We start from the raw sequence: 52,398 nt of genomic DNA, 5'->3' as shown, positions 1-52,398 counted from the left end.
GATGGTGGCCGCGACGATCCGCACGGTCTTCGCCCAGCCCGACGCCGCAGCCGTCCGGGCCCAGCTCGACACCGTCGCCGACATGCTCGGCCGCCGGTTCCCCAAGGTCAGGTCCATGCTCCTGGAAGCGAAGGAGGACCTGACCGCGTTCGCGGACTTCCCTGATCGGCACTGGAAGAAGATCCAGTCGACCAACCCGCTGGAGCGGATCAACCGCGAGATCAAACGCCGGACCGACGTCGTCCAGATCTTCCCCAACCCCGACGCCCTCGAACGACTCACCACCGCCGTGCTCATCGAGATGCACGACGAATGGATCGCCTTCCCCCGCCGCTACCTCCCCGAAGGCAGCATGGACGAGATCTACCCCAACAACGATCAGATCGGACCGGCTACACCACCACAGGGGACATGACCCGCCCGTCCCGCAGGACGGGGAGACCACCCTTGTCCTTGCCCACTGGGTTTTCGCTGGCACTGGCCTCAGCGTCGGTGAGGCCTGGCTCGCCGAATCCCTCGAACCCGCCCCCGGAACGGAAGGAGAACCGACCACATGACCACGGTGACCATCACCCGCAAGTGGCACACCACCGCTGAAGTCGCCGAAATGCTCGGCTTCGGCCTCTCCAAGACGAAAGCGCTCATCCTGAGCGGGGAGATCCGTTCCGTGAAGGTCGGGCGCAACCGGCGCATCCTTCCGGCCTGGGTCGACGAGTACGTGAACCGCTGCGCGTCCGAGGCTGAGGGGTGGGCGGCATGAGCGGGAAGCGAGCCAACGGCGAGGGATCCATCGACCCGTACAAGAACGGCTTCGCTGCCTACGTCTGGGTCACCACCCCGGAAGGCGACCGCAAGCGGAAGTACGTCTACGGCAAGACCCGCGAGGAGACCCACGAGAAGTGGATCAAGCTTCACAACGAAGCGGGCAGGGGGCCGGTGCGGACGCGTCACTGCACCGTGGCGGCGTTCCTCGCCTACTGGCTCGAGTCGATCGTGAAGCCGAATCTCGCCCCGCTGTCGTACGTCTCGTACGAGGGGTCCGTACGGCTCTACATCGTCCCGCACCTGGGCACCAAGCGGCTCGACAAGCTGACGGTCCGGGACGTCCGCGAGTGGCTGACCAAGCTGGCCGGCATCTGCCAGTGCTGCGCGCAGGGCAAGGACGCCAAGCGAGCCCCGGAACGGCAACGGTGCTGCGGGATCGGTGAGTGCTGCGAGGCGTATCCCTCCCGGCGGGTGATCCAGGCGGCCCGTGATGCCCTGCGTGCCGCGCTGTCGCATGCCGTGGCAGAGGAGGAGATCAGCAAGAACGTGGCCTCCCTGGTCAAGGTGCCCAAGCCGCGTCGCCGCCGCATCAAACCGTGGTCCGTCGCCGAGGCGGGACAGTTCCTCTCGGACTCCCTGGCCCGCGAGGATCCGCTCTTCGCGGCCTGGGTCCTGGTCCTCTGCCTCGGGCTGCGTCGCGGGGAGGCCCTGGGGCTGACCTGGAAGTCGATCGACTTCGAGACGGGGGAGCTGTATGTGGATCACCAGATCCAGCGGGCCGGACGGCAGATCCTCCACCGGGAGACCAAGACGGAGGAGTCCGACGACTTCCTGCCGTTGCCCGAACTGTGCCTCAAGGCTCTCCGCATGCGGCGGGCACAACAGGCCGGGGACCGGAAGGCGGCCGGGGAGCTCTGGCAGAACACCCGCGGCCTGGTCTTCATGACCAAGTACGGGACGCCCATCGAGCCGGGAAACCTCACCCGCATGTTCGCCCTGCGGGCCCGCCGCGCCGGCCTCCGGGTGATCCCGCTGCGGAACACCCGGCACACGTGCAGCTCACTCCTGGTCGCGCTGAAGGTGCACCCGAAAGTCGCTCAGCGGATCCTGCGGCACTCGCAGATCGCCATGACGATGGAGGTGTACGCCGAGGCGAGCGAGGAAGAGGTACGGGCCGCGGTCGGGAAGCTGTCCGCGGCGATGGGCGGCGCCGACTCCGGCTGACTCGAACCCCGTTGCTGTACTTCGCTGCTGTACGCGCCCGAAACACCAGAGGCCCCGGATCTCTCCGGGGCCTCTGGTCTGCTGTGCACTCGGCAGGATTCGAACCTGCAACCTTCTGATCCGTAGTCAGATGCTCTATCCGTTAAGCTACGAGTGCTTGTTTTGTTTTCCGCTGGTCTTGGTCCTTTCGGCCCCGTCCCGGCGACAGGAAGAACATTACATGACTGCCGCCGCCATGTGAAATCCATTTGGTCCACCCCTTGTGACCTGGGAAAACGCCGTCACGAGGGAAGGACGGGAACGACGAAGCCCCGGTCCTGGGGACCGGGGCTTCGGTGATGCAGCGCGGAGGCGGAGGGATTTGAACCCTCGATGGGCTTTAAGGCCCAAACCGCATTAGCAGTGCGGCGCCATAGACCGGACTAGGCGACGCCTCCAGCACAACCGCCCGCGCGAGCGCGAGTGGTGCGTGCAGATGATGACACAGCCGAGTGCGGTGTCACCAATCGCCTCCCACGGTACTAGGCCGGAAGCCCGCAGGGCAAAGCCCTTGCCCGTGACGGGTGTGGCGCGCAACGTCCGGGAGTGTGGCGCGTTAGTCAGGTCATGCTGCAGGCCATCCCCCGCGCTCTCGTCGCCGCCACCGCCGCGACCGCCGCCGCCTTCTCCGTCGTGCCCGCCGTCGCGTACGCCGCGGCGGGCCCGCTCGCGCCCCCGCCCGTCCGTGACGAGGACCGCGGCGGCGATCACCTCGTGGTCACCGTGCGGCACGCCGGGGAGGGGCGGGACGGCACCTACGAGCTGTACTGCCACCCCGCGAGCGGCACTCACCCCGACGCCGCCGGCGCCTGCGCCGCGCTCGACCGGGGGACCCGCTGGGGGACGGACGTCTTCGCGCCCGTCCCCGACGGCGGCATGTGCACCATGCAGTACGGCGGACCCGCCACCGCGCACGTCACCGGCACCTGGGCCGGACGGCCGGTGGACGCGGTGTACGACCGCGGTGACGGGTGCCGGATCGCCCGCTGGAACCGGCTCGTGCCGCTGCTGCCCGATCTCGATTCCCGCGGGCGGCCGTGACCACACGGCGTCTCACGGCGGGACGTCTCACGGCGGGACCGGGCTTCGCCGAAGTCGCGTGCAAGTCCCGCGGAGACCGGGCGCCGGGCGGGCGGCGTGGTCACGGCAGGGTCACGGGTTCTGCGTCATTTCGTTGTGCGACCTCCCTCTCATCCGGCGTCGCCGGCGCAACCGCTGCCCTTAGACTCCCTCGCGTGACACGTCGCGGGCAGGTTGGCAAGATGGCCCGAGCGGTCAGCAAAGGGCGGTAACAGGGAGGAAGCGTCTCGTGAGCAGCAGGCCATCCCGAGGCGCTGCTCGCCTCGCAGCCATACTGGACGCGCTTCCCGACGCGTTGGTGCTGGTCAACGCCAATGGGACCGTCGTCAACGCCAACACCATCGCGCTCGAGGCGTTCGAGGCGCCGGGGACGGCCCTCGTCGGGCGCGGGCTGCTCGACCTGCTGCCGCAGTTCGACTCCAAGCTCATCCCCGGGTCCATGCGGCGGCCGGACCACATGGACCCGCGCGGGCGGACCAAGCCGACGCGGATGACCGCCCGGCGGACGGACGGGGCCGAGTTCCCCGTCGAGGTCACCAGCGCGAACCTCGAGAGCGGCCACCAGGCGTACGACAGTCACGGCTACAGCGGCGACGAGCTGCTGATGCTCGTCGTGCGGGACCTCACCGGCACCGTGGACACCGAGGCCGAGCTGGCCCGCTCGCAGCGGCAGACCGAGATGATCCTGCGGGCCGCGTCCGAGGGCGTGGTGGGCACCGACACCGACGGGCGCATCGTCCTCGTCAACCCGGCCGCCGCCCAGATCCTCGGGTACCGGGCCAGCGATCTCGGCGGGCGCGAGCTGCACACGCTCGTCCTGCACTCCCGCGCCGACGGCTCGCCCTTCCCGTACGACGAGTCCCCGCTCGCCGACACCCTGCGCTCCGGGCGCAAGCACCGGGTGCGCGGGCAGGTGGTGTTCGCCAAGAACGGCGACGCGCTGCCGGTCGACCTGACGACCGCGCCCGTGCGCGACGGCGACCAGCTCGTCGGCGCCGTCATGACCTTCACCGACCGGCGGCCCTACGACGCGCTCGTCGAGGAGAAGAACGAGCTCGAGAAGCGGCACGCGGCGGAGCTGGAGCGGATCGAGGAGGAGCACGCCTCGGAGCTCACCGCCCTGCGCCAGAAGCACGTCACCGAACTCGAGGAGCTGCAGGAGCGGCACGACGAGGAACTCGCCGCCGGGGAGGAGCGGTACGCCGCCCTCGGCGAGCGGGAGAAGGACCGCTACGAAGCTCTCGCCGGGCGGCACGAGCAGTTGCTGACGCTGCTGGGCCGGTCGCTGCGCGGGCCGCTGGAGGAGCTGCGGCGCGAACTCGCCACGCTGGCCGCCGACGACGCCGGGCAGTTGTGGCCCGAGGCCAACCAGGTGCTGCATCACCTCTCGGCCGGTTACTCGCGGATCACCTCCCTCATCGACAACGTCCTCGGCTACCAGCGTCTCGACGCCGGCAGCGAGGAGATCTGCCGTACGAAGGTCATGCTCGACGCCGTCGTCGCCGCCGGCGTCGACGGGGCGGTGGAGCTGATCGGGCCCGGGCGGGTGCAGTTCGCGGTGCACGCCCCGCCCATCGAGGCCGAGGTCGACCCGCAGCGCCTCGCGACCGCCCTCGCGCACCTCGTCGCGGACGTCGCGGGGGTCGACGCGACCGGCAACGCGCCGGTGTCGGCGGGCGGTTACATGGACAACACCGTCGTCGTGGCGGCGGCGCAGCGCGGTGAGGTCGTACGGATCGAGGTACGCGGGCCATACGCCGGGGGTGACCCGGTGCACGAGCCGATCGTGCGCGGGATCGTGCGCGCCCACGGCGGCGTGCTGCAGACCCACGAAGTGCCGGGCATGAGCGGCAACGCCTACGTGCTCGAAGTGCCCATCGGCGGTGGCGCCGGGGCCGTTCCGGCAGCCGAGATCGCGGTCGCCGAGGTCCCGGTCGGCGAGGCTCCGGTGGCCGGGGTCCCGGTGGCCGGGGCTCCGGCCGTCGAAGGGGCGGTCCCGGCCGATCAGCCGGGCGGCGGGCGGCGGCGGGCGCGGCGGTCCTCCGTCGACGCCTTCCTGGAGAGCGAGGTCTCCGGCGGGCCCGGGACGGCCGGAGCGGGCGACACGGAGGGCGGCGCGCCGACCGGTCGGCGCCGAAGGCGTGCGGCCGAGGAGGCAGCCCAGGCCCAGGCACAGGCACAGGCACAGGCACAGGCACAGGGGCAGGGGCAGGGGCAGGTACCGGCGCAGGCCGCCGTCGAGGGTTCCGGCGGTACGGGGCGACGCCGGGGGCGGCCTGCCGAGGGCGCCGGGGAGGGCGTCTCCGAGGGCGCCGTCATGACGGCTGCCGAGCATGCGGCGGGGACCGCCGCCGTGGGGACCGGGCTGGGCGGAACCGTGCCGCCGCAGGGCGTGCCCGCGCCGGGCGCCGGGCACCACCGTGCCCGGCGTGACGACGGCGGGCAGCAGGCATTGCCGCCGGCCCTGCCGGCTCCCTCCGCCCCTCATCCTGACCTGACCGTCCAGCCCTCCCAGCCCGCGCAACTCCCCCCGGCGGCTCAGCCGGGCCAGACCGAGGACGCCCAGCCGACCGGGCGGCGGCGACGGGCCCTGGCCGCCGCCAACGAGCGCGCAGCCGCGCAGGAGGCCGGGCCCCGCGCGGTGTTCGCCCTGCCCCCGGCCGAGGCCGACCGTCCGTCCGGCGGGACGGCGACGGATGCCGGAGCGGGGACCGCGACGGGGACTGCGTCAGGGACTGCGGCGGGGGCGCCCGCAGCAGCGGAGGCGGCCGCAGGGGCGGGGACAGCCGCGCCGGGCGGGCAGGCACCGGTGCCTGTGCCGGTGCCGGTGCCGGGACAGGTCCCCGGGCAGGCGCAGGTCCCCGGGCAGGCGCAGGTTCCCGGGGCGGCTGCGGCGCAGGGGCTCGGTCCCGTGCCGGGGGTGACGCCCGCGCAGGTTCAGGTCCCGGGTCAGCCGCAGGCGGTCGCCGGGCAGGCCCAGGCACAGACACCGGTTCCCGGGCAGGGAGTCGTTCCTGCGCAGGGGGCCGTTCCCGGGCAGGGAGTCGTCCCCGGGCAGGGGGCCGTTCCCGCGCAGGGAGTCGTCCCCGCGCAGGGGCTCGCGCCCGCGCAGGCGGTGACGCCGGCACCGGGTATGGCTCCGGCGCAGTCTCAGCTTCCCGGCCAGCCGCAAGCTCCCGTGCAGCCCCAGGCTCCCGGCCAGCCGCAGGCTCCCGCACAGCCGCAGAGTGCCGGCCAGCCGCAGAGTCCGGGCCAGCCGCAGTTGCCCGCGCAGGCCCAGGTGCCTGCGCAGGCGCAACCTCCGGTGCAGGCTCCGGTGCCGGCACAGGTTCCGGTGCAGGGGCAGGTACCCGGGCACCCGGCGGGCCTTGTCCAGGCCGGTCACGGCGTCCCCGGTGACGTTCTCGACGACGGTCGGCACGACGCCGTTCCGCACGACCAGGCCGACGACCACACCCCGCCCCAGCCGCACCCCACGACCGCGCCGACGGGGCGTCGGCGTCGTGCCGTGGCCCAGCAGGGCGCGGTGGCCGGAACGCCCGCGCACGGAGTTCCGGTGCAGGAGGCCGGTGGGCCGACGGCCGGACAGACAGCCGGGCAGGGGGTGGCGGTCCAGCCGGGTCAGCCGGTCCAGCAACCCCAGCCCCAGCCCCAGGTGCAGCCCGGCGCTCCCGTTCCTCCGCAGGGCGCCCTGGCGTCGAGCGTGCAGATGGCTCCCGGCCAGCCGGTCACCGCACCGGACGCGACCGGGCAGGTCGGCCTGCCCGCCCAGCCCGTGCCCGCGCAGCCGCCGATCCCCCAGCCGACAGTCGCGCAGCCCCCGCAGCCCGCCCCCGCGGAGCCCGTGCCGGCCCAGCCGGTGCCCGCCGAGGCCGGTGCGGCCCCCGCTCCCGCCCCGACCCAGCCCTGGCCCGGCACCGGCGGTACCTCCGGCGCCGGCGTGCCCCTGGCGAACGCCGCCGTCCCGGCACCGGCGCCGGCGCCGGTGGAAGCCGCGGGCCGGCCGCTGCCCGCCGAGGGCGTCGCGCCGGTCGATCCGAACTCCACACAGGGGCGGGCGATCAGTGTGCGGACACTGGGGCAGGGCGTGCCGTTCACGCGGCAGGCGGCCCAGGTGCAGCAGCCGGCCGCGACGCCCGCGCCGCATCAGCCCGGCGGCTCGGGCCGTCGGCGCAAGCTGGGGACGAGGGCCGACGCCGCCGCGGTCACGGAGCAGGCCGCCCGGCCGCACCCGCCGGCCGAGCAGACTCCCGTACCGCCACAAGCACAGCCCCAGCCCCAGGCCCAGACCCAGCCCCCAGCGCAGCCGCAGCCGCAGCCGTCGCTGGCCGGACAGACGCGGCTGGTGCAGCCGGGCACAGAGGGCACCGGACGGTCGTACGCCATCGGCGCGCCGGACGAGAACGCCGCCGAGGGGCCCGAACCGCTGGACGGTCCGGGCGGTGCCGTGGAGGTCGCGGACCCGCCGCGTCCGCAGCCGATGGACGACGAGCTGCCGCCGGAGCCGCTGGACAACCCGCGCCGACTGCTGGTGTGGCCGGCCCCGGACGTCACCACCCAGCAGGCGCTCAGCGACCGCGGCTACCGGCCGGTCATCGTGCACTCGCGCGAGGAGGTCGACGCGCAGATCGCCGCCTTCCCGGCCGCGCTGTTCGTCGACCCGCTGACCGGGCCGATCACCCGCACCGCGCTGCAGTCGCTGCGGCAGGCGGCGGTGGCCGCCGAGGTTCCGGTGATGGTGACGGCGGGCCTGGGACAGGCCACGCGCGAGGCGGCGTACGGCGCCGATCCCGCCGTTCTGCTGAAGGCGCTCGCGCCGCGTGACAGCGAGCAGCACCCGCCGCGCGTGCTGCTCATCGAGGAGCACGCGGAGATCGCGCTGGCGCTGACCGCGACGCTGGAGCGGCGCGGGATGCAGGTGGCGCGGGCCGCGAGCGACGCGGACGCGGTGGCGCTGGCGGGGCAGTTCCGGCCGAACCTGGTCGTGATGGATCTGCTGCAGGTGCACCGGCGCCGGGCGGGGATCGTCGACTGGCTGCGCGCCAACGGGCAGCTCAACCGCACCCCGCTCGTCGTCTACACCGCCGCGGTCGACGCGGCCGACCTGCCGCGGCTGGCCTCCGGCGAGACCGTGCTGTTCCTCGCGGAGCGCTCCACCAGCGCGGAGGTGCAGGACCGGATCGTGGACCTGCTGGCCCGGATCGGGACCAACTAGGGCGGACCCGCGCTTGGCACCGGCCGGTGGAGACACCGGTCCGGGCCGGTCGCTGCCCGGACCCCGGACCGGTGTCTCCGGCCGTCCGGTTCACTGTCCGCCGGACATTGAGCAACGATTACTCAATTCCGCGGCACGGCTCGCTTGTCTTACGGAATGGTTGTTCAACTTTCTACGGAGGCGAGTTGTGAAGAAGAATGCGATGCGCGCGGCCCTGGTGGCCGGCGTCGCGGTCATGGCCGCGGGCCTTCCCGCCATGACGGCGCAGGCGGCGTCCGCCGAGGCGGGCAGCGGCGCGACGACCTCGTACGAGAGGGGTCACGTGCTGTCCTGCCAGGGCCAGGCGGGAGACAGGTCCATCCTGGTGGATCTGTACGACAACTCCCAGTACGGCTCCTTCGCGTCGGTCAACATCCAAGGACCCGACGGGGAGTACGGCGGCGGCTCTGAACCCGCGCAGTTGTTCGTGAACGGTTCGGTCTCAGCCGACGTGCCCATCGAGCACTTCGGCGAGAACGGCGGTGACGCGGGAACGGCGACGATCCGCGGCACCTACGCGCTCACCGGCGAGACGACCCGGATCCACAACGTCTACCGGGAGCCCACCTGGGTCGTCGCCACCCACGGAGTTCACCGGCAGCTCAGCTACGGCCTCACCGTCGACGTCCTCGGCGAGACCTCGTCGCTGTCCTGCCAGCCCGCTTTCGAATACGACCTGAAGGTGACGCGGACGCCCATGTGACGCGCCGCCCCGTTCACCGAGGCCGGCCGCGGATGAGGATGCGGGCGGCGCGGTGGACACCGGGGAGCCGGCCGGCTGTCACGCCCGCGGCGAAACCGCGGGCCTCGGCAGCCGGCCGGTCGCGTGAGGTCAGCTGAGCGTCGTCACGTCCAGCTGGCCCAGCCTGTGTGCCTCACGGATCTTCTTCTTGTCGAACTTGCCCACGCTCGTCTTCGGCACCGACTCGATGATCGTCCAGCGCTCCGGGAGCTGCCACTTGGCGATCTTGCCCTCGGCGGCCAGGAAGGCGCGCAGGGAGGCGAAGTCGGCGGTGGCGCCCTCCTTCAGGACGACGGTGGCCAGCGGGCGCTCGCCCCACTTCTCGTCGGGGACCGCGACGACGGCGGCCTCGGCGACGTCCGGGTGGGACATGAGGGCGTTCTCCAGGTCGACGGAGGAGATCCACTCGCCGCCGGACTTGATGACGTCCTTGGCCCGGTCGGTGAGGGTGAGGAAGCCGTCGGGGGAGATGGTGCCGACGTCGCCCGTCTTCAGCCACCCGTCCTCGCTGAACTTGTCGGCGGGGCGCAGCGGTTCGGCGTCGGGGCCGTTGTAGTAGGCGCCCGCGATCCACGGGCCGCGCACCTCCAGTTCACCGGCCGACTCGCCGTCCCAGGGCAGGCGCTCGCCGCCGGGGCCGGTCAGCCGTCCCTCGACACCGGCCGGGAAGCGGCCCTGGGTGAGCCGGTAGGCGAACTCCTCGTCGGTGCCGACCGCGTGCGCCGGCGGGCGGGCGATCGTGCCCAGCGGCGAGGTCTCCGTCATGCCCCAGGCGTGGCAGACCCGCATGCCCAGGTCGTCGAAGGCCGCCATGAGGGAGGGCGGGCAGGCCGAGCCGCCGATGGTGACCTGGGTGAGCGAGGAGACGTCGCGCGGCTTGGCGGTGAGCTCGGCGAGCAGTCCCTGCCAGATGGTGGGCACGGCGGCCGCGTGCGTCGGCTTCTCGGTCTCGATCATCCCGGCGATGGGGGCCGGCTGGAGGAAGCGGTCCGGCATCAGCATGTTCACGCCGGTCATGAAGGTGGCGTGCGGCAGGCCCCAGGCGTTGACGTGGAACTGCGGGACCACCACCAGCGACGTGTCCTGGTCGGTCAGCCCCATCGACTGGGCCATGTTGACCTGCATCGAGTGCAGGTAGATCGAACGGTGGCTGTACACCACGCCCTTGGGGTCGCCGGTGGTGCCGGAGGTGTAGCACATGGAGGCGGCCCGGCGCTCGTCCAGCTCCGGCCAGTCGTAGCCGGTCGGCTTGCCGGCGATCAGGTCCTCGTACTCGTGCACGGTCACGGAGGACCCGGCGAGCAGCGAGCGGTCGCCCGGGCCGGACACCACCACGTGCTCGACCGACGTCAGGCGGGGCAGCAGCGGGGCCAGCAGCGGCAGCAGCGAGCCGTTGACGATGACGACCTTGTCGGCCGCGTGGCCGACGATCCAGACCAGCTGCTCCGCGGGGAGGCGGAGGTTGAGGGTGTGCAGCACCGCGCCCATGGAGGGGATCGCGAAGTAGGCCTCGACGTGCTCGGCGTTGTTCCACATGAGGGTGGCCACCCGGTCGTCGTCCACGACGCCGAGGTCGTCGCGCAGGGCGTGCGCCAGCTGGGCCGCCCGGGCACCGATGTCCGCGAAGGAACGGCGGTGCGGCTCGCTCTCGCCTGTCCAGGTGGTCACCTGCGATGTGCCGTGGACCGTGGACCCGTGGGTCAGGATCCTCGAGATCAGCAGCGGTACGTCCTGCATCGTGCTCAGCACGGTGTCCTCCCGGGGCGACATTGCCAACGCGGCGGTAAGGTGTGCGCTGATTCTGCGCACATACCGCGCGGTATGTCACTAGCCGACGGTGATCGATCTGCCCGGATCGGCACCCCAAATAGGATCGGGACGGTTCATTTCCGCACAAGCCCCAGCTCAGGGTCGTCCCGCAGCTTGCCGAGGGCACGCGAGACCGCCGACTTCACCGTGCCCACCGACACCCCCAGGACCGCGGCCGTCTGGGTCTCGCTGAGGTCCTCGTAGTACCTGAGGACGACCATCGCCCGCTGCCGGGCGGGCAGCTTCATGATCGCCCGCCACATCGCGTCGTGCAGTGCCTGCTGCTCGGCCGGGTCGTCGCCGCCGGGCACCGGCTCCGGCTCGGGCAGCTCGTCGCACACGAACTCGTCGACCTTGCGCTTGCGCCACTGCGAGGTGCGGGTGTTCAGCAGCGCCCGGCGCACGTAGCCGTCGAGGGCGCGGTGGTCCTCGATCCGCTCCCAGGCGACGTACGTCTTGGCGAGCGCGGTCTGCAGCAGGTCCTCCGCGTCGCTCGGGTTCGCGGTCAGCGAGCGGGCGGTGCGCAGCAGCACCGGCTGACGCGCCCTGACGTACGACGAGAACGACGGATAGGGCAGAGTCTGCGTCGCCGGTTCGGCGGCGGTCGAGGCGCTGGTGCAGACGGGTGTGGTCATGACGTCCACGCTAGGAGCGGCGCGGGCCCGGCGGATCGGCCGCAGGTCCCGAAGCGGAATCCGCCTCAGGTTGTAGGGGTGGGGCCGGCCCCACCTACTGGAGGTGGACGATCGGCCCCGGCACACTGCGGGTTCACCCCTGGGTGCGTGTCCCTGGGCGCGTTTCTCTGGGTGCGTGTCCCTGGGCGCGCCCGAGGGGTGCTCCGGGAGCGCCCGAGGGGGAGCCCGGAGCGCCCGACGGGGGAGCCCGGGCGGCGCGCTCAGCCGTCGGCGGTCAGCAGCAGGGCCGATGTCGGCACTCCCGTGCCCGCCGTGACCAGTACGTTCTCCGCACCCGGCGCCTGGTTGACGGCGGTGCCCCGCACTTGCCGCACGCCCTCCGCGATGCCGTTCATCCCGTGCAGGTACGCCTCCCCCAGCTGCCCGCCGTGCGTGTTCAGCGGCACCGTGCGCGCGGCCACGAAGTCCGCCGCCTCCCCCCTCCCGCAGAACCCGAACTCCTCCAGCTGCATCACCACGAAGGGGGTGAAGTGGTCGTACAGGATCGCCACGTCGATGTCGGCCGGTCCCCGGCCCGCCGTCCGCCACAGCTGGCGCGCCACCACGCCCATCTCCGGCAGCCCGGTCAGATCGTCCCGGTAGAAGCTGGTCATCTGCTCCTGTGCGCGGCCCGAGCCCTGGGCGGCCGCCGCGACGACGGCGGGCGGGTGGGGCAGGTCGCGGGCCCGTTCCAGGGAGGTGACGACGACGGCCTGGCCGCCGTCGGTCTCCTGGCAGCAGTCCAGGAGCCGGAGCGGCTCCACGATCCAGCGCGAGGCCGCGTGGTCGGCGAGGGTGATCGGCCGTCCGTGGAAGTACGCCGCCGGGTTCGTCGCCGCGTGCTCGCGGTCCACCACGGCCACGTGCCCGAACACCTCCGGGGTCAGCCCGTGGGCATGCAGGTAGCGCCGGGCCGCCATGGCCACCCAGGACGCCGGGGTCAGCAGCCCGAACGGCAGGACCCAGCCGAGCGCCGCGCCTTCCGCCGACGGTTCCCGGTGCCGTACCCCGGAGCCGAACCTGCGCCCCGACCGCTCGTTGAAGGCGCGGTAGCAGACCACGACCTCCGCCACGCCCGCCGCCACCGCCAGTGCCGCCTGCTGGACGGTCGCGCAGGCCGCCCCGCCGCCGTAGTGGACGCGGGAGAAGAAGGACAGCTCGCCGATCCCGCAGGCCTGGGCCACGGTGATCTCCGGGCTGGTGTCCATGGTGAACGTGACCATTCCGTCGACGTCGGCCGGCCGCAGTCCGGCGTCCCGCAGCGCGGCCCGCACCGCCTCGGCGGCCAGCCGCAGCTCACTGCGCCCGGAGTCCTTGGAGAACTCCGTGGCCCCGATGCCGACGACGGCCGCCCGCCCGCCGAGGGCGTCCGGCGCGCGCAGGCTCATGACGCGCCGCCCGAGGCGGGGACCGCGGCCCTCACCGTGCCCGTCACCGCGGCCCTCACCGTGCCCGTCACCGTGACCGTCACCGTGCCCGTGACGTGATCGCCGACGCTGTTCGAGCCGACCACCCGGACCGTCGCGGTGTCGCCGTCGACCTCCTCGACCGTGCCCGTCAGCACCATCGTGTCGCCCGGATGGTTGGGCGCCCCGAGCCGTATGGCCACCTTGCGCAGCACGGACGTAGGGCCGAAGTGGTCGGTGACGTAGCGGCCGACCAGGCCGTTGGTCGTCAGGATGTTCATGAAGATGTCCGGGGAACCCTTCTCGCGGGCCCGTTCGGCGTCGTGGTGCACGTCCTGGAAGTCGCGTGAGGCGACGGCCCCGGCGACGATCAGGGTGCGGGTGACCGGGATCGTGAGCGGCGGGAGCTTCTCGCCGGCCCTCATGCGGCCTCCTCCCGGGGACGGAACACCGGCAGCACCGGATCCTCGCCGCCGGCCCGGAACGCGAGCCGCACCGGCAGCCCGATCCGCACGTCGTCGCAGGGCACCCCCACGACGTTGCCGACCATGCGGACGCCCTCCGCGAGTTCGACCAGCGCCACCGCGTAGGGCGGGTCGAAGCCCGGGACGGACGGATGGTGCACGACGACGTACGAATAGACCGTCCCCTCGCCGCTCGCCTCGACCGTGTCCCAGTCGGGGCAGCCGCAGGCGCCGCACCCCGGCAGCCACGGGAAGCGCAGGACGCCGCAGCCCGCGCACCGCTGGATCAGCAGACGGCGCCGCGCGACGCCCTCCCAGAAGCCGGCGTTGTCGCGGTTGACGACCGGACGGGGGCGCGGGGACGCGGTGCGCGGGGACGCGGTGCGCGGGGGGCGGGTGCTCGTGGGGCCGGTGCGCGGGGGGCCGGTGCGCGGGGGGCCGGCGTCTGGGGAGCCGGTGGGCGTGGGGCCGGTGCGCGGGCGCGCGGGGGCGTACTTGAGGATGCGGAAGCGGTGCGTGCCCGCCAGGTCGGCGCCCACCCGCACGTCCGTGCGGGTCGTGACGAACCAGCCCGTCCCCAGTCGGGTCGTCTTGGGCCCGGAGACCGACTCGATCACCGCGTCGAAGGTGATCTCGTCGCCGGGGCGCAGGGGCCGGACGTACTCCTGCTCGCAGTCGGTGGCGACGACCGCGGTGCAGCCCGCCTCGTCGAGCAGGCCGAGCAGTTCGTCGTACGCCCGCGCGTGTCGCCCGTGACCGGAGAGGCCGCCCATGGTCCACACCTGGAGCATGGTGGGCGGGGCGACGGGGTCGGGGCCGGCGTAGGCGGGGTGGGTGTCTCCCATGGCCTCGCACCAGTGCCGGATCATGGGCGCGTTGACGGGGTCCTTGCCCCGGCACGCCACGGCCGCCGCCCGGCCCTCGTACGCCTTCAGCCGCGCCTCCAGGCCATCGCTCCCCTCCGCCTCCGGCTCTCCGCTCACCATCGCCCCCTCGCCGTGACCGCCCGTCGTGACCGCCCGTCCCGGGCGGCACCGCTCCGCCGCCCCGGATGTTTCTGACTGTCCGTCAGAAACCTTGAGCTGTCAAGGAGATCACCCACGCGGGCATACGTCTGCGCGGCGGCACCGGAGTACCGCCGCAACCGCCGCGCAGACGCCTTACGACCCTTGCAAAGCACGTCCCCCCGGCCCCGAGGTCAGGGCCGTCGGCTCACCACATCGGAGCGAAGTGGATGGCGACGTTCCCGTTGCCCTGCTGGACGGCCGTGCGATCGGAGCCGTTGACCTGGACGGCGTTGCTCTGGTTCGTGGCGCCGGGGCCGACCGCGTTCTGCTGCGTGGTGGACGAGTTGCCGTAGTTGTCGAGCCCGACACCGCTTCCGACGACGCTCGCGACTCCCGCGTTCGAGCCGTCGTCCGCGAAGGCGCCGTTGTCCGCCGCCGCGACTCCGGTGAACAGGGCGGCTGCCAGCGGGAGGGCGGAGACGGCGGCGATGACGCGGGCGGTACGGATGCTTGCCATGTGCTTCCTCCAGAATCCGGCTTCCTGGCCGGAGGTCCGTCAAGTAGGCCTGTCACCGGGGCAGTCGGCCGACCGCCCCGACACTGTGCACGACGTCGCAAGACCAGGGTTGCCCACCGCATCCCCGGCGAACCACCCCGGAAGCCGCGATTCGCCCCCAAGTGCTACGGCATGCCGATAAACCCCTTTCGCCACTTCCGACCCCGGACCAGGACAGACCGTGCGACCCCCACCCCAAGCGTCGCAAGGGGTGAAGCGTTCCGGCAGAGACCCCACCCCCGACCTCCACCCCGGCGTGTCGCAACCACCCCCTCTTCCCTTTTTCGAACGCGCGTACGAGCATGGAAGTATGGCCACCACCGACCGGCAGGCCACGACGCTGGCCCTCGCGCACGCCCTGTCAGCCGCCGAACGCGGCCTGGCCGTCATCCCGCTGACCCGCACGAAACTCCCGGCCCTGCGCTCCCCCCACCGCGACGACCCCGACCCCCGCCCCTGTCACGGCGAGTGCGGCCGCTTCGGCCACGGGGTGTACGACGCCTCGACCGACCCGGCCCGCATCCGCGAGATGTTCGCCGCCGCCCCCTGGGCCACCGGCTACGGCATCGCCTGCGGCCTTCCGCCCCACCACCTCATCGGGATCGACCTCGACACCAAGTCGGGCACGGACTCCTCGGCGGCGCTGCGGGAACTGGCGCTGCGCCACCTGTTCACCATCCCCGACACGGTCGTCGTCCTCACCCCGAGCGGCGGCCGCCACCTGTGGCTGACCGGCCCGCCCGACGTCGCCGTGCCCAACTCCGCCGGCCGCCTCGCCCCCGGCATCGACATCCGGGGCGCGGGCGGCTACCTCGTCGGCCCCGGCTCCCGGACCGACCACGGCGTGTACACGACGGCTCCCGGCACCGCGCACCTCGCCCCCGCGGCGTGCCCGCCGGCCCTCCTGCGCCTGCTCCTGCCGCCGCGCCCCCTCCACCCCGCGACGCACCCGTCGGCCGGCGACCACGGCCAGGGCCTGATCCACTTCGTGCTCGCCGCGCACGAGGGCCAGCGCAACACCCGCCTGTTCTGGGCCGCCTGCCGCGCCTACGAGAACGGCATCGGCCCCGCGCTCGTCGCCCCGCTGATCGACGCGGCCCTCGACACCGGCCTGTCCGAACGCGAGGCGAGGGCGACGATCGCCTCGGCGGCCCGCATGACGGGGCGCCAGCCGTGACGGTGAGCTGTGACCGTCAGGGCGAGTAGACCTGCTCCAGCCGGTCGATGGAGCCGTCGGCACCGGTCTGGTACCGGAACACCAGGCCGGAGTCGGGGTGCGCGTCGATCCAGTCGATCAGTTCCTGCACGCCGATCCGCTGGTTCGCGCTGCTGTCCGTGATGGGGTTCGTGGCGGTGACGTACGCGGCCTGGTCCAGCGCCCAGCGGCTGTCCTCCCCGGTGACGACGAAGGGCACGCCGTCGCCGTCCCCGCCGGGGCACCCCCAGGCGCCGTGCTGGACGACGAGGTTCACCTTGCCGGTGCTGCCGTCGAGTTCCTCGACGCGGTACACGGCGAACTCGTCCGGATCGACCTCGTCCGGGGTCGGCGCCTTGTCGACGCAGCCGGCGGTGGACGCGGCGGGCTTCGCCGGGGCGGCGGGCTTGACGGAAGCGGCCGACTCGGCGCCGGAGGTCGTGGCGGACGTGCCCCCGCCGCTCCTGCCGGCCGAGGGGGTGGCCGCGGCGGCGCCGCTCGGCGTCGCGCCGGCCGCGGACGCGGACGCGGACGCGGACGCGGCGGGCGACGAGGCGGCCGCGCCGTCGCCCGCCGCTCCGGTTCCGCCGCCTTCCTGGCAGGCGGTGAGGACGGCGGCCAGCGCGACGGCCGTGAACGCGAGGGCTGCGGGTCTGAGACGGTCGGCGTTCATCTGGGACATCCCCCTGCTCAAGGACGACCCGATCGGCCGCACCCCGGAGCGGGAACGTAGCAGCGGCCCCCACCGCACCACAGCCCCCGGCGAACGGATGTCACAGACGCAGGACAGACCCGTCACACCCCCCGGACAGGCGTGACACCCCACACGCGGAGACCCGGGACACACGGACGGTCTCCGCCCCGGGCCACCGAGGACGGGCCACAGCCGCCCGGGACGGGAACGGCCCCCGACCGGAGGCCGAAAGCCAGGTCAGGGGCCGCGTCACACTGCGGTGGGTGTGGGATTTGAACCCACGGTGACTTGCGCCACGACGGTTTTCAAGACCGTTCCCTTAGGCCGCTCGGGCAACCCACCCCGCGCCGGCCGGTCATCGGCGGCGCGGGGACAAGAGTAACGGGTCGGTGCGCGGGTGTGCGGGTCAGTTGTCGCCGACGCGGGCGCCGAGAGTGAGGTCGACGGTGCGGGACTTGCCGCCGCGCTCGTAGGTGATCGTGACCTTGTCGCCGGGCTGGTGGGTCCAGATCTCGCCGATCAGGGTGGGGCCGGAGTCGATCACCGTGTCGTCGAGCTTGGTGATGACGTCACCGGGCTTGAGGCCGGCCTTGGCGGCGGGACCGCCCGGCTCGACCGAGGCGGAGCCGCCCGAGCCCTGGTCGGTGATCTTCGCACCGTTGGAGGAGTCCTCCAGGGAGACTGAGGCGCCGATCTTCGCGTACACCGGCTTGCCGGTCTTGATCAGCTGCTGGGCGACGTACTTGGCCTGGTTGATCGGGATGGCGAAGCCCAGGCCGATCGAGCCGGACTGGCTGGTGCCGCCCAGGCCGCCGCTGCCGGTGGACTGGATCGCGGAGTTGATGCCGATGACGTTGCCCTGGGCGTCGAGGAGCGGCCCGCCGGAGTTGCCCGGGTTGATCGACGCGTCGGTCTGCAGGGCGCTCATGTAGGAGGCGTTGCTGCCGGTGCCGTCGCTGGAGGCCACGGGCCTGTTCTTGGCGCTGATGATGCCCGTCGTCACCGTGTTGGACAGGCCGAAGGGGGCGCCGATGGCGATCGTGGAGTCGCCGACGGCGACCTTGTCCGAGTTGCCCAGCGTCAGCGGCTTGAGGTCGGACGGGGCGTTCTTGAGCTTGATGACCGCCACGTCGTAGCCCTGGGCGTGGCCGACGACCTCGGCGTCGTACTTCTTGCCGTTCGGGAAGGTCGCCGTGAGTTTGCCGCCGTCGACCGCGTCGGCGACGACGTGGTTGTTGGTGACGATGTGGCCCTGGGTGTCGAAGACGAAACCGGTGCCCGTGCCACCCTCGCCGCTGGTGGACTCCGCCTGGATGGTGACGGTGCTGGGCAGCGCCCGGGCGGCGACGGCCGCGACCGTGCCCGGGTCGCGCTTGATGGAGCCGCCGCTGTCGGAGGCGGAGACCGTGGTCGAGCCGGTGTTGTCGTCGTTCTTGGCCAGGGTGTAGCCGAGGCCGCCGCCCAGGCCGCCGGCGACGAGCGCGGCCACCAGGATCGCGGCGACCAGGCCGCCGCGTCCCCGGCCGGACTTCGGCGCGGGCTGCTGGTGGGGCGAGCCCCAGCCGCCGCCCGAGTCGCCTCCCGCGTCGGCGTAGGACGGGGTGGCGGGGGGCGGGGGCGGCCAGGCGGCGTCGGCGGCGGAGCCGGCCGGGCCGGCGGAACCGGCCGGGCCGTAGCCCTGCGCGTCGGGGGCCGGGCCGGCGGGGCCGTAGCCCTGGGGGCCGCCCGCGGGGGACGGCGTGAACGGCGCCATAGGTGCGCTGCCCTCGCGGGCGGCGGGCGCCGAGGGAGCGGGAGCATCCACCGGCACGGGAGGTGCGGACGGGGCCGGGGGTACCGCGGTGCCCTCGTTCTCGGTGCTCACAGCTTCTCTCCTCGATCCACGGCTGTTGTCTTGGGTCACACTGGTTCACGCTGGTCGACGGCCCGGCGCGCGGCAGCTGTGCACGTCTTTTTGTATGCCGTCAGCTTTTCCCATGGTCCGTCAGGGCACCATAAGCGGCTGCTGTGAGTACGGGGCCATCCCTTATATGGGTCATGTACGACAAAAAGGGCGCAATCTCGACTCCGCCGAGAGCACGCTTACCCCCTTCTCGGTGGCACCATGACGCGGTGACCCTCGCACGGCAGCACCGGATCCAAGTCGTCGCCCACCGCGGAGCCTCCGAAGAGGCCCCGGAGCACACCCTGGCCGCGTACCGGAAGGCGATCGAGGACGGTGCCGACGCCCTCGAATGCGACGTACGCCTCACGGCGGACGGCCACCTCGTCTGCGTCCACGACCGTCGCGTCAACCGTACGTCCAACGGCCGCGGTGCGGTCTCGGCGCTGGAGCTCGCCGATCTCGCCGCCCTGGACTTCGGGTCCTGGAAGACGCGGGACGCCTGGCGCACGCGCGACGAGGAGCCGGACTGGGAGCACCGGCCCGAGGACCGCGAGCACACCGCCGTGCTGACCCTGGAGCGGCTGCTGGAGCTGGTCGCGGACGCGGGGCGCCGGGTGGAACTGGCCGTGGAGACCAAGCACCCCACCCGCTGGGCCGGGCAGGTGGAGGAGCGGCTGCTGGTGCTCCTGAAGCGGTTCGGACTGGACGCGCCGGCCTCGGCCGAGGAGTCGCCGGTACGTGTGATGAGCTTCTCGGCGCGCTCGCTGCACCGCGTGCGCGCCGCCTCGCCGACGCTGCCGACGGTGTACCTGATGCAGTTCGTCTCGCCCCGGCTGCGCGACGGACGGCTGCCGGCCGGTGTCCGGATCGCGGGCCCCGGCATCCGGATCGTGCGCAACCACCCGGCCTACGTGGAGCGGCTGAAACGGGCCGGCCACGAGGTGCACGTGTGGACCGTGAACGAGCCCGAGGACGTGGATCTCTGCGTCGAGCTGGGCGTCGACGCCATCATCACCAACCGGCCCCGGGCGGTGCTGCACCAGCTCCGCGGGTGACCGGGCCGCAGGTGGCCGGCCGCGGGGCGACCGGTGAAGACCTCTGAAGAAAAGCTTGACCTCACGACACACCTACAGCATCTTCAGTCTCGGCCACATCGCAAGAATCCAGCCACACGACTACGGGGAGTGCTCCGGCGCGTTCGCTGTGTGTTCGCTCGTTTCGAATGCGTCACCGCACCGGGATTGGCCGGTTTCCGGTACAGGCCAATGGGGCATCCACACCGTGGCGTGGGGCGAAGGAGGTCTCGGGGGTGGCGTTGGTGGTGGCACAGGAGGTGCCCACGTCGTCGAGCATGGCCGTACCCCATGGCCCTGCGGGCGTGGGCGAGGCAAGGCACCGGATGCGCGAGCAGCTGCGCAGGGGCGGGGTCTCGGAAGCGGTCATCGACGATGCCGTACTGATTCTGTCGGAGCTGTTGAGCAACGCGTGCAAGCACGGCCGGCCGCTGGGCGACGCCCTGGCCGGGGACGGTGACGTCCGGGCCGCGTGGCGGGTCGACCCGTGCGGCAGGCTCACGATGGAGGTGACGGACGGCGGCGGTCCCACCCGGCCCGCACCGGCCACGCCCTCGGTCACCGCGCACGGCGGCCGCGGGCTGAACATCATCACGGCGCTGGCCGACGACTGGGGCGTACGCGACGACGTGCGCGGTGAGGTCACCGTATGGGTGGTGGTCCACCAGGACGTTCATGATCCGGACGCCGGGTACCGCCGCGACGACTTCGCTACGCGTGTCACGGCCCCGTCCCTGTCCGCGATACGCGGACTGACCGGTCTGGACTTCGCGGGCGCGTTCGACGACCTGGACTGACTGACCCTCCGGACGACCTGGACCGACCCTCCGGGCGACCTGGGCCCACCCATGGGCGACCCGGACCGACCGTCCAAGCGGCCTGGACCGGCATCCCGGCGGCCTGGACCGGCATCCGCGGGGCGTTCCGCCCGGCCCCGGACGGCACGCGGGCCGCGTCGTCCACAGGCTCCCGTGTCCCGTGGCGTGAACGGCTAGGCTCCCGCCCGTACCAGACAAGCCGTAACCGGGAGACCCCACGATGGCCAAGAAGCGACCTCAGACGAAGGCCAAGCGCCCCCAGACCAGCGTCGGGGCCGGCGCCGCAGGCGCTGATGGACAGATTCCGGTTGTCGGCGCCCGCGAGCCCTGCCCGTGCGGCAGCGGCCGCCGCTACAAGGCCTGCCACGGCCGGGCCGCCGCGCAGGCCGTGACCGAGCTGGTGCAGCGTCCCTTCGAGGGGCTGCCCGCCGAGTGCGACTGGGTGGCGCTGCGCGAACTGGTCCCGGCGGCCACGGTGGAGCTGACGCTCAAGGACGACCTGCCCGAGGGCGTCCCGTCGGTCACCCTCGCCACGGTGCTGCCGATGGCCTGGCCGGCGCTGCGCCGCGACGACGGCTCGGTGCTGCTCGGCCTGCAGAACGACACGGCCTCCGGCGACATCAGCCGCGACCTCGCCGACACCCTCCAGCGCGCCCTCACGGCCGAGCCGGGCACGCCGGTCCAGGGCCGCCGCGCTCCCGCCGACGGTCCGCGGCTGCAGGATCTGCTCGACCCCGAAGGCGCCTTCGAGCCAGTTGTGCACAGCGGCTTCGAGTTCTGGGTCCCGGACTCGGAGAACGCGACCCCGGAGGTGACCGCCTCCCTGGAGCGGGCCAACGCCGCGGCCATCCCGACGGTCCGGCTGACCGGCGTGGACGCCGCGTACTGGTGCCGGACGCCGGAGAAGAACCATCTGCGGTGGGTCATGCCGCACGAGGAGGAGCGGCTTCTGGACGCCCTCGCGCGGCTGCACGCGGCGGGCCGGTCGAACCTCGGCGAGGGCACCCGTCTCGTGGGCTCCTTCCGCGCTCACGGGCTCACCGTCCCGGTCTGGGACCTGCCGAGCGAGGTCGGCGCGGAGGACGTGGAGAAGCCGGCGGCCGAGTTCGCCGAGCGGCTGGCCGACGCCCTCGCCGCGGACGCCCCGCTGACCGCCGACGAGCGCCGGGCCCGCGGCGGCCTGACCAACCGGCAGGTCACGCTCAGCTGACAGCCGTGCGAGGGGGGGTCCGGACGGCCGTCCGTCCGGCCGGACCGGCCCCCGCGCGGACCGGAAACTTCCCTCACAACTCCCTTGCCGGGCAAGCGGATAGGTGACTGGAAAGCCCGGATGGAATTTGCGAACCGCCGATCTCTTGTTACCGTTCCAGTAGCCCGGTTGCTGGTGCATCCCCCGTCGCCAGCAACCGGGTCTTTTCATGTGCACGGTTCTTCACAGAGGGTCGCAGCCTGTCAACTGGCCGCTACCGCAAGGGTGTTGACGCCGGATCGCGGGCGTCGTCGGCCTGCTCCGGGACGCTCACTGGCGCCAGAGGGCGTCAGAGAGCACCGGCGGGCGGTGGTGCGGCCGACGGCGGCAGGCGGCGGTGCAGCCGACAGCGACGGGGCTGCCAACGGCGACGGTGCAGCCGACGGCGACGGTGCAGCCGACGGCGACGGCCCGCGCGCGCCCGGGCCGGCACCGTCACAGCTCGGGCGCGCTCACACCCGTACGCGTGATGGCCTCGACGACGGCGTCCACCACGGCCTCGACGTCGGGCACCCAGGGGGCGGCGGAGCCGGGCAGCGGCGCGCGCTCCCAGCGGATCTCGCCCTCGCCGGTCTCGGACGGGGGCAGCGCGATGTAGCCGCCCTCGCCGTGGAAGCGGAGGGAGCCGGGGACGAAGTCCTTGGCGTACAGCAGCTCGCCCAACTGCTCCATGGAGTACGGCTTGACGAGGATCGCCCAGCGGCTGGGCGAGGCGACGACCGGACCCAGGCGCATGCCCGCGCGGTCCAGGGCGGTCAGGGCATGCGCGGCGGCGAGGGCCGGCAGGCTGACCGCGCAGGGGGCCTTGCCGCCGGTGGCCAGGATGATCGGCGCGGTGGGGCGGTTGGTCCACCACCAGCGCACCATGCGGGCGTCGGCGGTGGCCGCGAGCAGGCCGGGGTCGAAGGGATGCGCACCGGGCACCGTGCACTCGGGGTCGGGGCAGCCGCAGCGCCCCTTCAGGTCCGCTGTCACGCCGGGGAGCACGGGCCACTGCCATCCGGCTGCGAAGGTCAGGGCCGCGCTGATCGACTCAGGCCTCCCGTCGCTGCGCTGGGACAGGAGCCTGCGTCGCCTTCCGAGGATCTCGCGCATGAGCGCTCGTTCCTTTCCGTTGCACCGCTGGCAACACCGTGGGCCACATCACACCATGTGTAGATCACTTCACTGTGCGTACCTGTTGGCGCGTCACACCCCTGCCGGAAGCACAGGGAAACCCCTCTTGGCCGAGCGTCGGCTGCGTCCGCGGCAGCCTCGCCCTTGCTGCGTCTGTCAAAAGCACGGCCGTGGCGTGGGGGTGGCGAAGTCTGGCGTTTTGCGTCGCGCGTATTTCTCTTCGCCTCCGCCACGGGAGGATGGGGCACGGCCGTCGGTGGATAGGACGCCCGGGTCGGTCACCAGGTTCCGGGCGACTGCCAACCGCCCCTGGCCTTCTCCGAGTACGTACCCATCACGACCGCTGTGACGCTCCGTGGAGCAAACCCAGTCGACCGCAATGCCCCGTCGCCCGAGTCATTTTTAGGCCAACTTTGCTTTTTAGCAAGGGGTCCACTGAGTCCTCAGGGACACCAGGAATCCCCGCAGGACAATGCTGGACATCCCCTTACGAGTGCGTGTACATGTGGAGACACTGCCAGCGGCGCAGAACGACATGGGGGTTTGCGATGCTTTTGAGCAGTACGCACCGGTCGGAAAGCCGGTTGCCATGAATGCCCCTCACCCTCCGAAAGTGGCCGGAATCGATTCAACGGTTCCGGCTCCCGCACACACTGTCGCGCCCGTGTCCGTCGTCTCGGGTACCTCGCCGGTCACGCCGCCAAACCCGCCCTGCGCCCTGCTCCAGGACCGCCTCGCCGGCTGGGTCTCGGACCTCACGACCCTCCACGAACTGACCGAACGTCTGGTGCGCACGGACGCGCTCTCGGACGCCCTGACCGAACTGCTGCGCGCCGGGTCCGCCCTCGTGGGCGCCCGGCGCGGCCTCGTCGTGCTCGAGCCCGGCGACGGGCTCGGGCCGGACACCACGATCGGCCTGGGTCTCGCCCACGCGGACCTCGGTCACATCGAGACCGTGCCGCGCAGCGCCATGTCGTACGGGAGGATCCTGGACGGACTGCCGGGCTGCGACCGTGAGATCGCCCAGCCCGACCTGCTCTCCGAGGACGGGCTCGACCCGCGCCACCGCGAGGTGGCCGCCCGCCTCGGCTACGCCGCGAGCTACGCCCTCCCCCTGGCCAGCGACGCCCTGGGCCGCGTCGGCGCCGCCGTGTGGCTGTACGACGAGCCCGCCGAACCGAGCGAACGCCAGCGTCACCTCGTCGGCCTGTACGCCCGCTACGCCGGTGAGCACCTGGCCCGGCTGGTGGAGGTGGAACGCGCCCGCACCCGCGTGGCGACGATGGCCGAGGAGCTGCTGCCGTCCCGGCTGCCCCGCGTCGCCGGCGTCCAGCTCGCCGTGCGCCACCGCACCGGCCCGCGCGGGGGCGGCGACTGGTACGACGCGCTGCCGCTGCCGGACGCGGCGCTGGGTCTCGCGGTCGGCTCGGTGACGGGCTCCGGGCCCAGCGCGGTCGCCGCGATGGGCCGCCTGCGGGCGAGCCTCAGGGCGTACGCGGTGATGGAGGGCGAGGACCCGGTCGCCGTGCTGTCCGACCTGGAGCTGCTGCTCAGACTCACCGAGCCCGCCCGCTCCGCCACCGCCCTGTTCGGCTACTGCGAGCCCGCGCTGCGCAAGATCACGCTGGCCGGTGCCGGGCACTGCCCGCCGCTGCTGCTCGGCGAGGGCCGCACGGAGTTCGTCGAGACGTCCGTGTCCGCGCCGCTCGGCATGCTCGCCTGCTGGGAGGCGCCGAGCGTGGAGATGCGGGCGGGGCTCGGCGAGACGGTGCTGCTGTACACCGACGGGCTGCTGCACCGCACCGGCGACGCGATCGACCGCGCCTTCGCCCGGCTGCACGCGGCGGCGGCCGGCGTGCCCCGGGTGCTGCGCCACGACCCCGACGCGGTCGCCGACCACGTGCTGCGCACGATGCTGCCCGACGGGCTGGACGCGGCCGACAGCGCGGACGACGTCGTTCTGCTCGCGGCGCGTTTCGACTGACCCCGGGCGAGCCGGGGCGCGCGTCTCGGCACGTACACCGCCATACAGACGTCTCCAAAGGCATGTCTCTGCACGCGCACGTCCCCGCACGCGCGTGCCGCCGTGCGCGGTGACGCGCCGCTGCCCGCGGTAACAGGTCCTCGCGGCCTGGGCCCCCTTCCGTACGACCGTACGATGGAGCGGTCCTGTGCCGTATCAAGGAGGATGACCGTGGCTGATGAGCTCTCGGCTGTGACCGACGGAGCTGCTGCCGCAGCGGCCCCGGAGGCTTCCGAGGAAGAGCCGATCGAGCAGCGCAAGAACGGCCTGTACCCAGGTGTCTCCGACGAGCTGGCCGAGAACATGAAGTCCGGCTGGGCCGACACCGAGCAGCGCGACCTGCGGCCGATCGCCCAGGCCGCCGAGACCGCCGCCCGCCGCGCCGCGCTGTCCGCACGGTTCCCGGGCGAGCGTCTGGTCATCCCCGCGGGCAACCTCAAGACCCGGTCGAACGACACGGAGTACCCCTTCCGCGCGTCGGTCGAATACGCCTATCTCACCGGCGACCAGACCGAGAACGGCGTACTCGTACTGGAGCCGAAGGGGGACGGCCATGTCGCCACGCTGTACCTGCTGCCCCGCTCGAACCGCGAGAACGGCGAGTTCTGGCTCTCCGGCCACGGCGAACTGTGGGTGGGGCGCCGGCACTCGCTGACCGAGGCGGCGAAGCTGTACGGCATCCCGGTCGCCGACGTGCGCGAAGTCGCCGACAAGCTGCGCGGGGCCACCGGCCCCGTGCGCGTGGTGCGCGGCTACGACGCCGGCATCGAGGCGGCCCTGACCGACAAGGTCACCGCCGAGCGCGACGAGGAGCTGCGCGTCTTCCTGTCCGAGGCGCGGCTGGTGAAGGACGCGTTCGAGATCGGCGAGCTGCAGAAGGCCGTCGACTCCACCGTGCGCGGCTTCGAGGACGTCGTACGGGTCCTCGACCGGGCCGAGGCCACCAGCGAGCGCTACATCGAGGGCACGTTCTTCCTCCGCGCGCGCGTGGAGGGCAACGACGTCGGCTACGGCACCATCGCCGCCGCGGGCCCGCACGCCTGCACCCTGCACTGGGTGCGCAACGACGGGCCCGTGCGCTCCGGCGACCTGCTCCTGCTGGACGCGGGCGTGGAGACGCACACCTACTACACGGCCGACGTCACCCGCACGCTGCCGGTCAACGGCCGCTTCACCGAGCTCCAGAAGAAGATCTACGACGCGGTGTACGAGGCCCAGGAGGCCGGCATCGCGGCCGTGCGGCCGGGCGGCAAATTCCGCGACTTCCACGACGCGGCGCAGCACGTGCTGACCGAGAAGCTCGTCGAGTGGGGCCTGGTCGAGGGTCCCGTGGAGCGGGTGCTGGAGCTCGGGCTGCAGCGCCGCTGGACGCTGCACGGCACCGGGCACATGCTCGGCATGGACGTCCACGACTGCGCCGCCGCGCGCGTGGAGTCGTACGTCGACGGGACGCTGGAGCCCGGCATGGTGCTCACCGTCGAGCCGGGGCTGTACTTCCAGGCCGACGACCTGACGGTGCCCGAGGAGTACCGGGGCATCGGCGTGCGCATCGAGGACGACATCCTGGTCACCGAGGACGGCAACCGGAACCTCAGCGCCGCGCTGCCACGCCGGTCGGACGAGGTGGAGGCGTGGATGGCCGCCCTGACGGGCAGCAGGGACGGCAAGGACAGCAAGGACAGCAAGGACAGCAAGGGCTGATACGCAGCGGATGGCCGGGTACCAGTGGGGTGCCCGGCCATTGACGTGCCCGGATGCACGTGCCCGGTCATGCGACATGCCCGGATGCGCGTGCTTGGACGCACGTGCCTGGAAGCGCGTGCCCGGACGTACATGCCCGGATGCGCGTGCCCGGACGCACGTGCCTGGATTCACGTACCTAGGGGGAGGGTCTTCGTGGAGGACTTCTGGTCCGGTGTCGGTGTCGATCTGCATCTGGAACCCGAGGCCGGGGACGGCCGGCGCATCGGGCTTGAGCGGGCGCTGCGGGACGCCGTGCGGGACGGCCGGCTCGCGCCCGGCACCCGGCTGCCGGCCACCCGGCGGCTCGCCACCGAGCTCGGGATCTCGCGGGGCACGGCCAAGGCGGCGTACGACCAGCTCGTCGCCGAGGGATATCTGACCGCCCGCCAGGGCTCGGGCACCCGGGTGGCCTTGCTGCCCTCGGTCGACACCGGCACGCCGGAGGCGGCGGCGCACGCGCGCGTGCCCCGGTTCGACCTCAGGCCCGGCAGCCCGGACGTCGGGGCGTTCCCGGCGGCGGCCTGGCTGCGCGCGCTGCGCCGCGCCATCGCGACGGCGCCCCTGCTGGCGTACGACTACGGGGACCCGCGCGGCCGCGTCGAGCTGCGCACGGCGCTGTCGGGGTACCTGGGGCGGGCGCGGGGCGTCATCGCGCCGCCCGAGCGGATCGTGATCACCTCCGGGTACGTGCAGGGACTCGCGCTCCTCACCCGCGTGCTGGGCGGCGCCGGGATCGCCATGGAGGACCCCGGCCTGCCCTTCCACCGGGAGGTGGTGCGGCACAACGGCGGGACCGTGGTGCCGGTGCGGGTGGACGGACGCGGCGTGTGCGCGGAGGAGTTGGGGGACGTCGGCGCGGTCGTCGCCACCCCCGCGCACCAGTACCCGACCGGGGTGACGCTGCACCCGGAGCGGCGGCGGGCGCTGACGGACTGGGCACGCGCGCGTGGCGGGCTGATCGTCGAGGACGACTACGACGGGGAGTTCCGCTACGACCGCCAGCCCGTCGGCGCGCTCCAGGGCATGGCGCCCGGGCAGGTCGTCTACCTCGGCACCGCCTCCAAGACCCTCGGCCCCGCGCTGCGGCTCGGTTGGATGGTGCTGCCGCCGGACCTGGTCGACGCGGTGGCCGATGCCAAGCTGCACAGCGACCACCACACCGAGACGATCGGCCAGCTGGCGCTCGCCGAGCTCATCGACAGCCACGCCTACGACCGGCACGTGCGCGCGGGCCGGCTGAGGTACCGGCGGCGCAGGGACCAGCTCCTGGACCGGCTCGGCTCCCGGCGCGCGGTGCGCGGGATCGCGGCCGGGCTGCACGCGCTCGTGGAGGTCGCCGACGAGGCGGACGTCCTGGCGCGGGCCGAGGCGGAGGGGTTGGCCGTCGGGCACCTCGGCGACCACTGGCACACCCCCGGCGAGGGACGGCCGCAGGGGCTCGTCGTCGGCTACGGGACACCGCGGGAACGGGTGTACCCGGAGGCGCTGGAGGTGCTGGCCAAGGTCCTGGACGGAGCCTGACCGGCCCGGCGCCGGCCCGTGTTGGGCCATCGGAGCGGGTTCGGATTGGATCTGCCGAGCGGTCCATTCCCTGCCTAGCGTTGGCGGCATGACCAATCGCCTCGTCCCTCCCGCGGGTCCGCGACGCGTCCTGGCGCTGGCCCAGTTGTCCCATTCGATCGGCGACGGCGCCTACTACGTGACCTCGGCGCTGTTCTTCACCCGGGTGGTCGGGCCCCCGGGCGCGTGGGGCTCGGGCTGACCCTCGCGTGGGCGGCCGGCTCGGCGGCGGGGGTGCCGCTCGGGCGGCTCGCCGACCGGCGCGGGCCGCGCGGCACGGCGGTGCTGCTCGCGGCGGCGACCGGGCTCGCGGTGGCGTCCTTCCTCGTCGTGCGCGGTTTCGTGCCGTTCGTGGCGGCGGCGTGCGCGTACGCGACCGCGCAGTCGGGGCTCGCGGCGGCCCGGCAGGCGCTGGTGGCGGGGCTGGTGCCCGCGGGGGAGCGCACCGGGCTGCTCGCGCGTCTGCAGTCGACGCTGAACGCCGGGCTGGCGGTGGGCGCGGGACTCGGCGGGCTCGCGCTGCAGGCCGGGACGCGGGAGGCGTATCTCGCGGTGCTGGCGCTGGACGCGGTGAGCTTCGCGGCGTGCGCCGGGATGCTGTCGCGGCTGCCGTCGGTGCCGCCCGCGACGTCGGTGCCGCGCGCGCTGTCCGTGCCGCCCACACCGCCCGTGCCGCCCGCGACCTCCGTGGCGCCCGCGACCTCCGTGGCGCCCGCGCCGGTGGGTCGGCGGGACTCCCTCGGGGTGCTGCGCGACCGTCCGTACGCCCTGCTCGCCCTCCTCAACGCCGTGCTGCTGCTGCGAATGCCGGTGCTCAGCCTGGGGCTGCCGCTGTGGATCACGGAGCGGACCGGCGCACCGGTCTGGCTGGTCTCCGCGCTGTTCGTCCTGAACACCGTCGGGGTGACGCTCCTTCAGGTGCGCGCAGCCCGCTCGGTCACCGGGCTCGCGTCGGCCACGCGCGTCCTGCGGCGGGCCGGATGGGTGATGTCCGGGGCGTGCGCGGTGTTCGCGCTGTCGGCGGGGGTGTCGCCCCGGCTCGCGGTGGGCGTCCTCGTCGCGGGGGCCGTGCTGCAGGTGGTCGCGGAGACGGGGCAGTCGGCCGGCTCCTGGCAGCTGTCGTTCGACCTGGCCCCGGCCGGCCGGGTGGGCGAGTACCAGGGCTTCTTCGGCACCGGGGTGACGGTCGCCCGGACGCTGGGCCCGCTGGTGCTGACCTCGCTGCTGGTGGGGTGGGGGACGCCGGGGTGGCTGCTGCTGGGCGGCGTGACGGTCGCGGCGTCCTACGCGATGGGGCCGGCGGCGCGCCGGGCCGCCGCCGGCCGGACGGGCGCAGACCTCAGGCGGCCGGCAGCGGTGAAGTGACCGACAGCGATGAGGTGACCGGCAGCGATGAGGTGACCGGCAGCGGTGCGGTGACCGGCAGCGGTGCGGTGACCGGCAGCGCGTCCAGGAACAGCGCCCCCGCCAGCAGGCCCGCGCTCCCCCGCGGGCTTCACCCGCGCGCGTCCAGGTCGGCGTCGAGGGCGTGCAGGGCCTCCCGGCCCGCCCCGGTCGCCGTGCCGCCCGCCTCCAGCACCGCGCGGGCGCCCGCCTGCACGTGCCGGAGGCCCACCGGGCCCGCGGTGTACAGCAGTTCCGTGTCCTGGAGGGTGGACATCACGGTCAGCAGGGCGTCGAGCCGGGCCTGTTCCTCGGTGGCACCGGCCGAACGGGCCGCGGCGAGGGCGTCCGACGCCCGCCGCACGTGCGGGAACCCGGCCCTCGCCTCGCCCCGGGCCCCGGCGGCGCCGTACTTCGCCGAGATCGACGAACCGCGTGAGGGACGGCGCGGGGCGCCCCGTTCGGTGTGGGCGGCGATCCGCTTGGCGACGGCGGTGACCTCCGCCGCCTTGGCCCGCGGGCCGATCGCGGCCGCCGCGACGAGGAAGCCGAGTATCCACAGGGCTCCCCGGTGGCCGCCGCCCGCCAGGCCCACCGTGTGCTCGGTGGACCGGCCGATGGCGCCGAGTTCGGCGCGCAGCCGCGGGGTGGGCTCGCCGGTGCGGCGGGCGGCGGCCATCGCCGCGAGGCCGGGCGCGAGCGCCTTGGCCGACCAGCGCAGGGTGCGGTGATCCTGGCGGGCGGGTACACCGAGGTCGCGCGGGTCGGGCAGGCCGGGCTTGGGAGCCAGGGCCAGCTGCCCGGTCAGCGCCGCCACGGCGGCCCGCGCCAGCGTCTCGTCCTCGCGGCTGCTCATGACCGCACTCTACGAGGAGGACGCCGACGGGGAGGCGGAGTCGCCCGGAGCGCCGCTCGGCGGCGTCCCCGTCGGGGCGTCGCCCGGCGGGGTGCCCCCGCCGCCGCTGCCGGCGCCGGTGTTCTCGGCGTCCGGATCGATGCCGAGGATGAGGAAGCCCTTGTAGCCCTTCGACGGGTCGCTCTTGTGCACGGCCTTGAGGGTCAGCAGCCCGCTGGAGGCGCCGCCGCCGTCGTAGACCATGTCGTCGGCGAGGCGGGTGTAGGTGCCGGTGTGCTTCGCGTACGGATCGAGGGCGAAGATCTCCTCGGCGATGTCGTCGTCGAAGAACAGCTGGCCGGTGTGGTTGACCTTGCCGCCCTCGTAGGTGCCGTCCTCCTTCGCGCCGCCCGTGTGCACCTTCACGTGGATGTGGCAGGTGCGCGGCGTGTACCAGCCCGGGAAGATCGTCTCGAACTTCACCACCCCGTTGGCGTTGGCGATCTGGTAGCCGCGCAGGTACGTGTCGTCGTTCGCGCTGTCGCCCTCCTCGCTCTCCGCGGGCGCGGAACCGCCGGGGTTGGCGGTGGTGTAGCCGGAGTAGTAGCCCCAGGCGTCGCAGTGCCAGATCTCCACGGCGGCGCCCGCGACCGGGGTGCAGCCGTCGGTGGCGTCGACGACGGTCAGGCGCAGGGTCAGCGGGACGCCGCTCTTGCCCTCGGTGATGTCCTTGCGCACCAGCGCGCCGTCGAGGTAGTAGGGGCCCTCGGTGACGCTCGACATCAGGGTCGTGCACGCGGAGCCGGTGGAGGTGGCGGTGGCCGAGGCGGCGGCAGAGGTCTCGGAGGCCGTGTCCGCGAACGCCGTCTGGTAGCCCGCGACGGCCAGGCCGCCCGCCGCGACCGTGCCGCCGGTCACCGCGAGGGCGCGGCGACGGCTGATCGATGTGTCCTTGTGGTTTCCCGTCATGCCCAGGACAGTAGGAACGCCGTCCGTCAGGGAGATGAGGCCCGGCTGGCAGCCGGCTGTGAATGCCGCGGAGGCCGAAGTCCGGTCGTCCGTGGAGGCCGAAGTCCGGTCGCCCGTAAGGCTTCTGGCCGGTTCACACCGCCATCAGCGGCGCGCCCTCCCGGAACTTGAGGATCTTGTCGAAGCTCACCACGGTGCCGCCACGGCCCGGCTTGCTGCCGATGTGGACGTGGTCGGCGAGTTCCTGGATCAGGCACAGGCCCCGGCCGTGCTCGGCGTCGGCACGCGCGGGCCGGACGGGCGTCGGCGCGGTGAATCCCGGGCCGGGGTCGGCGACCTCGATGCGGCACGTCTCGCCGTCGAGGTAGGCGGTGACGCGGTACGCCTCCGTCCGGCCGCCGCGCGTTCCGTTCCCGCCGTGCTCGACGGCGTTCGCACAGGCCTCGCTCAGGGCGACGGAGAGGTCGAAGGAGACGTCGGGATCGACCCCCGCGGTCTCCATCGCGCCGAGTAACAGGCGTCTGGCGAGCGGGACGCTCGCAGCCTCGCGCCGCAGATGGAGTGACCACCAGATGCTCATGCTCCAGCCTCCCGGCCGCGGCTCGACATACCGTTACGTATTGCCGCGCGTACCCGGTTGTAAGCGCGGAGTTGACGTGATGCCGCCCATATGGACGATGCGTCCCCATGGGAATCGGTGTATGTGCGGGCGGTCCGCGGCAGGAAGCGGTCATCCGGCCGGCCGGAACCTTGCGGACCTGCCGTATGGCGCCGAGGGCGCGAGTGCGATGATGAGCCCGCCATGACTGCCCCCCACCGGCGCCCGGCGCGCTCCGGAGGCGACCTGAGGGTCCTGCGGGCCGCGGTGTTCGCCGCGGTCTGCGTCGTGCTGGCCGCGGCCGGGCACGCGCTCGCCTCCTGCGCCACGGTTCCGCTGTGGACCCTGGGCGCGGGCTTCCTGGGGGTCCTCCTGGCCGTGGTGCCGCTCGCCGGACGCGAGCGGTCGCTGCCCGGCATCGCGGCGCTGCTCGCGGCCGGGCAGACCATGCTGCACACGCTGTTCGAGCTGGGGCAGCAGACGTCCGCAGGCGTCGGCGCGGCGGCGATGTCCCCGGCGCCGACGGGGCCGGCGGACGCCTCCCTGGTCGAACGGGCCGCGCGGCTCGTGTGCGGGACCACCGCGGCGGCGATCAGCCCCGCCCAGGCCCGCGTCATCCTCGCGCGCGCCGGGGTCCACCAGGACCCCGGCGGCCAGGGCGCCGCCATGAGCTCCATGCACCACCCGGCCGACGCGCTGGCCGGCGCGGCCGGCTCCCCGGCCGCGCTGCTGCCGTCGCTGCCCATGCTGCTCGGCCACGTCCTCGCGGCGCTCGCCGCGGGCTGGCTGCTGCGGCGCGGGGACCTGGCGCTGCTGCGGCTGCTGGAGCTGTCGGCGCACTCCGTCGCCGAGGGCGCGCTCGTACGGTCCCTGCGCGGGGCGCTCGCCCTGGTGCGCGCCCTGTGTGCCGGGCTCCCCGGCGCCCCCGGGGCGGGGCCGCGTCCGCCGCGCACCGCGCTGCTCGCCCCGCCGAAGCCCCGTACCGCCGCACTCCACCACACCGTGATCCGGCGCGGCCCGCCGGCCGCCGCGCTCGTCCTCGCCGCCTGACACGACGCGACCGCCGCTCCGCTTCTTCTTCTCCGGGGGCCGGGCCCGCCGTCGTGCGGCACCCGCGCGTACCCGCGTCTTCGCGGCCGCGCGCCCGACCCGATCACCGGAATCCTCACTCGAAGTGGAGTGCTCCCTGCCATGAAGGCTTCCCGACTCGCCGCCGCCGGCACCCTCGCCGCCTCGGCCGTGGTCGTGCTGTCCTCGCCCGCCTTCGCCCACGTCAGCGTGCAGCCCGAGGGCACCGCCGCCAAGGGCGGCTACGCGGTCGTCGACTTCAAGGTCCCCAACGAGCGCGACGACGCCTCGACCACCAAGCTCGAGGTCAGCTTCCCCACCGACCATCCGCTGGCCTCGGTGATGCCGCAGCCGATGGACGGCTGGCGCGTCGAGGTCACCAGGGCGAAGCTGGCCGAGCCCGTGGAACTGGAGGGCGAGAAGATCACCGAGGCCGTCACCAAGGTGACCTGGACCGCCGACGGCAAGGGCATTCAGCCCGGCTACTTCCAGAAGTTCCCGCTCTCCGTCGGCGCGCTGCCGAAGGACACCGACGAACTGGTCTTCAAGGCGATCCAGACGTACGGCAACAAGGAGGTCGTGCGCTGGATCGAGGTCCAGCAGGACGGCCAGGCGGAACCCGAGAACCCGGCCCCGGTGCTGACCCTTTCCGACGCCTCCGCCGACGACCACTCGCACAGTTCCGGCTCCGGCTCCGAGGCCTCCTCCGACAAGACCGGGAACACCGCCGCCGACACCTCCGCCTCCGCCTCAGTCTCCGCCGACTCCAGCGACACCACCGCGCGCGTGCTCGGCGTGGTGGGCATCGCCGTCGGCACCCTGGGCGTCGCCTACGGCGTCCTCGCCGGCCGTCGGCGCACCGACGCCTGAAGCCCGACCGTCCGCGTGCCGCGCCGGGGCCGCCGGTACGACCCCGTACCGGCGCCCCCGGCGCACACCGGAACTCCTCACCTCTGGGACATTTCTCTATGCGCAAGAAGACGTTCGCCGCGGCCGCGCTGCTCGCCGCGGCCGGCCTGACCCTCTCCGCCTGCGGCAGCGGCGACGACAGCGGCTCCCCCGTCGCCGTGGTCTCCGAGGACACCTCGCAGAAGGCCGCGACCATCCTCGACAGGCCCTTCGAGAAGCCGGACCTGGTCCTCACCGACACCCACGGCAAGAAGTACGACTTCCGCCGGGAGACCGCGGGCAGGCCCACGCTGATCTACTTCGGCTACACCCACTGCCCGGACATCTGCCCGCTGACGATGAACAACCTCGCCGTCGCCAAGAAGCAGCTGCCCAAGGCCGAGCAGGACAAGCTGCGGGTGGTGTTCGTCACCACCGACCCCGCCCGCGACACCCCGTCCGAACTCGGCAAGTGGCTCAAGGGCATCGACCCCCAGTTCACCGGCCTCACCGGCGACTTCGCCACCATCCAGGCCGGCGCCCGCACCCTCGGCATCTCCATCGAGCCGACCCACAAGGACAAGAAGACCGGCAAGACCGTCTCGGTGCACGGCACCCAGGTCATCGCCTTCTCCCCGAAGACCGACGCCGGGTACGTCCTCTACGGCGAGGACGCCACCGTCGACGACTACACCAAGGACCTGCCCCGCCTCATCGAGGGAGCCAAGCCGTGAGGCGCCTGGCCCTGCCCGCCGCGGTGCTGGCGGGCGCGATGGCCCTGACGACCGGCTGCGGCGGCTCCGGCGAGGGCTCGGGCAGGCCCGAACTGACCGTCAGCTCCCCCTACATGCCCCAGCCGGTCTCCGACATGGCCGCGGGCTTCCTGACCGTCGTCAACGAGGGCGGCGCCAAGGACGAGCTGACCTCCGTCAGCAGCGACATCGCGGGCAGCGTCACCGTCCACCAGACCGTCGGGCAGTCGATGCGGGAGACCGACTCCCTCACCGTCCCCGCGAACGGCCGTCTCGTGCTGGAGAGCGGCGGTAACCACCTGATGTTCGAGAAGCTGAAGCGCAAGCCGAAGCAGGGCGAGAAGGTGACCGTCGAACTGCACTTCGCGACGTCCGACCCCATCACGGTCGAAATGCCGGTGAAGGCGGCCACGTACCGGCCGGCGACCGGCCACTGAGGGAGGGACCACCGTGAGGCAGACCACCACCCCCCGCCGCGTGCGGATCCTGGTGCTGCTGTTCCTGGCCGTCACCGGCGCGCTGCTCGCCGGCGCCGGCCCGGCATCCGCGCATGCCGCGCTGACCGGCAGCGACCCCGCGCAGGGGGTGGTGGTCGACAAGGCGCCCGCCCAGGTCTCCCTCAGCTTCTCCGAGAAGGTCGCCACCTCCGACGGCTCCGTGCGCGTGCTCGACCCCAAGGGCGCGCGCGTCGACACCGGCAAGCCCACCGAGACCGGCGGCGCCACCTACGCCGTACGGCTGCGCGGCGGCCTGCCCGACGGCACGTACACCGTGTCGTGGCAGGTCGTCTCCGCCGACAGCCATCCGGTCGCCGGCGCCTTCACCTTCTCCATCGGCGCGCCCTCCTCGACCACCGTGTCGGTCTCCGAGCAGACGGCGGGCGGCGGACTCGTCGGGGGGCTGTACGGCTTCGGGCGCTACCTGTCGAACGCCGGCTTCGTCGTCATGACCGGCGGGGCCGCCTTCGTGCTGGCCTGCTGGCAGCGCGGCTCCGGCGTGCGCGCGCTGCAGCGGCTCGTCGTCGGCGGCTGGCTCGCGCTCACCTCGGCCACCCTCCTGCTGCTCCTCCTGCGCGGCTCCTTCACCGGCTCCGGCAACGTCGCCGACGTCTTCGACCTGGGCCTGCTCGGCCAGGTCCTGCAGACCAAGACCGGCGCCGCGCTGGTCTCCCGGCTGCTGCTGCTCGCCGCGGCGGCCCTGTTCATCGCCGTGCTCTTCGGCGCCTACGCCCGCCCGTCACCCACCACCACCCCGAACGACGGCGCTGCGCGCCGACAGCCTGATTCAAGCGAGGACGAGGAGAAGCGGGACCTGACCTTCGGGCTGGCGGTCGGCGGGGCCGTCGTGGCCGCGGGGCTCGCGGCGAGCTGGGCGATGGCCGAGCACGCCTCCACCGGCCTCCAGCCCGGCATCGCCATGCCGGCCGACGTCGTCCACCTGCTCGCCGTCGCCGCGTGGCTCGGCGGCCTCACCGCGCTCCTCGTGGCCCTGTACCGCGCGGACCCCCCGGTCGAGTCCGCCGCCGTACGGCGCTTCTCGCACGTCGCCTTCGGCAGCGTCTGCGCGCTCGTCGCCACCGGCGTCTACCAGTCGTGGCGCCAGCTCGGCTCCTGGTCGGCGTTCACCGACACCTCCTACGGACAGCTGCTGATCGCCAAGCTGGCACTGGTGGCGCTGCTCGTCGGTCTCGCCTGGTTCTCCCGGCGGTGGACGGCGCAACTGACGGACCCGGCGACGGCCGCCGTGCGCCGGCGCCCGAAGGAAGCCGCCACGACCGGCGCCGCGAAGGCCGGGACGGGCGCGAAGGCCGGGACGGGCGCCAAGGCCGGGACGGGCGCCAAGGCAGCCCAGAGCACGACGGACGCGAAGAGCGGGAAGGGCGGGAAGGACGCGAAGAGCGGGAAGGACGCGAAGAGCGGGAAGGGCGGGAAGCCGGCGGCGTCCGGTGACGGCGGACGCGCCGCCCAGCTGGCCCGGCAGCGGGCCGCCATGGCCGCCGCCCGGCAGAAGCGGCAGCGCGACGCCGACCCCGTCCGCTTCGGACTGCGCCGCTCCGTGCTCGCCGAGGCCGGCGTCGCCGTCGTCCTGCTCGCCGTCACCACCGTGCTGACCCAGACCGAACCCGGCCGCACCGAACAGGAGGCCGCGGCGGCCACCGCGGCGGCCTCCTCGTCTGCGGCGGACTCCTCCGGCGCGCTGACGCTGACCATGCCGTTCGACACCGGCGGCGCGGACGGCAAGGGCGTGGTGTCGGTCGACCTCGACCCCGCGCGCGTGGGCGGCAACGAGATGCACGTCTACGTCCAGCGCCCCAACGGCCGCGCCTTCGACATCCCCGAGGTCAAGGTCTCCTTCACCCTCACCGCCAAGGACATCGGGCCGTTGCCCGTCGTCCCCGACCACGTCACCACCGGACACTGGTCCGCGAGCGGCGTGCAGATCCCGATGGCCGGCGACTGGAAGGTCGCCGTGACCGTACGGACCTCCGACATCGACCAGGCCACCGTCTCCAAGAACGCGCAGATCGGCTGAACCGCACCATGCCCGACCAGTCCCTCCCCCAGGCCCCCGGCGAGGACCGCGCCGCCGCTCCGAAGGCGCCCTCCGCCGAGGGCGTCTCACGCCGCAGGCTGCTCGGCACCGCCGGCGCCACCGGGCTCGCGCTCGGCGCGGCCGGCGCCGCCCTCGGATACACCGCCGCGCCCGCCGCGGCCACCCCGCTCACCTCGCTGGGCACCGGCCGGGCGATGTTTCACGGGAAACATCAGCCCGGCATCACCGAAGGCCTCCAGGCCCGCGGGCACCTCGCCTCGTTCGACCTGGCCGCCGGAGCGGGCCGGAAGGAGGCGGCCGCACTGCTGCGCCGCTGGTCGGCGACCGCCGCGCGGCTGATGGCGGGCGAGGCCGCGTCCGGCGACGACACGGACGTGGCGCGCGACGCCGGGCCCTCGTCGCTGACGATCACCTTCGGCTTCGGCCACAGCTTCTTCACCCGCACCGGCCTGGAGAAGCAGCGCCCGGTCGCCCTGGACCCGCTGCCCGACTTCTCCTCCGACCACCTGGACAAGAAGCGCAGCGACGGCGACCTGTGGGTGCAGATCGGCGCGGACGACGCCCTGGTCGCCTTCCACGCCCTGCGCGCCATCCAGAAAGACGCGGGACGGGCGGCCCGGCTGCGGTGGCAGATGAACGGCTTCAACCGCTCTCCGGGCGCCACGGCCCGGCCCATGACGGCCCGGAACCTGATGGGCCAGATCGACGGCACGCGCAACCCCAAGCCCACCGACGCCGACTTCGACCGGCGGATCTTCGTCCCGGCGAACGGCACGCCCGCGTGGATGGCCAACGGCTCCTACGCGGTCGTACGCCGTATCCGCATGCTCCTCGACGACTGGGAGAAACTCTCCGTCAAGGCCCAGGAGAACGTCATCGGGCGCCGCAAGGCCGACGGGGCGCCGCTGTCGGGCGGCTCCGAGACGACGGCGATGGACCTGGAGAAGACCGGTGCGGACGGCACTGTCGTCGTCCCCGTCAACGCGCACTCCCGCATCAGCCGTCCCGACCAGAACGGCGGCGCGGCCATGCTGCGGCGCCCGTTCAGCTACCACGACGGCTTCGACGCGGACGGGACGCCCGACGCGGGGCTGCTGTTCGTCTGCTGGCAGGCGGATCCGCTGCGCGGCTTCGTGCCGGTGCAGCGCAAGCTCGACCGGGGCGACGCGCTGTCGAAGTTCATCCGCCACGAGGCCAGCGGGCTGTTCGCGGTGCCCGGCGGAGCCGCCGAGGGCGGGTACGTGGGGCAGGCGCTGCTGGAGGGGTGAGGACCGGGGCGCCCTGTCCGGTCATCCGGGTCCATCCACCCGGTCCGTCCACCGGGTCCGTCCACCCGGTCCGTCCACCCGGTCCGTCCACCGGGTCCGTTCACCCGGCGGAGGGGTGCTCGGGGGACGGGTGCGCCGCGTCCGCGCGAGGCCATTAGGGTGAGGTCATGCCAGCGAGCTACGCGTATCTCGGCCCCGAGGGCACCTTCACCGAAGTCGCCCTGCGCACCCTCCCGGAGACGGCCACCCGGGAGCTGGTCCCGTACGTCTCCGTGCAGTCCGCGCTCGACGCGGTCCGCGGTGGCGAGGCCGAGGCCGCGTTCGTGCCCATCGAGAACTCCGTCGAGGGCGGTATCACCACCACCCTCGACGAACTGGTCGCGGGCACGCCGCTGATGATCTACCGCGAGGTGCTGCTGTCGATCACCTTCGCGCTACTGGTCAGGCCGGGCACCAAGCTGTCGGACATCAAGACGGTCTCGGCCCATCCGGCCGCCCAGCCGCAGGTGCGCAACTGGCTGCGGAGCAACCTGCCGGACGCCGCCTGGGAGTCCGCCGCCTCGAACGCGGACGCCGCCCGCCTGGTCCAGGAGGGCCGCTACGACGCCGCGTTCGCCGGCGAGTTCGCCGCCGCCCGGTACGGCCTGGAGGCCCTGGAGACCGGGATCCACGACGCCGAGAACGCCCAGACCCGGTTCGTGCTGGTCGGCCGGCCGGCCCGGCCCGCCGCGCCCACCGGCGCCGACAAGACGTCCGTCGTGCTGTGGCAGCGCGACGACCACCCCGGCGGCCTGCGCGACCTGCTGGGCGAGTTCGCCACCCGCGGCATCAACCTGATGCTGCTGCAGTCCCGGCCCACCGGCGCCGGCATCGGCAACTACTGCTTCTGCGTCGACGCCGAGGGGCACATCTCCGACCGCCGGGTCGCCGAGGCCCTGATGGGGCTGAAGCGGATCTGCCTGGAGGTGCGGTACCTGGGGTCGTACCCGCGCGCAGACGCGACGGTGGAGGACGTGAGCGCGCCGCGTCCGGGGACGTCGGACGAGGAGTTCGTCACGGCGGCCGACTGGGTGGCCCGTTGCCAGGACGGGCGTTTCTAGGACCTCACCTGCGTGGTTCTGTTATCCACAGAAGTTTTCCACAGGCATGGTTCTCGACCTGGGGACAAGTCGACAAGGAAGCGCCATTCGGTCGACAAATCTCCGTGCGGACCCACTCCGGATTCACCGGCCCCCAGGACGCCCTTCGCTCTTTCTTTTCCTTCGGTCAACCCATTGGGACGATGCATTTCCACCCGAAAGGGTGAGGAATCCAAGGTTTGCACCGGCCGTCACCCGCCTCGCGGACGACATTCGGATTGATCAATTCCGATATCCACAGATCTTCCACACACCCTGTGGATAACTTTCCGGAGAGCGGCACCCGCTGTGGACAACGCGGCCGCCAAGTCCCGTTCGGCGGACGGGGATCGGGCCGGAGAGCCGCGCGACGCGGATAGTGAGTCGTGGGCCGTATCCCCGCACCGGTAGCCTTGAGTCCGTGATTGACCTTCGCCTGCTCCGTGAGGACCCCGACCGTGTGCGCGCCTCGCAGCGCGCCCGTGGAGAGGACGTCGCACTCGTCGACTCTCTCCTGTCTGCCGACGAGCGGCGCAGGTCGTCCGGCGTCCGCTTCGACGAGCTGCGCGCCGAACAGAAGGCGCTCGGCAAGCTCATCCCCAAGGCCTCGGGAGACGAGAAGGCCGAGCTGCTGAAGAAGGCGAGCCAGCTGGCCGCCGACGTCAAGGCGGCCGACGCCGAGCGCGACGCGGCCGACACCGAGACGCAGGAACTGCTGCAGAAGCTCGGCAACCTCGTCCACCCGGACGTGCCCGTGGGCGGCGAGGAGGACTTCGTCACCCTCGAGACGCACGGCACCATCCGCGACTTCGGCGCCGAGGGCTTCGAGCCCAAGGACCACCTGGAACTCGGCCAGCTCCTCGGCGCGATCGACGTCGAGCGCGGCGCCAAGGTCTCCGGCTCCCGTTTCTACTTCCTGACCGGCGTGGGCGCCCTGCTGGAGCTGGCGCTGGTGAACGCGGCGATCGCACAGGCCACGGCGGCCGGCTTCACGCCGATGCTGACCCCGGCGCTGGTGCGCCCGCAGTCGATGGCCGGCACCGGCTTCCTCGGCCAGGCGGCCCAGGACGTCTACCGCCTCGACGCGGACGACCTCTACCTGGTCGGCACGTCCGAGGTCCCGCTGGCCGCTTACCACATGGACGAGATCATCGACGCGGACCGCCTGCCGCTGCGCTACGCGGGCTTCTCGCCCTGCTTCCGCCGCGAGGCCGGTTCGCACGGCAAGGACACGCGGGGCATCTTCCGCGTACACCAGTTCGACAAGGTCGAGATGTTCTCCTACGTGACGCCCGAGGAGTCGCAGGAGGAGCACCGGCGCCTGCTGGAGTGGGAGAAGCAGTGGCTGACCTCGCTCGAGCTGCCGTTCCGCGTCATCGACGTCGCCAGCGGTGACCTGGGTTCCTCGGCCGCGCGGAAGTTCGACTGCGAGGCGTGGATCCCGACCCAGGGCAAGTACCGCGAGCTGACCTCGACCTCGGACTGCACCGAGTTCCAGTCCCGCCGCCTGCAGATCAGGGTCCGTGACGGCAAGCAGGTCAGGCCGCTGGCGACGCTGAACGGCACGCTGTGCGCCGTACCGCGCACCATCGTGGCGATCCTGGAGAACCACCAGCAGGCCGACGGCTCCGTGCGCGTGCCCGAGGTGCTGCGCCCGTACCTGGGTGGCCGGGAGGTCCTGGAGCCGGTCGCCAAGTGAGCGCGGCCTTCCCCTACGCCCTCGTCGCCACCGACCTCGACGGCACGCTCCTGCGCTCCGACGAGTCGATCTCGCGGCGCACCCGGGACGCGCTCGCCGCGGCCACCGCGGCGGGCGCCGCCCACATCGTCGTCACCGGCCGCTCGGCGCCCTGGACCCGGCACATCCTCGACGACCTCGGCTACCGGGGTCTCGCGGTGTGCGCCCAGGGCGCGCAGGTCTACCACGCCGGGGAGCACCGGCTGCTGACGTCCGTCACCCTGGACCGGCAGCTGGCCGGGGTGGCCCTGGCCAAGATCGAGGCGGAGGTCGGCCCGCTGTTCCTCGCGGCGAGCCGGGACGGCCTGGACGGCGAGGTGCTGGTCGGGGCCGGTTACGCGGTCACCGGCAATCTCCCGTCGACGCCGCTGTCGGACGTGTCCGACCTGTGGGCCGCGCCGCTGAACAAGCTCTACATCCAGCACCCGCGGCTCTCCGACGACGAGCTGGCCGAGGCGGCCCGCCAGGCAGCGGGGGGCTTCGTGACGGTCGCGATGGCGGGCGAGGGCATCGTGGAGCTGCTGCCGCTGGGGCTGTCGAAGGCGACGGGGCTGTCGCTGGCCGCCCGGCGGCTGGGCCTGAAGGCCGCCGACACGATCGCCTTCGGCGACATGCCCAACGACGTCCCGATGTTCACCTGGGCTTCCTACGGCGTGGCGATGGCCAACGCCCACGACGAACTCCGGACGGTGGCGGACGAGGTGACGTCCTCCAACGAGGAGGACGGGATCGCACAGGTCCTGGAACGCTGGCTGCCCTGACGCCGGCCCCCTGACACCCGCCCCACCGGGGCCCGCCGCCCCGGAGCGACACCCACCCCGGAGAAGCCGAGAGCGGCAGCCCTACGGATCACCCGCACACCGCACCGCTCCACCCGCAAGAAACCCCACCGACCAGAAAACAGGCCCCACGCACGCGGGCCCCCCACCACGGGCACGGCGCCCCGCACCACGGCCGCGAGCTTCCAAACCACGGCCGCGAGGTACCCAACCACGGACGCGGGCTCCCCGAACCAACGAGCGCGGGCCTCCGCACCACGCACGTGGGCCCCGCACCACGGGCGCAGCTCCCCGCACCACGTACGCGAGTCCCCGAACCACGGACGCGGCGCCCCAACCCAACGGACGTGGGCCCCCGAATCACGCACGCGGGCCGCCGAACCAACGGACGCGGGCCCCCGCATCATGGGCGCGGCTCCCCCGCACCCGCCGCGGCCCCCGAATCACGCATGCAGGCCGCCGAACCAACGGGCGCGGCTCCCCGCACCTCGTGCGCGGGCCGCGCACCCTGGGCGTGGGCCCGCATCGCAGGCGTGGGCCCGCATCGCAGGCGTGGGCCCGCATCGCAGGCGCGGGTCCGCATCGCAGGCGTGGGCCCGCATCCCGGCACAGTCCCAGTGACAACGTCTCGCGGAGGATGCACGGATCGAACGTGCGCGGGCTTTTCGGGCCCGACCATGGCTTAGCAAGCCAGTGCCTTACCACTCGGCCAATCCTCCGGGTGGGCGGCCCACGCGAGTGCGACATCGCGTGCTCGAAGCGGCCGCCCGGGCAGCTCTCGTGCGCGGCGGGCTCGACGGTGCGGTGATTACACCGGAGCCCACCCCGGGCTGCCCTGCGGGGAGCCCGGCGGACTGTCGTGCATCGACATGCCGGACCCCTCCCCGGTACGTGGCGCCGGCTCGGTCCGGCGTCGTGGACATCTCCACTCTGCCCGCGGGACGAGTCGGACGCCACCGAATAAAAACGACGGTCAGCGGCGCCGCCACCGGCGCCTGCGGGCCTTGCTGAAGAACCAGCCGGCCGGCGGCTCGTCGGACCGCCACGGCTGCGGCTCGGGCTCCTCGGACCGCCAGCGCGCGGCGAGCATGCGGGCCCGGGCCGACGGCTCGGTGGTCTCGGCGGCCCGTACGAAGTCCTCGTCCAGCACCAGGTCGTCCCACTCGTCGGCCATCGTCGTCCCTCCCGGACCCTCCCGCCGAACGTCCCTTCGCCCAGTGTGCCCCGACGGGGGTGAAGCCCCCGTCAGGACCGGACCGGGCCGGTCACTCCTCGCCGGCGAGGGTGAGCGACCGCAGCTTCTGGCCGGCGTACCAGGTGGCGAGGACGGTGACCACGACCAGCAGCACCGTCGCCGTGGTCAGTCCGACGTCCGAGGTCACCAGGTCCCCGCCGGCGACCTTGTGGGCCACCGCCAGCGACCACTGCTGGACGCTCAGCGTGCGCGCCCCGGCGACCAGGGAGCCGAACAGGGCCTCCCAGACGAGGGCGTAGACGAGGCCGAAGACGACCGCGTGCCGGGAGACGGTGCCCAGCAGCAGGAACAGCGCCGCGTAAGCGATCGAGGAGACGAGCGCCGCGACCGTGTAGGCGACGGCGATCTGCTGACCGTTGCCGTTCAGGACGAAGCCCGCGATCAGGGTCGGCAGCGCCGAGAACACCATCGTCACCGCGATCGCCACGATCAGCTTGGTGAAGATGATCGTGGAGCGCTTCACCGGCTTGGACAGCAGGTACACCACCGAGCCGTCGTCGATCTCCGGTCCGATGGCGCCGGTGCCGGCGATGACGCCGATGATCGGCACCATCGTGGCGAGCGCGAGCCCGCCCAGCAGGTCGGCGGCGGTCTGGTCGTCGGCGCCCGCCAGAGCGCGGACGGCGACGGAGATCACGATCAGCAGCAGGGGCAGGGCGCCCAGGATGAGGGCCCGGCGGCGGCCGAGCAGGGCCCGGTAGGTGAGCCGGGCGACTGTGGGGTCGTACATCAGGGCCTCCTACGCCGCGACCAGGTACGAGAAGACGGACTCGAGGGACTCGTCGGACGGCGAGACCGTCAGCAGCCGGATGCCGTGGTCCCTGGCCACCCGGGGCAGCAGGGCCGTGAAGCGGCCGAAGTCGACGGCCTGGACGCGCAGCGCGCCCTCGGCGTGGTCGACCTCGATGCCGGACGTCGACGGGTCGGCGATCAGCGCGGCCGCGAGGGCCCGGTCGTCGCTGGAGCGCACCAGGTAGCGGTGCGGCCGGTCGGTCATCAGCCGGCGGATCCGGCGGAAGTCGCCGCTGGCCGCGTGCCGGCCCGCGACGACGACCTCGATGTGCCAGGCGAGCTGCTCCACCTCTTCGAGGATGTGGGACGAGAACAGCACGGTGCGGCCCTCGTCGCCCATGCGCCGCAGCAGGTCCATCAGCTGCATGCGCTGGCGCGGGTCCATGCCGTTGAAGGGCTCGTCCAGGAGCAGCAGCGAGGGGTCGTGGACGAGGGCGCTGGCCATCTTCACGCGCTGGCGCATGCCCTTGGAGTAGGTGGAGATCTTCCGGTCCTGCGCGTACTCCATCTCGACCGTGGCCAGCGCCCGCTGGGCGGCCTTGGCGCCGAGGCCGTGCAGCTCGGCGTTGGCGACGACGAACTCGCGGCCGGTGAGGAAGTCGTACATCGCCTCGCGCTCGGGGACGATGCCGATGTGCTGGTAGATCGACTCGTTGCGCCACACCTGCTGTCCGTCGAGGGTGACGGAGCCGGTGGAGGGGGCCAGGAAGCCGCCCATCATGTTGATGAGGGTGGACTTTCCGGCGCCGTTGGGGCCGAGGAGGCCGGTGACGCCGGGGCCGATCGTCATGGTGATGTCGTTGACGGCGACCACGTTGCCGAACCAGCGGGAGACGTGGTCGATGGAGAGGACGGTCATCAGAGGCCCACCTTCCGGTAGCGGCGCAGCAGCAGGCCGTAGCTCGCGGCGATCAGGCCCAGGACGACGAGGACGTACACGGCGCCTTCGCCGTGGCCGGGGCCGATCGCGCCGGGGAAGGCCGATTCGGCGCCGAGGAACGCGGACTGGAGCCCGTCGATGAGCGTGACGGGCGAGAACAGGCCGATCCACGGGACGGCGCCCGTGCTGCCCTGCGCGTCGGCGATGGCCTGGAGCGTGGAGACGGCGCCGTAGGAGATGGTCAGGACGGCGATCACGGCCGCGATGCCGAAGCCGCGGCGCGGGGTGACCGAGGCGATGACCAGGCCGATGCCGGAGAACAGCAGCGAGAGCAGCGCCACCGAGACGAGTCCCTGCGCGAACCCCTTGGTCTGGTCGGTGAAGTCGAGCTTGGCCAGCAGCGCGCCCACGTAGAGCACGAGCAGCGGGGCCGCGGTGAGGACGAACATCGCCGAGGCCAGTGCCGCGTACTTGGCGCGCACGTAGTCCGCGGTCTCGATCGGGCGGGAGAAATACAGCGGCACCGTCTTGAAGCGCAGGTCGCGCGAGACGGCCTGGGGCGCCTGCGAGGCGACGTAGAGGCTGATGACGGCCTGCATGATGATCGCGTAGCGCGTGTAGTCGACGGGCAGGTCCTTGGCCTTGGTGGCGACCGCGACGGCGACCATGATGGCCGCGGGCACGCACATCACCACGAACAGCAGCATCGGCAGCACCTTGGACTTCACCGAGCGGCCGAGGCCGTAGGCGCCGCGCAGGGACTGCGAGTACAGCGAGCGGGTGGCGTAGGAGCGGCCGAGGCGGGGGCCGTCGTAGGAGCGGTAGCCGATGTTGTGGATGCGGGTCTGGTCACCCGGTACGGCGGCTGCGGGGTGGTCAGTTGCCATGGCCGACGGCCTCCTTCCGGTCGGTGTCGTGGTCCGTGAAGACTTCGGAGATGTGGTGCCTGCGCTGTTCCATGCGCACCAGGCCGAGGCCGAGGTCGGCGACCAGGTCGCGCACCAGGTCGTAGGTGTCCTCGCCCTGCGCGGTCAGCAGCAGGATGTGCCCGGCGCCGGGCAGTCCGCTGCCGGCCTCGACGTCCGCCCCGCGCGCGGTGAGCGCCTCGCGCAGCGCGCGGGTGCCGTCGGGGTGCTCGTCGGTGTCGGTGACCTCGATCGCGAGCGTGGTGGTGGTCTGCGTGAAGTCGGTGGTGCGGCTGGAGCGCAGCAGCCTGCCGCCGTCGATGACGACGACGTGGTCGCAGGTGCGTTCCAGCTCGCCCAGCAGGTGCGAGGTGACCAGGACCGAGATGCCGAAGTCGGTGTGGATGCGGCGGATCAGGCCGAGCATCTCGTCGCGGCCGACCGGGTCGAGGCCGTTGGTCGGCTCGTCCAGGAAGACCAGCTGCGGGTCGTGCACCAGGGCCTGGGCCAGCTTGACGCGCTGCTTCATGCCGGTGGAGTAGCCGCCGATGGGGCGGTAGCGCTCCTCGTACAGGCCGACGTGGCGCAGCGTGTCCGCGGTGCGTTCGCGGGCGGCGGTGGGCGGCAGGCCGGACATGCGGGCCATGTGCACGACGAACTCGGTGGCCGAGACGTCGGGCGGCAGGCAGTCGTGCTCCGGCATGTAGCCGACGCGCTCGCGGATGGCGGCGCCCTTGGTCGCGACGTCGAGTCCGAGCACCTCGGCTCGGCCCTCGCTCGCGGGGGACAGACCCAGCAGGATCTTGATCAGGGTGGACTTGCCGGCTCCGTTGGCGCCGACGAGTCCCGTCACACCGGGCCCGACGTCCATGGAGAGCCGGTCGAGCGCGGTCACCCGCGGGAACCGCTTGCTCAGGCTTTCGGTCGCGATCACAGTCACGGGTTCGACGGTAGTGACCGCCACCACTCGGGTCGTCAGACCGGAGAGCCGGTTGGAGGTCCATCTGGAGTTGTACGGACCCCTGAGGGAACCCCTGCCTGAGGGCTACGCGGCTGAGGGGTTCGCAGCTGAGGGCTGCACGGCCTGGGGGCTCTGTCCGCACGGCCCGGGGGCTGCACGGCCTGGGGGCTCTGTCCGCACGGCCCGGGGGCTGCACGGCCTGGGGGCTCTGTCCGCACGGCCCGGGGGCTGCGCGCCGCCGTCCGCGCGTCCACGGGGCTTTGCGCGGGCCGCTGTTGACGGATCCTCTAACAACTGTCACATTCACCGGGGTCGGGACGGCGGCGAAGGAGAGGCCACGGTGCTGGAGGGCGCGCGGGAGCGCAGGGTGAGGACCGGCGGCATCGAGCTGTGCGTCGCCGAACTGGGGGACCCGGGGCGGCCGACGGTGGTCCTGGTGCACGGCTACCCGGACAGCAAGGAGGTGTGGTCCGAGGTCGCGCCGCGGCTGGCGGACCGCTTCCACGTCGTGCTGTACGACGTCCGGGGCCACGGCCGGTCGGCGGCTCCGCGGCCGCTGCGGGGCGGGTTCACGCTGGAGAAGCTGACGGACGACTTCCTGGCAGTGGCCGACGCGGTCAGGCCGGACCGCCCGGTGCATCTGGTGGGACACGACTGGGGCTCGGTGCAGGGCTGGGAGTTCGTCACCACCGCCCGCACGAAGGGGCGCGTCGCGTCCTTCACCTCGATGTCCGGGCCGTCGCTGGACCACTTCGGGCACTGGATCGGCCGGCGCGTGAAGCGGCCCACCCCACGCCGGGTCGGCCAGCTCCTCGGCCAGGGCGCCAAGTCCTGGTACGTGTACCTGCTGCACACGCCGGTCGTGCCGGAGCTGGCCTGGCGCGGCCCGCTCGGCAAGCGCTGGCCGGGCATCCTGCGGCGCCTCGAGAAGGTCCCCGGCGGCGACTACCCCACCTCCTCGCTGCCCGCCGACGCGGCGCACGGCGCCTGGCTGTACCGGGACAACGTGCGGGCCAGGCTGCGCCGGCCGCGCCCGGACGCCTACGCGCACGCGCCGGTGCAGCTCGTCACGCCCCTGCACGACCCGTTCCTGTCGCAGCGGCTCTACGACGAGCTGGAGCGGTGGGTGCCGCGGCTGACCCGGCGCACCCTTCCCGCCGGGCACTGGATCCCGCGCACCCGGCCCGACCGGGTGGCCGCCCTGATCGACGACTTCGTCACCTCCGTCGAAGGCGGCGCGACCTCCGTCGAGGGCGGCGCGCCCGAGGCGCCGGTCGCGGCGGGCGCGTACGCCGACCGCTTCGCGGGGCAGCTCGTCCTGGTCACCGGCGCGGGCAGCGGCATCGGGCGGGCCACCGCGCTCGCGTTCGCCGGGGCCGGGGCGCGCGTGGTGGCCGTCGACCGGGACGCCGGCGCCGCGGCGCGCACCGCCGAGCTGTCCCTGCGGGCCGGGGCAGCGCAGGCCTGGGCGCAGACCGCCGACGTCTCCGACGAGCAGGCCATGGACAAGCTCGCCGCCACGGTGGCCGCCGAGTACGGCGTGGTGGACGTCCTGGTGAACAACGCCGGGATCGGGCTGGCCGGCTCCTTCCTCGACACCACCCCCGAGGACTGGAGGAAGGTCCTCGACGTCAATCTGTGGGGCGTCATCCACGGCTGCCGCCTCTTCGGCGGGCAGATGGCCGCGCGCGGGCAGGGCGGCCACATCGTCAACGTCGCGTCGGCGGCGGCGTACCAGCCCTCCAGGGCGCTGCCCGCCTACAGCACCTCCAAGGCCGCCGTGCTGATGCTCAGCCAGTGCCTGCGCGCCGAGCTGGCCGGGCAGGGCATCGGGGTCACCGCCGTGTGCCCGGGCTTCGTCAACACCGGCATCACCTCCACCGCGCGCTTCGCGGGGGTCGACGCCGAGGAGGAGAAGCGGCGCCGGAAGAGGTCGGCGCGGCTGTACGGGCTGCGGAACTACCCGCCGGAGAGGGTGGCCGAGGCGATCCTGCGGGCGGTGGTGCGCGACCGGGCCGTCGTTCCGGTGACGTTGGAGGCCCGCGGGATGTACGCGCTGTCGAGGTTCACGCCGAGGGCGCTGCGGGCCGTCGCACGGCTCAAGCCGCCGCTGTGAGGGCCCCGCGTGGGCTGCGGGCGCCGGCTGTGGGCGTCCCGTTGTCCACAGAAGGGCCCGTTCCCCTGTGGAAAACACCCCTTGGCTGTGGATCAAACGTCCGGAGGAAAACCCGTCGCGTGATCCGCGTCTCTCCCGGCACGCTGACGGCATGGACGCCAGACGCACCGTGAAGGTGTCGAAGTACCTCTCGAAACACCTGCGGCACCAGCCGGAGCGGATCGGGCTGACGCTCGACGAGGGCGGCTGGGCCGAGATCGACGCGCTGATCGCCGCGGCCGCCGCACACGGGTTCCGCCTCACCCGTGAAGAACTGGACCAGGTGGTCGCCACGAACGACAAGCGGCGCTTCGCCGTCGAGGGCACCCGGATCCGTGCCAGCCAGGGCCACAGCGTCGAGGTGGACCTCGGACTGGATCCGGCGACCCCGCCGCCGTACCTCTACCACGGGACCGTGGCCCGCCATCTGGACGCGATCCGCGCCGAGGGCCTGCGGCCCATGAACCGGCACGACGTGCATCTCTCGCCCGACCGTGAGACGGCGAGCCGGGTGGGCGCCCGCCGCGGCAGGCCGGTCGTGCTGTCCGTGGACGCGGCCGCCATGCACCGCGACGGCCACGTCTTCCACGTCAGCGCGAACGGGGTGTGGCTGACGAAGGCCGTGCCGCCACGCTACCTCCGCTTCCCCGGGCCGCACTGACTGCTTCACGCGCTTCCCCGGGCCGCACTGACTGCTTCACGCGCTTCCCCGGGCGGTACCGGCTGATCCACATGCTTCCCCGGGCGGTACCGGCTGTTTCACGTGAAACCGGGTCGGCCGCATAGGCTCGTGGCATGAGTCTGCGTCTGAGCACCGTGATCCTGCCGTACCGCCGCTGGCACGAGGGGACACGTGAGACATGGCTGCGCGCGGAGCAGCTCGGCTTCCACGCCGCGTACACCTACGACCACCTGTCCTGGCGCGCCTTCCGGGACGGGCCGTGGTTCGGCGCCGTGCCGACGCTCACCGCGGCCGCGGCCGTGACCGAGCGGATGCGCCTGGGGACCCTGGTGACCTCGCCGAACTTCCGGCATCCGGTGACCCTCGCCAAGGAGCTGATCTCCCTCGACGACATCTCCGGCGGGCGCGTCACACTCGGCATCGGGGCAGGCGGCACGGGCTTCGACGCCACGGTGCTGGGCCAGGAGTCCTGGACGCCGCGGGAACGCGCCGACCGGTTCGCCGAGTTCGTGCCGCTGCTGGACCGGCTGCTGACCGAGGAGTCGGTGTCGTACGAGGGCGACTTCTACTCGGCGCACGAGGCGCGCAACATCCCCGGCTGCGTGCAGCGGCCCCGGCTGCCCTTCGCGGTGGCCGCGACCGGGCCGCGCGGGCTGAGCCTGGCCGCACGGTACGGGCAGGCGTGGGTGACCACCGGCGATCCGAAGCTGTACGAGAGCGGCACGTCCGAACAGTCGGTTCAGGCCATTCGGGGACAGGCCGAGAGGCTGGCCGACGCCTGTGCCGCGATCGGGCGGGACGCGGCCGGGATGGACAAGATCCTGCTCACCGGGTTCACCCCGGACCGTGGCCGTCCGCTGGAGTCGCTGGACGCGTTCGTGGACTTCGCCGGCCGCCACCAGGAGCTGGGCTTCACCGAGATCGTGATCCACTGGCCCGTTCCCGACTCGGACTTCGCCGCGGACGAGAAGGTCTTCGAGCAGATCGCGATGGAGGCCCCGCCGCAGCTCGGGCCGACCGGGTAAGCATGACGGGGGCGGCCCTTCCCGGGTACTGAGGGCCTGACCGGATGGGTGCTGGGGGCCTGACCGAGTGGGTGCTGGGGGCCTGACCGGGTGGGTGCTGGGGGTCTTCCCGGGTCTGCTCGACGGCGGTAAATCACTCGCATGTGCGGTCTCCCGCACGGTCGTGCGGGCATATGCGGGAGAATGAGCGGGTGACCTCAGCGACCCGCCAGCCCGAGCCCCCGGCCGCCCTCGCACCGCCGCGGCTGATCGCCACCGACCTCGACGGCACCCTGCTGCGGGACGACCAGTCGGTCTCCCCGCGCACGGTCGCCGCCCTCGCCGCCGCCGGGGAGGCGGGCATCGAGGTCTTCTTCGTCACCGGCCGCCCGGCCCGCTGGATGGACGTCGTCAGCGAACACGTCCACGGCCACGGCCTGGCGATCTGCGGCAACGGCGCCGCCGTGGTCGACCTGCACCACGGCCCCGGCGCCCACCGGTTCGTCACGGTGCGCGACCTGGCCCGGGACAACGCGCTGCACGTCGTGCAGCTGCTGCGCGAGGCCGCGCCGGGCACGGTGTACGCGGTGGAGCAGACGTACGGCTTCCACCAGGAGCCGGACTATCCCAAGCTGCACATGGAGGTCCCGGACCATCTCCTGCCCGCCGAGGAGATCCTCGCGGCGGAGGGGCCGGCCGCCACCGAGCCGGTGCTGAAGATCCTCGCCTACCATCCCGAGCTCGACCCGGACGGGTTCCTGACCACCGCCCGCCTCGCCGTCGGCGAGCACGCCAACGTCACCCGCTCCAGCCCCAGCGCCCTGCTGGAGATCAGCGGCCCCGGCGTCTCCAAGGCCAGCACGCTGGCCCTGTGCTGCGCCGAGCGAGGCATCTCGCACGAGGAGGTCGTCGCCTTCGGGGACATGCCGAACGACGTCGAGATGCTCACCTGGGCGGGCCGCTCGTACGCGATGGGCAACGCGCACCCGGACGTGGTCGCCGCGGCCTCGGGCCGGACGGTCGCCAACAACGACGACGGTGTGGCGATCGTCATCGAGCAGATGCTGGCGGAGTGGTTGTAGTCCAAGCCCGCCCTGTCGCCCGGGTCCGGGCCTGCGGCGCGGGTCCCGGCCCGCGCTACCGGCCCAGGGGCACTCCTCGTGCCGTCAGCCACGGCACCGGGTCCACCGCCGATCCCGCCTCCGGCGTGACCCGCACCTCGAGGTGCAGGTGCGGGCCGGTGGAGTTGCCCGTGGTGCCGGACTGCCCGATCCACTGCCCGGTGGTCACGCGCTCGCCCTGGTCGACGGCGACGGCGGCGAGGTGGGCGTACTGCGTCCAGTAGCCGCCCGCGTGCTCGATGACGACCTCCATGCCGAAGGGGCCGCCGCACGACACCCGCACCACGCGCCCGGCGCCGACCGCCCGCACCGGCGTGC

General features: G+C 73.0%; 43 protein-coding genes, 4 tRNA genes and 2 pseudogenes (1 of these 49 running past the window's edge). 27 read left to right on the top strand and 22 right to left on the bottom strand.

Annotation, left to right across the window (positions count from 1 at the left end; translation table 11 throughout):
• From ACH4ZX_RS11825 to xerC, 3 genes are all read left to right on the top strand, one after another.
• Positions 1-415: transposase (locus ACH4ZX_RS11825; RefSeq protein WP_398271195.1), on the top strand; the 415-nt coding region annotated here is incomplete at its 5' end.
• Between the two features lie 138 nt (positions 416-553).
• The gene (locus ACH4ZX_RS11820; RefSeq protein WP_398271193.1) at positions 554-760 is read left to right on the top strand and encodes a helix-turn-helix domain-containing protein; all 207 of its coding nucleotides are present in this window, start codon (positions 554-556) and stop codon (positions 758-760) included.
• On the top strand, positions 748-1,989 hold the full coding sequence (gene xerC / locus ACH4ZX_RS11815) for a tyrosine recombinase XerC (RefSeq protein WP_398271191.1): 1,242 nt from the start codon (positions 748-750) through the stop codon (positions 1,987-1,989). The genes ACH4ZX_RS11820 and xerC overlap by 13 nt, the downstream gene beginning before the upstream one ends.
• A gap of 84 nt (positions 1,990-2,073) precedes the next feature.
• Here the strand turns inward: xerC and ACH4ZX_RS11810 are convergent.
• Both ACH4ZX_RS11810 and ACH4ZX_RS11805 read right to left on the bottom strand, forming a co-directional pair.
• A tRNA-Arg gene (locus ACH4ZX_RS11810) sits at positions 2,074-2,146 on the bottom strand.
• A gap of 189 nt (positions 2,147-2,335) precedes the next feature.
• Positions 2,336-2,426, bottom strand: a tRNA-Ser gene (locus ACH4ZX_RS11805).
• A gap of 169 nt (positions 2,427-2,595) precedes the next feature.
• On the opposite strand from ACH4ZX_RS11805, the gene ACH4ZX_RS11800 reads away from it, so the two are divergent.
• From ACH4ZX_RS11800 to ACH4ZX_RS11790, 3 genes are all read left to right on the top strand, one after another.
• Positions 2,596-3,069: an SSI family serine proteinase inhibitor gene (locus tag ACH4ZX_RS11800; RefSeq protein WP_398271189.1), complete on the top strand. Its 474-nt coding sequence runs from the start codon at positions 2,596-2,598 to the stop codon at positions 3,067-3,069.
• 268 nt (positions 3,070-3,337) lie between these two features.
• Complete coding sequence (locus ACH4ZX_RS11795) at positions 3,338-8,323, top strand: PAS domain-containing protein (RefSeq protein WP_398271187.1); 4,986 nt, start codon at positions 3,338-3,340, stop codon at positions 8,321-8,323.
• A gap of 187 nt (positions 8,324-8,510) precedes the next feature.
• Complete coding sequence (locus ACH4ZX_RS11790) at positions 8,511-9,065, top strand: hypothetical protein (RefSeq protein WP_398271185.1); 555 nt, start codon at positions 8,511-8,513, stop codon at positions 9,063-9,065.
• Between the two features lie 129 nt (positions 9,066-9,194).
• On the opposite strand, the gene ACH4ZX_RS11785 is transcribed toward ACH4ZX_RS11790, so the two are convergent.
• The 6 genes from ACH4ZX_RS11785 to ACH4ZX_RS11760 form a co-directional block, all read right to left on the bottom strand.
• Positions 9,195-10,874, bottom strand: coding sequence for a long-chain fatty acid--CoA ligase (locus ACH4ZX_RS11785; RefSeq protein ID WP_398271183.1), 1,680 nt, complete (start codon positions 10,872-10,874; stop codon positions 9,195-9,197).
• A gap of 113 nt (positions 10,875-10,987) precedes the next feature.
• Positions 10,988-11,548, bottom strand: coding sequence for a SigE family RNA polymerase sigma factor (locus ACH4ZX_RS11780; protein WP_398271181.1), 561 nt, complete (start codon positions 11,546-11,548; stop codon positions 10,988-10,990).
• Between the two features lie 260 nt (positions 11,549-11,808).
• On the bottom strand, positions 11,809-12,975 hold the full coding sequence (locus ACH4ZX_RS11775) for a lipid-transfer protein (RefSeq protein WP_398271179.1): 1,167 nt from the start codon (positions 12,973-12,975) through the stop codon (positions 11,809-11,811).
• Positions 12,972-13,418 carry a MaoC/PaaZ C-terminal domain-containing protein gene (locus tag ACH4ZX_RS11770; RefSeq protein WP_398271177.1) on the bottom strand — a complete coding sequence of 149 codons (447 nt, stop codon included), beginning with the start codon at positions 13,416-13,418 and terminating at the stop codon, positions 12,972-12,974. Before ACH4ZX_RS11770 ends, ACH4ZX_RS11775 begins: the two co-directional genes overlap by 4 nt.
• Positions 13,415-14,443, bottom strand: coding sequence for an OB-fold domain-containing protein (locus ACH4ZX_RS11765; protein WP_398271175.1), 1,029 nt, complete (start codon positions 14,441-14,443; stop codon positions 13,415-13,417). The genes ACH4ZX_RS11770 and ACH4ZX_RS11765 overlap by 4 nt, the downstream gene beginning before the upstream one ends.
• A gap of 226 nt (positions 14,444-14,669) precedes the next feature.
• On the bottom strand, positions 14,670-14,981 hold the full coding sequence (locus ACH4ZX_RS11760) for a hypothetical protein (RefSeq protein ID WP_398271173.1): 312 nt from the start codon (positions 14,979-14,981) through the stop codon (positions 14,670-14,672).
• 349 nt (positions 14,982-15,330) lie between these two features.
• On the opposite strand from ACH4ZX_RS11760, the gene ACH4ZX_RS11755 reads away from it, so the two are divergent.
• Entirely contained in the window at positions 15,331-16,197 is an 867-nt protein-coding gene (locus ACH4ZX_RS11755; RefSeq protein WP_398271171.1) for a bifunctional DNA primase/polymerase, read from the top strand.
• A gap of 16 nt (positions 16,198-16,213) precedes the next feature.
• On the opposite strand, the gene ACH4ZX_RS11750 is transcribed toward ACH4ZX_RS11755, so the two are convergent.
• From ACH4ZX_RS11750 to ACH4ZX_RS11740, 3 genes are all read right to left on the bottom strand, one after another.
• Positions 16,214-16,888 carry a hypothetical protein gene (locus tag ACH4ZX_RS11750; protein WP_398271169.1) on the bottom strand — a complete coding sequence of 225 codons (675 nt, stop codon included), beginning with the start codon at positions 16,886-16,888 and terminating at the stop codon, positions 16,214-16,216.
• 278 nt (positions 16,889-17,166) lie between these two features.
• A tRNA-Ser gene (locus tag ACH4ZX_RS11745) sits at positions 17,167-17,251 on the bottom strand.
• Positions 17,252-17,315: 64 nt separating this feature from the next.
• Positions 17,316-18,773, bottom strand: a complete 1,458-nt coding sequence (locus ACH4ZX_RS11740; RefSeq protein ID WP_398271166.1) for a S1C family serine protease — start codon at positions 18,771-18,773, stop codon at positions 17,316-17,318.
• 248 nt (positions 18,774-19,021) lie between these two features.
• Between ACH4ZX_RS11740 and ACH4ZX_RS11735 the strand changes: the two genes are divergently transcribed.
• From ACH4ZX_RS11735 to ACH4ZX_RS11725, 3 genes are all read left to right on the top strand, one after another.
• Positions 19,022-19,849, top strand: a complete 828-nt coding sequence (locus ACH4ZX_RS11735; RefSeq protein WP_398271163.1) for a glycerophosphodiester phosphodiesterase — start codon at positions 19,022-19,024, stop codon at positions 19,847-19,849.
• Positions 19,850-20,016: 167 nt separating this feature from the next.
• A complete protein-coding gene (locus ACH4ZX_RS11730; RefSeq protein WP_398271160.1) occupies positions 20,017-20,664 on the top strand; it encodes an ATP-binding protein in 648 nt (215 codons plus the stop codon).
• 241 nt (positions 20,665-20,905) lie between these two features.
• Entirely contained in the window at positions 20,906-21,895 is a 990-nt protein-coding gene (locus tag ACH4ZX_RS11725; RefSeq protein ID WP_398271157.1) for a DUF5926 family protein, read from the top strand.
• A 474-nt stretch (positions 21,896-22,369) separates the two neighbouring features.
• On the opposite strand, the gene ACH4ZX_RS11720 is transcribed toward ACH4ZX_RS11725, so the two are convergent.
• Positions 22,370-23,029, bottom strand: coding sequence for a bifunctional DNA primase/polymerase (locus ACH4ZX_RS11720; RefSeq protein WP_360746480.1), 660 nt, complete (start codon positions 23,027-23,029; stop codon positions 22,370-22,372).
• Between the two features lie 493 nt (positions 23,030-23,522).
• Here ACH4ZX_RS11720 and ACH4ZX_RS11715 point away from each other — a divergent pair, with 493 nt between their 5' ends.
• The 4 genes and pseudogenes from ACH4ZX_RS11715 to ACH4ZX_RS11700 all read left to right on the top strand — a co-directional run bounded on the left by ACH4ZX_RS11715 (position 23,523) and on the right by ACH4ZX_RS11700 (position 29,741).
• A complete protein-coding gene (locus ACH4ZX_RS11715; protein WP_398271153.1) occupies positions 23,523-25,034 on the top strand; it encodes a PP2C family protein-serine/threonine phosphatase in 1,512 nt (503 codons plus the stop codon).
• 204 nt (positions 25,035-25,238) lie between these two features.
• A complete protein-coding gene (locus ACH4ZX_RS11710; protein WP_398271150.1) occupies positions 25,239-26,774 on the top strand; it encodes an aminopeptidase P family protein in 1,536 nt (511 codons plus the stop codon).
• 195 nt (positions 26,775-26,969) lie between these two features.
• A complete protein-coding gene (locus ACH4ZX_RS11705) occupies positions 26,970-28,337 on the top strand; it encodes a PLP-dependent aminotransferase family protein (RefSeq protein WP_398271147.1) in 1,368 nt (455 codons plus the stop codon).
• A gap of 88 nt (positions 28,338-28,425) precedes the next feature.
• Positions 28,426-29,741, top strand: a pseudogene (locus tag ACH4ZX_RS11700) (MFS transporter).
• On the opposite strand, the pseudogene ACH4ZX_RS11695 reads toward ACH4ZX_RS11700, so the two are convergent.
• The 3 genes and pseudogenes from ACH4ZX_RS11695 to ACH4ZX_RS11685 all read right to left on the bottom strand — a co-directional run bounded on the left by ACH4ZX_RS11695 (position 29,716) and on the right by ACH4ZX_RS11685 (position 32,143).
• Positions 29,716-30,615, bottom strand: a pseudogene (locus tag ACH4ZX_RS11695) (triphosphoribosyl-dephospho-CoA synthase). The pseudogenes ACH4ZX_RS11700 and ACH4ZX_RS11695 overlap by 26 nt on opposite strands.
• 9 nt (positions 30,616-30,624) lie before the next feature.
• Positions 30,625-31,563: an intradiol ring-cleavage dioxygenase gene (locus ACH4ZX_RS11690; protein ID WP_398271144.1), complete on the bottom strand. Its 939-nt coding sequence runs from the start codon at positions 31,561-31,563 to the stop codon at positions 30,625-30,627.
• 133 nt (positions 31,564-31,696) lie between these two features.
• Complete coding sequence (locus ACH4ZX_RS11685; RefSeq protein WP_398271141.1) at positions 31,697-32,143, bottom strand: ATP-binding protein; 447 nt, start codon at positions 32,141-32,143, stop codon at positions 31,697-31,699.
• Between the two features lie 222 nt (positions 32,144-32,365).
• Here ACH4ZX_RS11685 and ACH4ZX_RS11680 point away from each other — a divergent pair, with 222 nt between their 5' ends.
• The 9 genes from ACH4ZX_RS11680 to ACH4ZX_RS11640 all read left to right on the top strand — a co-directional run bounded on the left by ACH4ZX_RS11680 (position 32,366) and on the right by ACH4ZX_RS11640 (position 42,307).
• On the top strand, positions 32,366-33,211 hold the full coding sequence (locus ACH4ZX_RS11680; RefSeq protein ID WP_398271138.1) for a hypothetical protein: 846 nt from the start codon (positions 32,366-32,368) through the stop codon (positions 33,209-33,211).
• Positions 33,212-33,352: 141 nt separating this feature from the next.
• Positions 33,353-34,099 (top strand): YcnI family protein, encoded by a 747-nt coding sequence (locus ACH4ZX_RS11675; protein WP_398271135.1) that lies wholly within the window; start codon positions 33,353-33,355, stop codon positions 34,097-34,099.
• Between the two features lie 98 nt (positions 34,100-34,197).
• Entirely contained in the window at positions 34,198-34,851 is a 654-nt protein-coding gene (locus tag ACH4ZX_RS11670; protein WP_398271132.1) for an SCO family protein, read from the top strand.
• A gap of 38 nt (positions 34,852-34,889) precedes the next feature.
• A complete protein-coding gene (locus ACH4ZX_RS11665) occupies positions 34,890-35,306 on the top strand; it encodes a copper chaperone PCu(A)C (RefSeq protein WP_398271215.1) in 417 nt (138 codons plus the stop codon).
• Between the two features lie 13 nt (positions 35,307-35,319).
• On the top strand, positions 35,320-37,401 hold the full coding sequence (locus ACH4ZX_RS11660; RefSeq protein ID WP_398271129.1) for a copper resistance CopC/CopD family protein: 2,082 nt from the start codon (positions 35,320-35,322) through the stop codon (positions 37,399-37,401).
• Between the two features lie 8 nt (positions 37,402-37,409).
• Entirely contained in the window at positions 37,410-38,690 is a 1,281-nt protein-coding gene (gene efeB, locus ACH4ZX_RS11655; protein ID WP_398271126.1) for an iron uptake transporter deferrochelatase/peroxidase subunit, read from the top strand.
• A 167-nt stretch (positions 38,691-38,857) separates the two neighbouring features.
• Positions 38,858-39,790: a prephenate dehydratase gene (pheA, locus tag ACH4ZX_RS11650; RefSeq protein ID WP_398271123.1), complete on the top strand. Its 933-nt coding sequence runs from the start codon at positions 38,858-38,860 to the stop codon at positions 39,788-39,790.
• Between the two features lie 439 nt (positions 39,791-40,229).
• Complete coding sequence (gene serS, locus ACH4ZX_RS11645) at positions 40,230-41,507, top strand: serine--tRNA ligase (RefSeq protein ID WP_398271120.1); 1,278 nt, start codon at positions 40,230-40,232, stop codon at positions 41,505-41,507.
• Positions 41,504-42,307 carry an HAD family hydrolase gene (locus ACH4ZX_RS11640; protein WP_398271117.1) on the top strand — a complete coding sequence of 268 codons (804 nt, stop codon included), beginning with the start codon at positions 41,504-41,506 and terminating at the stop codon, positions 42,305-42,307. The genes serS and ACH4ZX_RS11640 overlap by 4 nt, the downstream gene beginning before the upstream one ends.
• Positions 42,308-42,956: 649 nt before the next feature.
• On the opposite strand, the gene ACH4ZX_RS11635 is transcribed toward ACH4ZX_RS11640, so the two are convergent.
• The 6 genes from ACH4ZX_RS11635 to ACH4ZX_RS11610 form a co-directional block, all read right to left on the bottom strand.
• A tRNA-Ser gene (locus ACH4ZX_RS11635) sits at positions 42,957-43,044 on the bottom strand.
• A gap of 254 nt (positions 43,045-43,298) precedes the next feature.
• Positions 43,299-43,499 (bottom strand): hypothetical protein, encoded by a 201-nt coding sequence (locus tag ACH4ZX_RS11630; protein ID WP_360746525.1) that lies wholly within the window; start codon positions 43,497-43,499, stop codon positions 43,299-43,301.
• Between the two features lie 91 nt (positions 43,500-43,590).
• A complete protein-coding gene (locus tag ACH4ZX_RS11625; protein ID WP_398271113.1) occupies positions 43,591-44,310 on the bottom strand; it encodes an ABC transporter permease subunit in 720 nt (239 codons plus the stop codon).
• A 9-nt stretch (positions 44,311-44,319) separates the two neighbouring features.
• Positions 44,320-45,231, bottom strand: coding sequence for an ABC transporter ATP-binding protein (locus tag ACH4ZX_RS11620; protein ID WP_351887542.1), 912 nt, complete (start codon positions 45,229-45,231; stop codon positions 44,320-44,322).
• A complete protein-coding gene (locus ACH4ZX_RS11615; RefSeq protein WP_398271109.1) occupies positions 45,231-46,139 on the bottom strand; it encodes an ABC transporter permease in 909 nt (302 codons plus the stop codon). The genes ACH4ZX_RS11620 and ACH4ZX_RS11615 overlap by 1 nt, the downstream gene beginning before the upstream one ends.
• The gene (locus ACH4ZX_RS11610) at positions 46,129-47,091 is read right to left on the bottom strand and encodes an ABC transporter ATP-binding protein (protein ID WP_398271213.1); all 963 of its coding nucleotides are present in this window, start codon (positions 47,089-47,091) and stop codon (positions 46,129-46,131) included. The genes ACH4ZX_RS11615 and ACH4ZX_RS11610 overlap by 11 nt, the downstream gene beginning before the upstream one ends.
• Before the next feature lie 367 nt (positions 47,092-47,458).
• Here ACH4ZX_RS11610 and ACH4ZX_RS11605 point away from each other — a divergent pair, with 367 nt between their 5' ends.
• The 4 genes from ACH4ZX_RS11605 to ACH4ZX_RS11590 all read left to right on the top strand — a co-directional run bounded on the left by ACH4ZX_RS11605 (position 47,459) and on the right by ACH4ZX_RS11590 (position 52,041).
• Positions 47,459-49,234, top strand: coding sequence for an SDR family oxidoreductase (locus ACH4ZX_RS11605; protein ID WP_398271106.1), 1,776 nt, complete (start codon positions 47,459-47,461; stop codon positions 49,232-49,234).
• Positions 49,235-49,385: 151 nt separating this feature from the next.
• Entirely contained in the window at positions 49,386-49,934 is a 549-nt protein-coding gene (locus ACH4ZX_RS11600; protein WP_398271103.1) for an RNA 2'-phosphotransferase, read from the top strand.
• Between the two features lie 134 nt (positions 49,935-50,068).
• Positions 50,069-50,980: an LLM class flavin-dependent oxidoreductase gene (locus ACH4ZX_RS11595; RefSeq protein ID WP_398271100.1), complete on the top strand. Its 912-nt coding sequence runs from the start codon at positions 50,069-50,071 to the stop codon at positions 50,978-50,980.
• Between the two features lie 173 nt (positions 50,981-51,153).
• Positions 51,154-52,041: a Cof-type HAD-IIB family hydrolase gene (locus ACH4ZX_RS11590; protein WP_398271097.1), complete on the top strand. Its 888-nt coding sequence runs from the start codon at positions 51,154-51,156 to the stop codon at positions 52,039-52,041.
• A 55-nt stretch (positions 52,042-52,096) separates the two neighbouring features.
• On the opposite strand, the gene ACH4ZX_RS11585 is transcribed toward ACH4ZX_RS11590, so the two are convergent.
• Positions 52,097-52,398, bottom strand: partial view of a peptidoglycan DD-metalloendopeptidase family protein gene (locus ACH4ZX_RS11585; RefSeq protein WP_398271094.1) — the 3' end only. It continues 754 nt past the right edge of the window; 302 of the gene's 1,056 nt are visible here — the last part of the coding sequence; the start codon falls outside the window, past its right edge — the gene reads right to left on this strand; the stop codon is at positions 52,097-52,099.

The organism is Streptomyces sp. NPDC020490 (assembly GCF_044335305.1).
Taxonomy (GTDB): Bacteria; Actinomycetota; Actinomycetes; order Streptomycetales; family Streptomycetaceae; genus Streptomyces.
This window is presented reverse-complemented; position numbering and strand designations above follow the sequence as displayed.

What these genes read in the sequence shown, in the direction of transcription:
- ACH4ZX_RS11630 (WP_360746525.1), bottom strand. Translation starts at nt 43,499, where the DNA reads ATGGCCGACGAGTGGGACGACCTGGTGCTGGACGAGGACTTCGTACGG.
- ACH4ZX_RS11665 (WP_398271215.1), top strand. Translation starts at nt 34,890, where the DNA reads ATGGCCCTGACGACCGGCTGCGGCGGCTCCGGCGAGGGCTCGGGCAGG.
- ACH4ZX_RS11590 (WP_398271097.1), top strand. Translation starts at nt 51,154, where the DNA reads ATGCGGGAGAATGAGCGGGTGACCTCAGCGACCCGCCAGCCCGAGCCC.
- ACH4ZX_RS11720 (WP_360746480.1), bottom strand. Translation starts at nt 23,029, where the DNA reads ATGCGCGAGATCCTCGGAAGGCGACGCAGGCTCCTGTCCCAGCGCAGC.
- ACH4ZX_RS11765 (WP_398271175.1), bottom strand. Translation starts at nt 14,443, where the DNA reads ATGGTGAGCGGAGAGCCGGAGGCGGAGGGGAGCGATGGCCTGGAGGCG.
- ACH4ZX_RS11690 (WP_398271144.1), bottom strand. Translation starts at nt 31,563, where the DNA reads ATGACGGGAAACCACAAGGACACATCGATCAGCCGTCGCCGCGCCCTC.
- ACH4ZX_RS11780 (WP_398271181.1), bottom strand. Translation starts at nt 11,548, where the DNA reads ATGACCACACCCGTCTGCACCAGCGCCTCGACCGCCGCCGAACCGGCG.
- ACH4ZX_RS11685 (WP_398271141.1), bottom strand. Translation starts at nt 32,143, where the DNA reads ATGAGCATCTGGTGGTCACTCCATCTGCGGCGCGAGGCTGCGAGCGTC.
- ACH4ZX_RS11775 (WP_398271179.1), bottom strand. Translation starts at nt 12,975, where the DNA reads ATGAGCCTGCGCGCGCCGGACGCCCTCGGCGGGCGGGCGGCCGTCGTC.
- ACH4ZX_RS11675 (WP_398271135.1), top strand. Translation starts at nt 33,353, where the DNA reads ATGAAGGCTTCCCGACTCGCCGCCGCCGGCACCCTCGCCGCCTCGGCC.
- ACH4ZX_RS11595 (WP_398271100.1), top strand. Translation starts at nt 50,069, where the DNA reads ATGAGTCTGCGTCTGAGCACCGTGATCCTGCCGTACCGCCGCTGGCAC.
- ACH4ZX_RS11710 (WP_398271150.1), top strand. Translation starts at nt 25,239, where the DNA reads ATGACCGTGGCTGATGAGCTCTCGGCTGTGACCGACGGAGCTGCTGCC.
- pheA (WP_398271123.1), top strand. Translation starts at nt 38,858, where the DNA reads ATGCCAGCGAGCTACGCGTATCTCGGCCCCGAGGGCACCTTCACCGAA.
- ACH4ZX_RS11755 (WP_398271171.1), top strand. Translation starts at nt 15,331, where the DNA reads ATGGCCACCACCGACCGGCAGGCCACGACGCTGGCCCTCGCGCACGCC.
- ACH4ZX_RS11750 (WP_398271169.1), bottom strand. Translation starts at nt 16,888, where the DNA reads ATGAACGCCGACCGTCTCAGACCCGCAGCCCTCGCGTTCACGGCCGTC.
- ACH4ZX_RS11625 (WP_398271113.1), bottom strand. Translation starts at nt 44,310, where the DNA reads ATGTACGACCCCACAGTCGCCCGGCTCACCTACCGGGCCCTGCTCGGC.
- ACH4ZX_RS11760 (WP_398271173.1), bottom strand. Translation starts at nt 14,981, where the DNA reads ATGGCAAGCATCCGTACCGCCCGCGTCATCGCCGCCGTCTCCGCCCTC.
- ACH4ZX_RS11770 (WP_398271177.1), bottom strand. Translation starts at nt 13,418, where the DNA reads ATGAGGGCCGGCGAGAAGCTCCCGCCGCTCACGATCCCGGTCACCCGC.
- efeB (WP_398271126.1), top strand. Translation starts at nt 37,410, where the DNA reads ATGCCCGACCAGTCCCTCCCCCAGGCCCCCGGCGAGGACCGCGCCGCC.
- ACH4ZX_RS11725 (WP_398271157.1), top strand. Translation starts at nt 20,906, where the DNA reads ATGGCCAAGAAGCGACCTCAGACGAAGGCCAAGCGCCCCCAGACCAGC.
- ACH4ZX_RS11785 (WP_398271183.1), bottom strand. Translation starts at nt 10,874, where the DNA reads ATGTCGCCCCGGGAGGACACCGTGCTGAGCACGATGCAGGACGTACCG.
- ACH4ZX_RS11670 (WP_398271132.1), top strand. Translation starts at nt 34,198, where the DNA reads ATGCGCAAGAAGACGTTCGCCGCGGCCGCGCTGCTCGCCGCGGCCGGC.
- ACH4ZX_RS11820 (WP_398271193.1), top strand. Translation starts at nt 554, where the DNA reads ATGACCACGGTGACCATCACCCGCAAGTGGCACACCACCGCTGAAGTC.
- ACH4ZX_RS11615 (WP_398271109.1), bottom strand. Translation starts at nt 46,139, where the DNA reads ATGGCAACTGACCACCCCGCAGCCGCCGTACCGGGTGACCAGACCCGC.
- ACH4ZX_RS11730 (WP_398271160.1), top strand. Translation starts at nt 20,017, where the DNA reads ATGCGTCACCGCACCGGGATTGGCCGGTTTCCGGTACAGGCCAATGGG.
- ACH4ZX_RS11680 (WP_398271138.1), top strand. Translation starts at nt 32,366, where the DNA reads ATGACTGCCCCCCACCGGCGCCCGGCGCGCTCCGGAGGCGACCTGAGG.
- ACH4ZX_RS11800 (WP_398271189.1), top strand. Translation starts at nt 2,596, where the DNA reads ATGCTGCAGGCCATCCCCCGCGCTCTCGTCGCCGCCACCGCCGCGACC.
- ACH4ZX_RS11620 (WP_351887542.1), bottom strand. Translation starts at nt 45,231, where the DNA reads ATGACCGTCCTCTCCATCGACCACGTCTCCCGCTGGTTCGGCAACGTG.
- ACH4ZX_RS11600 (WP_398271103.1), top strand. Translation starts at nt 49,386, where the DNA reads ATGGACGCCAGACGCACCGTGAAGGTGTCGAAGTACCTCTCGAAACAC.
- ACH4ZX_RS11715 (WP_398271153.1), top strand. Translation starts at nt 23,523, where the DNA reads ATGCTGGACATCCCCTTACGAGTGCGTGTACATGTGGAGACACTGCCA.